The organism is Ureibacillus sp. FSL E2-3493, assembly GCF_038077515.1.
GTDB lineage: Bacteria > Bacillota > Bacilli > Bacillales_A > Planococcaceae > Ureibacillus > Ureibacillus halotolerans.
Genome location: NZ_JBBOPK010000001.1, coordinates 3,697,501 through 3,753,907, shown reverse-complemented (window position 1 = coordinate 3,753,907; position 56,407 = coordinate 3,697,501). Strand labels below are relative to the sequence as shown.

The following is a 56,407-nucleotide window of genomic DNA, read 5'->3' as shown; positions in this document are numbered from 1 at the left end:
TGTCCAAAATTTTGTTTCAACTGTTAAGTTGAAACTGTATTTCATTAACGTTTTGTTGTTCAGTTTTCAAGGTTCACGTTTCGTCGCCGTTTCAATGACAACTTTTATATTATATCAACCAACATTATATTAGTCAACATATTTTTAAAAAAGTTTTTTGCCGATACGAAATAGCAACTTTTAAATACTATCACTTTCAACTCTAGTTGTCAATAACAAATTAGAAAGCATTATCATTTTGTTCACCGCTTTTAGCGACGTATAGTAATTTAACATCATTTCTTTTTGAATGCAAGTGTTTTTTTAAAATATTAATAGAAAAACGAAAAAAGTTGAATATAACTTATTATATCCGCTTTTTACTCTCTTAAACCATACGATTGAATTATATCGTCATAATAAAAAGCGAGGGATAATCACTCCCTCGCTCCTTTGCTAAAACGAATTATTAATCACGGTGACGCATAGTTGGGAATAATAATACATCACGAATCGATTGTGCATTTGTTAATAGCATAATTAAACGGTCAATACCGATACCTAACCCACCTGTTGGCGGCATACCGTATTCTAATGCTTCAATGAAATCATTATCCATTTCATGAGCTTCATCGTTACCAGCTGCTTTTTCAGCAAGCTGTGCTTCAAAACGCTCACGTTGGTCAATCGGATCATTTAATTCTGTAAATGCATTTGCATGCTCACGACGTACAATGAATAATTCGAAACGATCTGTAAAACGTGGGTCTTCCGGATTTTTCTTTGCAAGTGGTGAGATTTCAACCGGGTGACCAAATACAAATGTTGGCTGTACTAAAGTTTCTTCTACTTTTTGTTCAAAGAATTCATTAATAATATGACCCACTTCATGAGCTTCTTTAATTTCAACGCCATGCTCTTTCGCTAAGCTTTGTGCTTCCTCTTTCGTCATTGGCTGCCAGAAGTCTACACCTGTTGCCTCTTTTACTGCATCAACCATGTGTACTCGTTTCCAACCTGGCGCAAGATTAATTTGATCTTCGCCATATTGAACAGTTGTTGTACCGAGAACTTCTTGTGCAACATGTGAAATTAAGTTTTCAGTTAATGCCATAATGTCTCGATAATCCGCATACGCTTCGTACAACTCAATCATCGTAAACTCTGGATTGTGTCGAGTTGAAATACCTTCATTACGGAATACACGTCCAATTTCATAAACTTTTTCAAGACCACCAACAATTAAACGTTTTAAGTGAAGTTCAATTGCGATACGCATATAAAGTTCCATATCTAATGCGTTATGGTGCGTAATAAATGGACGAGCTGCTGCCCCACCTGCAATAGAATGTAACATCGGTGTTTCAACTTCTAAATAACCATGGTTATCTAAGTAATTACGAATAGCACGAATGATTTTTGAACGAGTAATAAATGTTTGTTTACTATCTGCATTCGTCATTAAGTCTAAATAACGTTGACGATAACGTTGTTCAACGTCTTGTAGACCATGGAATTTTTCTGGCATTGGACGAAGAGATTTAGTTAGGAACGTAAATTCTTCTGCCTTAACAGAAAGTTCTCCAACATTCGTTACGAATAAATTACCACGAACACCGACAATATCTCCTAAATCGGCAGTATTAAATAATTCATACGCTTCATCACCGACACGATCTTTACGTACATAGATTTGAATTTGACCACCTAAATCTTGAATATGAGCAAAACCAGCTTTTCCTTTTCCGCGTTTTGTCATAATACGACCAGCAATTGTCACTTCTTGTGGCGACTCTTCTAATTGCTCTTTCGTAAGTTCTCCAAATTGTTCACGAATCTCTGAAGATAAATGCGTACGTTCAAATCGACTACCGAATGGATCCATTCCATTTTCACGAATATTCGTCATCTTTTGGCGTCTCACCAAAAGTTGGTCGTTTAAATCTTCAATGTTTGACACGTTTATCACTCCTTATTTTCCTTTATTCAGTATAACACCAGCTATTACGGCATGGTAACTTGGACATTTCCTTGCTCAGTTCATTTTAATAAAACTGAAGATAAAGCTTCGACGGATATCATTCTGTAACAAAACAAAATTAGTTTATATGTTTTGCTTTCACAATGACAACAGACAACCGAATATAGCGGTATTACTTCAATTAAAAACAATTATATCCATGTATAATTCATTTTCCGCCGTTAGCGATCATTTAATCCATAATGTACCTATTGTACACAATTTCTTCGTTCTATTCACCTCTTTCGATTGAAAATGTTACGAGTTTTGTTTTTTCAAGATTGATTATTACATATTTCATCCTTAGACATGCTAAAATTTCTGATAAAAGGAGGGATTTAGTATGTATCGTAATATAAACGATTTTATTCAAGAATGGGAGCGCAATAGCTCAGGTACATTAGCTATTTTTGAATCTATTACAGAAGAAAAAAAGCATTTCTCAATTGTAGAAGGTCATAGTTCTCTCGAATGGTTAAGCTGGCACTTAACTACTGCACCAGCATATTTTATGGGGCAAATCGGTATAGCACTTAATGTGGAATTAAATCCAAAGAATACTCCAGATAAATTGAGCGAAATCATGAATACGTATCGTTCAGTAAGTGAAAACATCATTCAAATTGCAAAAGAACAATTATCTGACGAAGCACTTCTTAATGAAGTAAATAGCCACGGCCAACTAACGCCAATCGGAGCAATTCTTCGTATGATGGTCGATCATCAAACCCATCACCGTGCACAAATGCAAGTACTCCTTCGACAAGCGGGACTACCTGTTCCTGGCGTCATGGGTCCAACAAAAGAACAATTAGCAAAATAAACAAAAAGAGGCTGGGACATAACTAGCTTCAAATAGTGAGAAAGGTGAATTTGAGGAAACTCAAATTCACCTTTCGCTATTTTTGTGTGTAAATTCTTTTTTTTCTTTAGTTAATGGCCGTGAATTTTCTTAAATTCACAGCCATTAATGCGAGGCCCATTTCGTTTTCTACCTTCGATTTTCCTCGTACAGAAAATCGAGTGAAACGCAAATTAGCCTTCAAGAATCCAAAAACTGGTTCCACATCGATTTTGCGTCTTCGATAAATGGCACTTGTTTTCTCTTCTGAAAGCTTTGCTCTTACATATTCTTTTTGCTGTTCCCATTTTTCATTTACCATTAATTTTCGATTGTTGCCTTCTTTAGCTTTGGTACACGATGAACGGAATGGGCATCCCGAACAGTCTTCACACTCGTAAATTTTGAGCTTCCGTTGGAAGCCTGTGTGGTCATTACGGACAGAATAATATTGAAATTCAAGACGTTTTTGATTAGGACATGTATATGTATCGGTTTCTTCATCATACGTCCAGTTATCGGGATTAAATATGTTTTGTTTATACTTTTTCTTTTGTTCTTTCAAATACATACTATACGTAATAAGTGCTTCTCGTTTTCTATTCGAAAGGATATCATGAAAGTTTTGTTCACTACCGTAACCTGCATCTGCAACAATGTGTTTTGGTAACTCAAAATAATGCTGCTCAATCTCATCTAGAAATGGAATTAACGTACGTGTATCTGTTGGATTTGTATATATACTATAGGCAAGCGTATATTGACCTTCCGTTGCGATTTGTACATTATATCCAGCTTTTAATTGTCCGTTTTGCATATAATCATCTTTCATTCGCATAAACGTCGCATCTGAATCTGTCTTAGAATAGCTATTGCGTGTACCAAAGATTTCAAAGTCTCTTTCGTATTTTTGTTTACGTAGGACAAAATCAATCAACTGCTTGCGTAATTGTTTCGGGTATTTACGTTTATTTCTTAAGGCTTTTCGTTCTAGAACATCTGATGATGTTTCAATTTGTTTATCATATTCAGTTACGACATCGTCCACTTTTTGAACTAATTGAGCGAGTTCTTCCAATGATAACTGTTTATCGCTTTCACGTTGAATTTCAGGTATGATTTCACTCTCTAGTAGCTCATTGTATAGCTGGTTTGACTTTTCAATTAAATTTTGGTGATATTTTTCAATGGTTTTCTTCCAAACAAACGTAAATTTATTCGCATTTGCTTCAATTTTTGTACCATCGATAAAAATCGCTTCTTGATCAATAAGCTTTTCTTCAATCAATTGGCAACGGAATTGAACGAAACATTGACGAATTAAATCTTTCACTTCTGGTTGAATACGGAATCGGTTGATTGTACGGTAGCTTGGTTCATATCCTTGGGCTAGCCACATCATTCGGATACTGTCTTTTAATAGGGCTTCAATTTTCCGTCCTGAGAAGATAGATTGTGTATAGGCACATAAGATAATTTTAAGCATCATACGTGGATGATAGGCAGGACACCCCTCATTTCGTAGAAATGGTTCGAACGCTTCATGAGGGATACTTTCAACTAGATGATGGATATGGAAAGCAATATCATTATTTTGTAATTTTACTTCTAAATCTAAAGGCAAAACGAGTTGATTCATGTTATAATCTTTAAACATAAGGATCCTTCTTTCTGTATAATTTTGTTGTGGTGACTTAATTTTATCAGAAGTGGTCCTTATTTTTTATTTAAAATAATCAAAGCCGGTGAAATTTTACTTATCGTAAAATTTCACCGGCTTTTCATTTCAGAGGTGGGTTTTGTCCCAGCCTCTTTTCCTTTTAAATAGCTTCCGCCTGTTGTCGCTCTTCTAATTCATCGACTACACCATTAAGTAACGCCCGAAGTTCCTGAGCTGTTTCTACTTGATTAATAGCATTTCGAACTTTTCCGTTTCCACGAATACCTTTTAAGTACCAGGATGCATGTTTACGCATTTCACGTACTGCCACACCTTCACCCTTTAGTTGCATTAAACGTTCAAAATGAAGTAAGCAAACATCCATTTTTTCACGTACAGATGGTTCGGGTTTTAATTCCCCTGTTTCAAGGTATTGTACAGTTCGGTAAATCATCCACGGATTACCTAAAGCAGCACGGCCAATCATGACTGCATCAACACCCGTTTCATCTAACATACGTTTTGCATCTTGAGGTGTTTCCACATCCCCGTTACCAATGAATGGAATATGAATGTTTTTCTTTACCTCTTTAATAATATCCCAATTAGCACGACCCTCGTACATTTGTACACGTGTACGGCCATGCATCGCAATGGCAGATGCACCGGCACGTTCAGCTGCTTGAGCGTTTTCCACAGCAAAAATATGCTCATCATCCCAACCAATACGCATTTTTACACTTACAGGTTTATCTACTGCATCAACTACCGCTGAAACCATTTCATAAATTTTTTTAGGATCTAATAGCCATTTCGCCCCTGCTTCACATTTAATAATTTTGTTTACAGGGCACCCCATGTTGATATCAATTATATCTGCATTCGTATTTTTATCTACATATTTTGCTGCTTCTACTAACGTTTCTTTATCTCCACCGAAAATTTGTAATGAAAGTGGGTTTTCACGTTCATCAATATAAAGCATATCTAATGTTTTTTTATTGCGTTGTACAAGACCTTTATCGCTAATCATCTCTGCATATACTAAGCCGGCACCGAATTCTTTTACTGTTAAACGAAAAGCAGAGTTACAAACGCCTGCCATCGGTGCTAAAACAACACGGTTATCCATAACTATATTACCGATTTGAAACGGCTTATTTTGTGTAGTCAATGGGGACTCCTCCTCTTATATTAAAAACCCTTTATATTGAACGATTTAAATCTTCATCGTTTCATTTTAAATTGAGTAGGATTTAATACTCCTACCTAGAATCTTCCGCTATCAAAAATTCTTCCACATTGTTAATATGCTTCCACTTAAGAATGCCTTCCTTTTGCAAATCCATACTTTCAACACTCGCTTCTACTAATTGAAGCTTGTCAGTCAAAGGATATTGAAGGATTTCACGGAGAGGAACTAAAACGAAAGCTCGTTCATACATTCTAGGGTGAGGAACAATTAAATTCTCAACTTCAATATTCTCGTTATTAAACAGCAAAATGTCAAGGTCAATGATTCGTGGACCCCATCGAATTTCTCGTACTCTTCCTAATTCATTTTCAATCGATTGGCATACTTCTAGCGTTTCATAAGCAGAAAGGGATGTTTGAATCAATACCGCAATATTTAAAAATGATGGCTGATCAATATAACCTATGGGAGCCGTTTCGTAAATGGAAGAAATCGCTTTTACCGCGATATTCTTTTTGCCTTGTAGCATTTTTATAGCTTGCTTTAAATTTTGTTCCCGATCTCCGATATTCGTTCCAATAGATAAATAAACGTTATTCATAAAAACGCCCTCTTACAATTTCAACTGCTACTTCCTTATAGTGACCTGGGATAGGCGGATCTGGTTTTATAACTTCCACCTTGCAGCCGAATACTTGTCCTTCATATATTGATAAAATCGTCGTTGCAATTTTTTCCGCAACGGCTTCAATTAGCTTATATGGCGTGCCTTCAATAATTTCTTTACATATATCATAAACACCCACGTAACTTACGGTATCATTCAATTCATCGGTTAGACCTGCTTGTTGAATATCTACTGCCAACGAAACAGATGCACGAAAACGTTGACCTAACTTCGTTTCTTCTGGTAATACACCGTGGTATCCAAAAAACTGCATTTCTCTTAAATGTATATAATCCATCTTCATTCTCCTTAAAGCGGTTAGTGTCTTTTAGGTAGTTCTTCACTTATCGTAAATTTCCCCATTAAGGCATCTATCATTTTTACAGTCCGGGCCACTTCTTTAACATCATGAACACGCACTATATGACAACCTTTCATCACTCCATAAGCACATGTTGCTGCGGTTCCTTCTACCCGTTCCTCTAATGGTAAATTCAATATTGTACCAATCATTCGTTTTCGAGAAGTTGCAAGTAATACAGGGTAGCCCAACTCAACTAGCTCGTCTAAACGTTGCATCGTTTCAATACTTTGCTGCAAGTTTTTCACGAATCCTATACCTGGATCTAATATAATATGTTCATCAGGAACACCTGCATTTTTTGTAATGGCTATACTTTCTTTTAAGTCGTTTAAATAGTCTTCAAAATAATCGTTATACTGTTCCTCTTTACGGTTATGCATTAAAATAATCGGAACATGCAGCTCCGCAGCAACTTTTGCCATTTCCGGATCTGCCTTCGCACCCCAAATGTCATTAATTATGTGGGCTCCTGCCTCAATTGCTGCACGGGCAACAGCTGATTTATATGTATCAATCGAAATAATAGCAGGTACTTCTTTCAATAACGCTTTTATAATAGGTACAACCCGCTCAATTTCCTCTTCATCGGATATTCGAGTATAACCAGGACGAGTCGATTCCCCACCTACATCAATAATCTTCGCGCCATTTGTGACCATTTCTTTTGCATGTTGAACGGCAGCTTCAATCGAGTTATACTTTCCTCCATCTGAAAAAGAGTCGGGGGTCACATTTAAAATCCCCATTACAACGGTTTCTTTTGTATAGTCAAGCTCTATATTATTAAATACTAATGGTTTTGGATATTTAGAAAGCATCTAAACCCCTCTTTCACTTCAATCTATGTAAATCACTTTATTTACTCGTTCAAAATAGCTAAGTTTGTTTCTCTTTTTATCATATCATTTTACTTTATATTTCTTCATTCGTCTAAATATTAAAGAAATATAAAAAGGCATCACCCTTTAGAGGTAATGCCAAAATTAATTATTAATATTAGTCTTCAAAATTGTAAAGAGCTGTAGATAGGTAACGTTCACCGTTGGATGGGACGATCGCTAAAACGTTAGAACCTTTACCAAGGCGTTTCGCTGTTTCAATTGCAGCATAAATTGCAGCACCTGAGGAAATACCTACTAGAATACCTTCTTCACGACCTGTTTTACGAGCTACTTCAAAAGCAGTTTCGTTATCTACAGGGAAGATAGAAGTGTAAACTTCTGTATTTAATACTTCTGGTACAAAGCCGGCACCGATACCTTGAATTTTGTGGGAACCAGGGTTACCGCCAGATAATACTGGAGAATCCTTTGGTTCAACTGCGATAATTTCGATATCAGGATACTTCTCTTTTAATACTTCACCAGCACCAGTAATTGTACCTCCAGTACCAACACCAGCTACAAACGCATCTAATTTTAACCCGTCAAATGCTTCTACAATTTCTGGGCCTGTAGTTAAACGGTGTACTTCAGCATTAGCAGGATTGTTAAATTGTTGTGGTAAGAAGTAACCATTTTCTTTTGCTAAACTTTCTGCTTTTGCAATAGCACCTTTCATACCTTCTGGTCCAGGTGTTAATACTAATTCAGCTCCATATGCACGAAGTAATTTACGACGTTCAATACTCATTGTCTCTGGCATTACTAAAATTGCACGGTAACCTTTTGCAGCTGCGACCATAGCTAAACCAATACCTGTATTACCAGAAGTCGGTTCAATAATTGTACCACCTGGTTTTAAAGTGCCGTCTTTTTCAGCAGCTTCGATCATTGCTAGGGCGATACGATCTTTTACTGAACTTCCCGGATTAAAAAATTCTAATTTAACGTATACATTACCTTCATTTTCATTTGTTGCATGGTTTAATTTAACGATTGGTGTGCGGCCGACTAATTCAGCAACTGAATTTGCCAATTTACTCATAATTGTCATCCCTCTCCTTAATACCTACTATTTTTATAGGTTTTACCTATTTAGTATATTACCAACTTCCTATCCTTTATGTCAATAGATTGGAACTAAATATTGAGAATATTTTACACTTTTAAGATGACGCTTCTCCATAAAACCAAGTTGCATCAAATTCTTTCCAAAAGGCCTCTGGTGTAATAGTTGACGGTAATTGTTCTAAGGCTAACACCCGTTCAATTTGACCTTTCACTTCTTCATAAGCAAAGGATTTTCCATCATTTACTTCCTTCACATGCACAATACCATAGCGGCCATCATTCATGACAAAAGGTTCACTTGTTTCGTCTGAGTCTAATTTTTCCACCGCTTCTTGGATACTTTTATCTATATTCGTTTGTGTTGTCGTAATGAATCCGATATCGCCACCTAAACTAGCTGAAGTTGTATCAAGGGAACGTTCTCGAGCAAGAACGGAGAAATCTGACCCCTCTTCCAATTCCTTTTGAACACTTTTAGCATCTTCTTCGGATTCTACAACGATAATGCTCGTCCTGTATGTAGTAGGGATGTTATATAATGATTGATTCTCTTTATAATATTCTTCTATTTGTTGCTCATCGATTACAACATCCTTTGTCAGTACTTTCTCAAGTATTAATTGAGCACGGACCTCTTGTCGTAACTCTTTGTCCGTTAATTCTTGTATCGCTGTATCCGTCTTATCCTGAGCAGAGCGCATCAACGCAATTTCTAAATCTATTTCTTCATCGGTAACTTTAATATCATATTCCTTCGCAGCTTTCTCCATGACAGCCCCATTAACGAGTGTTTGTAATGTTTCTTTTCCGTATCGACTCTCCATAGCTGCCATCCACTGTTGACGGGTTATTTTTTCCCCATCAATGGTAGCGACTACTTCGTCGCCACCATTTTCATTATTTCCATCTGGCCATAGCCAAAGAATAAACCAAAAAATATTACCAATAAATAGTATAGCTAATAAAGTTAATACCGGTTTTGTTTTTAAACGTCTTTGAGAAAGAGGTATTTGGTTCGTTGGCTTATTTACATTATTATTGTTTGATTTCATTGATAAAACCTTCAAGCTCTTGTTGATTGTAGTGGTATTTTTCTAAGCAGAAATGACATTGCGCTTCTGCACCACCGTCTTCATCTATCATTTCTTGAATTTCTTGCACACCTAAACTAATAATAGCCGCACCAAATCGCTCTTTCGAACATTGACATTTAAATTGAACAGGAGTTTTATCTAATATTTGCACATTGTTTTCCCCAAGTACTACCTCTAGTATTTTTTCAGGAGTTAATCCTTTTTCGATCATCTTAGAAACCGGTTCAATATTATTTAAATGCTGTTCGATTTGTGAAATTGTTTCTTCATCACAGCCAGGCATTAATTGAATAATAAAACCACCAGATGCTAGTACCGTATTATCAGGGTTCACTAAAACCCCTAATCCTACTGAAGAGGGTACTTGCTCAGAAACAGCAAAATAATAAGTGAAATCTTCGGCAATTTCCCCGGAAACAATTGGTGTTTGACCGGAGAACATGTCCCGTAACCCTAAATCTTTTACAACGGTAAGCGATCCTTCTGTTCCTACACCACGACGAACGTCTAGTTTACCAACGTCATTTAATTCGAAATGAACATGAGGGTTCGTGACAAAACCACGTACTTCTCCCTTCGCATTAGAATCAATTATCATTGGACCGATTGGACCATTTCCTTCTATTTTTACTGTTAGCTTATCTTCACCCTTTAACATAGCCCCCATCATCACTGCTGCTGTCATGGATCGACCAAGTGCTGCCGTCGTCGTTGGCCATGTATTATGTCGGCGTTGAGCTTCCCCTACTGTTTCTGTAGTTCTAGCTGCAAAGGCTCGTACCTTCCCATTAAAACCTAATGCCCTTACTAAGTAATCACTCATGTTGTCATTCCTCATTTCTTATTGATTTCTTTTATAAATAACATGCAACCCTTTTAACGTTAAAAATGGGTCTACGACATCGATTATCTTTGTTTCGTTTGAGATTAATTTCGCCAAACTTCCCGTTGCAATAACAAGGGGTTCCTCTTTACACTGTTCTTTCATACGACCGACAATTCCTTCTACTTGTCCAACAAACCCATAAAGAACACCTGATTGCATTGCGGAAATGGTATTCTTTCCAATAATATTTGAAGGACGCGATATTTCAATACGCGGTAGCTTCGAAGCCTTTGTAAAAAGGGATTCAGTAGAAATGGCAATACCAGGAGCAATTGCCCCTCCCATATAGTCACCTTTTTCATTAATGTAACAATACGTAATGGCAGTACCGAAATCTATAACAATTAACGGCTGACCTCCATATTCATTTAAAGCTGCTACCGCATTGACAATACGGTCCGCTCCTACTTCTTTAGGATTGTCATACTTAATATTTAACCCTGTCTTCACGCCAGGACCAACGACATAAGGTTTAATGTGGAAATACTTTCGGCACATTTCCTCCAATACATACATGATTGGAGGAACTACAGAAGAAATAATAACTCCTTCAATTTGTTCAAATTCAATCCCGACATGCGCGAAAAAGGACTTTATTTGCATTGCATACTCATCTTCGGTTTTATGGCGATCCGTCTCCATTCTCCAATGATAAGTTAGTTTATCCTTTACATATATCCCTAATGCAATATTAGAGTTTCCTACATTTAGCACTAGAATCATTTCTTCACACCCAATTCAAGTCCATTTGAAAAAATCATATCACATTACTGGCTAAATTAAACAGTGATAGCAATTAAATCTATTCGATAAATATTCACGAGCATAGGAATATTGTTATAACAATTCTATAGTCATTTCGATACATAAAATTAACAATTCAACTCAATATTTTGTGATACTATGTAGGAAAATACTATATTAAAGGAGTTTCTATGGGTAAGGTAAAATTACATAGCTTAAAAAGTAAATTAATCGTCGTTTTCTTAACACTTTCGGTGATCCCTTTAATTATCGCAACAACTACAATCTTCGCTTCAACGAATAATGGATTTAGCAAAGTGACAGAAAACCAGCAAGACAAAATGATACATATTGTACAAACAGAATTAAAAAACATATCCGAAAACTTATTAAAAATTACGGAGATGTATTCTCAAAATGATGAGATTATAACAACCTTCGAAAATGGTGATCGGGAACAATTATTAAGTTCTGTGAAAGATGTCTACTCCCGTCTATCAGCAGAACATCAATTATCTGTTTTTGAATTTGGAGATCCTACTGGAACTGTCATGTTACGTGCCCATAACCCAGAGAAGTATGGTGATGATAAAAGTGATTTAGCAGCGATTCAACAAGCTTTAAAGGGCGAATCCGTAGCAGGATTTGAATTTGGTAATAGCGGATTATCCGTTCGCGCCTTTACTCCTATTATTTCAAATAACGAAGTCATTGGCACTTTACAAACAGGTGTGGACGGTCAATTTATTAAGGATTTAAGCGAAATGTTACAGGGGGTTACAATTAGTTTATACGATATGGAAGGACTTATCGTTCAATCTTCCGATGAGTCAAAACTTAACACTAAAATGAAAAGTAATCTCCTAACATCGGTGAAAGAAGGTGAACTATCTTCCTACCAAAATGAAGAAATAATAGAATCCATTTTGCCAATTTATGATCCTACAGGAAATGAAATCATTGCAGCGATCGGTATTGAGCAAGATATATCTATTCTTCAAGAATCAAAACAAAATATCTTTTTATTCGCAGTCGTTTTAATCGCCATTACCATCATTATTGTTTTCGTTATCTCATTCTTTATGAGTAAAAGAATTTCACAGCCTGTTGTAGAAGTTGCCAATGTCATGAATGAGCTTTCTCAAGGTAACTTACAATTGAATATAAAAGAAAGCTCACAAAAAGGGGAAATAGGTCTACTTACTAATGCAACGAAAACGATGCAAGAAAACCTGCACGAAGCAATTGGAAAAGTTGCAAAGGCAGCAACAAGCGTCAATCAAAAAAGCGATGTTTTAAAACAATTATCGACTACAATACAAGTTGGTTCGGAACAAATCTCTTCCACTATGCAGGAATTGGCATCTGGAACTGAAGGTGAAGCCCAAAACATTGCAGATCTAGCGTCGAATATTAGTAACTTCACAGAAAGTATTGAAAAGACAAATGAAAAGGGCGAGCAAGTTCATAAAGATTCTTTAAAGGTACTTGAATTAACAAACGAAGGTACTAAATTAATGCAATTATCGAACGCGCAGATGAATAATATTAATCAAATTATGCAAGATGCCGTTGGAAAAATGGGGCATTTAGAAAGTCAAACAAAAGAAATCGAAAAGTTAGTTTTAATCATTGAACAAATCGCAAACCAAACGAATCTTCTAGCGTTAAATGCAGCGATTGAAGCCGCAAGAGCCGGTGAACATGGGAAAGGATTTGCCGTTGTCGCTGATGAAGTAAAGAAATTAGCAGAACAAGTATCCTTATCCGTAACAGACATTACGCAAATCGTTTCAAATATTCATAATGAAACAGAAATGGTTGAAACATCATTAAAAGACGGATATTCAGAAGTACGTCTTGGCACAACACAAATCCATGCAACGAGTGAAACGTTTACGCAAATTAGCCATTCAGTTTCCAATATGGTAAATAACGTAGAAGAAATAATCGTTTATCTTTCAGAAAATGTTTCCCGGGCAAAATCAATGAGTGAAGCAACGGAAGAAATGGCCGCGATGTCAGAAGAATCGGCAGCAGCAATTGAAGAAACAGCTGCTACTTCGAATGAGTTTACTCGTTCCATTGACGAAGTATCGAAAAATACAGCCGAGTTGGATACACTGGCCATCGAGTTAAAACAATTAGTAGATCGATTTAAAATTTAATATTTGCAAAACGAAAAAGTACCATTCAGCTTTCAATCTGAATGGTACTTTTTATGATTTTTTTAGACGAGAAAGCAATGTATAAAAAACTGAATGAGCAGCAACCTAGCTACCCATCCAGTTATACATCATTTTCCTTTCGGAAACGTACATATATTATTTATTACGATCTTCTTGAATACCATCAGCTGGTTTAGAAGAACTATCTTCCTTTGGTAAATCTGAAACTGTCGGATCTGTCGTTTCACCAACAATTTGTTTTTCTAACGAAGTAGAACCTGAAGTTTCAACTGCTGCTTCTGTAGTACCAGCTTCATCAGTAGAAACAACTTGTGTATCTTCATTCGTTGCATTTTCATTATCTACGTTAGAATAACTTTTACGCTCCGGTAAAGTTCCGTGATCTCGTAAGTGCTCGATTTGTTGAGCATCTAAAGTTTCTACTTCGAGTAATGTCTCTGCAATTAAAGTTAATAAATCGCGTTTTTCCGTTAGAATTTGTTTTGTACGTTCATATTGCTCAACAATAATGGATTGCATTTCTTTATCAATTTCGTAAGCAATAGAGTCTGAATAATTTTGTTCAGAATTAAAGTCACGACCTAAGAATACATTTCCACCTTGGCTTGAGCCAAACTGCATCGGTCCTAGTTTATCACTCATACCATATTCTGTAACCATAGAACGAGCAATACCTGTAGCACGTTGGAAGTCATTATGTGCCCCTGTCGATACTTCCCCGAAAGTAATATCTTCTGCAACACGACCACCAAGTAGTCCAGCAATTTTATCTAAAAGCTCCGGTTTTGTCATAAAGTAACGATCTTCTTTTGGAAGCATTACTGCATAACCACCAGCTTGACCACGAGGTACAATTGTTACTTTATGCACTTTTTCTGCTTGATCAAGAGTTAATCCAACAACTACGTGACCAGCTTCATGGAAGGCAACGATTTTGCGTTCTTTTTCAGAAATGACACGGCTTGATTTAGCAGGACCTGCTATAACGCGGTCAGTAGCTTCATCGATATCAGCCATATCAATTTTCCTCTTATTACGACGAGTTGCAACAAGTGCCGCTTCGTTTAATAAGTTTTCTAAATCGGCTCCTGAAAAACCAGGTGTACGTTGAGCAATCGCTTTAAGATCTACATCATCACGTAATGGTTTGTTACGTGCGTGTACTTTTAAAATCGCTTCACGTCCCTTAACATCTGGACGACCAACCGTAATTTGACGGTCAAAACGTCCTGGACGAAGTAACGCTGGGTCTAAAATATCTGGTCGGTTTGTAGCAGCAATAATGATAATCCCTTCATTTACGCCGAAACCGTCCATTTCAACAAGTAATTGGTTTAACGTTTGTTCACGCTCATCATGACCGCCACCAAGACCAGCTCCACGTTGACGACCAACTGCATCAATTTCATCAATAAAGATAATACATGGTGCATTTTTCTTAGCGTTTTCAAATAAGTCACGAACACGGCTCGCACCGACACCAACGAACATTTCTACAAAGTCAGAACCTGAAATTGAGAAGAAAGGAACGCCAGCCTCACCTGCTACAGCACGGGCAAGTAACGTTTTACCTGTTCCCGGAGGACCAACTAATAATATCCCTTTCGGAATACGCGCACCCATTTCAGTAAATTTACGATGATCCTTTAAGAAATCAACTACTTCCACTAGTTCAGCTTTTTCTTCATCTGCACCAGCAACATCATTGAAGCGTACTTTTTTCTTTTCGGAATCATATAATTTCGCTTTACTTTTACCGAAGTTCATCACTTTATTACCGCCACCTTGAGATTGACTCAATAGGAAGAAGAATAAAATGATAATAATTACGAATGGAATAATCCCGGTAAAGAACTGTACCCAACCACTCGTTTCAGGTGCTGGTAAAAATTTGATATCTGGATCATTTTCAACAGCATCTGTTAATTTTGTCATTAAAGCTTGATTATCTTGTGGAAGATTAACAGTAAATGTTTCACCATCTTTTGCTCCTGTTAAAGATCCTTCTACTACAAGCACTCCTGCATCAGGTTGAATAGTTGCAGATTCAATTTTACCTGTATCCAACGCATTTAAAAACTCATGATAAGTTAATTCTTTAGAAGGTGTATTACCTCCATTAAAAGTACCGAAAATACCGATTATTACGAGAAAAATTAATAAATAAAATATGGTGTATCGAAATATTCGATTCATCCCCAGCCTCCTCACAACATAACAGAAAAACTATAAGTAAAATCTTATCATATCATTATTTCATCATACAACGAAAAGCACCGGTAAAATGCGTTATTTACATTTTTTGTCGAAAATTCTACAAATCTCTATTAGAATGAGTAAACTTCTCTTTTTAAGATACCGATGTATGGTAAGTTACGATATTTTTCTGCGTAATCTAAACCGTATCCAACAACAAATCCATCTGGAACTTCAAAACCAACTATATCCGCTTTCAAGTCCACTTTACGTCCAGATGGTTTATCTAAAAGCGTAACGATTTTTATCGACTTTGCTTTACGATATTTGAATAAATCTACTAAATAGCTTAAAGTTAAGCCGCTATCGATAATATCTTCAATAATAATGACATCACGACCTTCAACACTTGTATTTAAGTCCTTTAAGATTTTTACTTCCCCAGAAGATACCGTCGCATTTCCGTAGCTAGATACATCCATAAAATCCATCTCTACATATGATTCAAAACGCTTCATTAAATCTGTCATAAAAGGCATTGCACCTTTTAAAACACCGATTGCTAACGGGAACTGTTCCTTATACTCTTCTGTTAACTGAGCTCCTAGTTCAGCAATTCTTTCTTGAATTTGTTCTTCTGAAATTATAATTTTTTCAATATCATTTTGAATCATGGGTGGTTCCTCCTTGAATTGTTCAAACACCTAAAGCAATAAAATGATTTATTGCACATTCCTTAATAAAATCTGTTCATCTGTTCAAAACTTTAATCGTTTTTGTTTAACTTTATACCCAAAAATTAATGAAAATCGTTCTATTTAATAATACCTTAATTAAGTAAAAAATCGTTACTATTTTCTTTCAACAATAAGGATAAAATCATCCACGATTTGTTTTCTTGTCGATAGTTTTTTACTAACCCGAACACCAATAACGGCAAGTACCTCATCGTTCGCATCGACAAGTACTGGCCATTGTTCTCGATCTTCCAAAGGTATTTTCTCATCAATAAAGAGTCGAGATAATCTTTTTTGTTGTTCCATACCTTTTAACAAAATACGATCTCCGCTTTTTCTAGTTCTTATATAAAGCGGTGTACTAATCAATTCCGAACTGAAGTAATACGTAGTGGAGTTATTCTCCGGAGTGTGTACTACTTTTGAGGCTTCTCCTATGTATAATCGAATGCCGTTTTGCAGTTGGATCCATTGATTCATGACAACTTGTTGAATGTTGTCATTTACATTTATTTTTTCACTTAATTTTTCAAATACAACTTCATCGTATTTACGATTTGCGATAATTTGCTCCGGTAAGTCAACCTTTGCACTACCATCTGTTGATTTGCATAAATTTAAAATAGAGGACGTCATTGTAAGCCCTTGGGTAAAATTAGAATTATTATAAATATAGTTTAATAGTATTAAAATGATTCTTCTTTGTAAAGCAACTGGTTCTTTCTGTAGCAAGGGAACAGATAATGTGTATATCTGATTGTCTTTTTGATTTACAATATGGGGGAAACGCTCTAACGCTAAACGGTTTAATAATTCATCATCTTGCTGTAAAGTTTCAGCAAAGTGGACTGCGTGGGAAGAAACATGCACATTTTCCTTTTTCAATAACGGTACAATATGGTGGCGGAAGCGATTACGAGTATAATCGTCCTTCTCATTGCTTGCATCTTCTCTGTAAGACCCTCCATTCCCTTCTAAATATTCCCTTATTTCTTCTTTTGTAACCGCTAAAAAAGGGCGAATAATTGTTCCAAAGGAAAAATCCCTTTTAGAATAAATTCCCTTCATACTACTTATGTTACCGGATTTAGTTAAAGCCATTAAAATTGATTCCAATTGATCGTCTGCATGGTGTGCGGTTACTAGTTTATTGATTTGATGGGTTTTCATCATCTCTTCAAAAAACGCATAACGCTCTCTACGGCAAATGGCCTGGGAGTTGCCCCCCTCTTCCTGTAGTAATTGTGGAATCGGAATTGCGGTACTAAAAATAGGAATATTATGTTGATGGCAAAACTGTTCTACAAATAATCGATCTTCTGCAGATGTCTCTCCTCTAAGCATATGGTCTACATGGGCAACAAATAATTCAATTTCTAAATTATGTTGAAACTTCTTAAAAAAATGTACTAACCCCATTGAGTCAATGCCACCAGAGCAAGCAATGAGAAGACGGTCTCCTTTTTTTACTAATTGTTGTTCATTTATATATTTTTGTACTTTTAATTCGAACGACACATCTTCTCACCTCTCTATAATCTTACTTAACTGTTTCATGATATTCCTTTACTTAAAGGGCTAAATACAGCCCACTTCGGAACTACATGGGAAACTGAGAACATAATCACCGTACAATCATCATCTACTGGATATAAATTCCCAAACTCCTCCATTACATCATACAAAATAGCTTCAATCGGTATTTCATTTTGAATACGAGATTTTAATAAGTTAACTAAATATTTTTCTTGTTCCTCCCAATCAAACTCACTAGAAAAGACACCGTCCGATACCATCACAACAAAATCATCGGCTAATAAATTGACTTTCTCAGTTTCAATTGAAAACACAGGCATAAATCCAACGGGTGCTGCTGCCCCATCTACCTTTAATAACCTCTCTCCACGTAAAATGTAGGTAGACATACTGCCCGCTTTCCATGACCATAATGCACCCTTTTGTAAGTCCACAAGGGCAAAGTCAATCGTTGCATACATATCGACTTCTCTATTCAAAGACATGACATAATGCAACGTATGCATGGCCGTCTCTGGATTCATATTATAGCTTAAACATTCTCTCATTAAACGGACTAATCGTCTGCTTTCACGCTGCGCCTCCCTACTTTGCCCCATACCATCAGATAACATAACAGCTACAAGTCCAGGGTGAATATGGAAAATGGCATGGGTGTCGCCGGATACCCAAGCAGAATTTTTAGCTCTACTATATATATCATACTCTATTTCATAGCGAACCGCTGAACGAAAACGTATTTGTACGTGGGCAAATGGTACTTTTTGATCTGATATTTTTTCAACTTGAAACGGCTCTGAAAATACATCATATAAAATAGGCAAAATAATTCTCTCACATAGTAAATATTGATCCTCGTGGGTTTTATTTTTATTGGCAAAGGAACAAATAACAACTCGCTCACCAACTGTATTATTTAACACATCAATTTGGAAGCAATGAACTTGTGCTCTTTTTAGTTGGTATTCTAATTCCTCTTCAATTGTTTTGAAAGATAATGTTTCGTCCTTCATATCTTCCATTAATTTATTTAAATGATTGCTTAAATCCCTTAATTGAAGGGCAATCATTTTCTTCCCATGATAAAATTGACCATTCATTTTATCGTTATATAATTGATGATCTAACTCTTCCAACAATTTTGTAGACTTTATACATTTAAGCTTAATTCGCTCTTCTGCCATCATTTGTTCTGATTCTTTTATTCCAGACTTTGCAACGAACCAATCTTCAATCAACGGTTCCATTGAATTGCTCTCTCCCCAGCAGCGATCGTAACGAAAACAGCTCATACAAGTCGCACACGGTTCAATTTTTCGTGCTTCACTTATTGTTTCAGTGGAAGTAAATCGGTCAAATACTAACTCCTTCATAAATAAAACAAAGTTTTGAAAGGACTCTAATTTTTCACTCGTATGTTCAGTGAGCCATTGTTGTCGCTGGAGTAATACTTCATCTCGTTTAGGATGAATCATATCATGTAAAAATGTAAACATACTTTGAGGGAGTGCGAAAAACACAATCCCGACAACCGCAATGGAAACAAAGTAGACCGTATCAAGTGGTAAGGTGGCATCGTAAAAGAAAAAGAATATACTTGGTATTAAACTTCCTATTACAACGCCTATTCGTCCAAGACCACTAAACAAACCTGCTACAACACCGGTCATTGCATAAACTGATATCATTCCAGTAAAGGAGAGCTTCGCTATTCCTACTAGGGCTCCGACGATAGTTGCCACCATGGCCGCAATAGGAACCCCCCCTGCGAAAGCAGCAATACAAATAGCTAAATGTAGTAAAAACGGATACAATCCAAAATAAGAAACGACAACCGATTGAACACCGGTTAAAACCATCGCCAAGATTACAAGGCCAGCTCCTACTCGCTCATAGCTCCAACCAATCGTCCAAAAGCGGTGAGGTTGGACAAAAAAGAGCTTTACAAAAATAGTCATTAAAAAAGCTAAAATAACTTCATAATAAATATAAAGTTGAACAATTAAGGGTGGTATAGCAAGGTGGACAACGCCTTGCCAAATAAATTGTCCAAAAAAGATTGCTAACCCAACAGATACACCCGTCGGAAATTTCCAAAATTTAAATCGAGTAATGAGTTCATACAAAACGAGCTGCAATCCTAAAATTAGCGCTTGTCCTAAACTTAACGTGAATGCACCGAGTAAGCCTCCGATTAACACAGTCCATTTTTCATTTTCGTATCGTTGTTTCACAATTGCCCAAAGAGGTAATAAAAACGGAACGGCCGCTTCAAACATTACCGCTCTTGATAGAAACAACGCTAACAAAAAAAAGAAAATATGAATAAAGAAATTTACTTTTTTAATAGAGAAACGCTCCGTTAAATTTTGCCATGAAGATTTTTCATTGATCATTTCAATATTAGCCATTTTTACATCTCCCTTAATTTATAGTGTTAGCGCCTATTATATAAAAGAGATTGTGTAAAATTTGTCTAGTAGTGAAATAATAGAATTAAAATTGTTCGACGTAATCTTTGGTAAGACAACAACTCCAAAATAACTGTCGGAATATTGAACGATCGTTAGAGAAACTCTTTCTTTCAAGCGATTACAAGAGTACACTAACATAGGGAAAAGATTGATTGATTTTTTGGAGGCCATTTTTATGTTAAAAAAATTATGGGTGCTTGCTCTTTTATGTTCAACCGGCTCGATTTTAGTCGTTTTAGGTACCATTCTAAAAGTACACGTTATCCTTCAGCTCGCTATGTTATTATGCGGATTAATCCTTTGTGTTGTAGGGATTTTTGCATTAATAAAATCTTTATTAGACGAAAAAAGTAAATAAATGAAGAGCACCTTTGCTCGTAGCGTAAAATTTACATAACAAAAGTTAAAAATAAAAAAGACTATTAGTGACGTTGTTATCACTAATAGTCTTTAATCTATATTACACTTTTTCTACGATTAAAACAGACAGCAAACTACCCTCTTCTAGCTCCACGGCCACCGCGTTTTGATTCAGTTGCACGTTTTAATGTTGCAAGACGCTCGTCACTATCTTTTAAAAATCGTGCCATTTTTTGCTCGAAGCTTTCTTTTGATGGACCTTGACGATCGTTTGAGCGATTATCACGTCGTGGACGACTTGGACGTTCAGGTTTTTCAGCTTGAGGCTTCGCTTTTCGGATTGATAAACCAATTTTACCATCCGCTTCAACATTCATCACTTTTACTTCAACAACATCCCCAACTTTAAGATGCTCGTTGATATCTTTCACATAGTTATCAGCAACTTCACTAATGTGAACTAGGCCTGTTTTGCCATCTGGCAGCTCAACGAATGCTCCAAAATTTGTGATTCCTGTTACTTTACCTTGTACTTTGCTGCCTACTTCAATTGACATAAAAAAAATGCTCCTCCTTAAAATTTAAGCGGCTATTTAGCCCGAAATCAAATTTAGTGTTACGTGCAATAAATCAATTCACGTTTCTCTTTTATTATAGCCAACAAAAAAAGAGTGTCAACAAGACAACTCTTTTTCTATCGACCCAAAAACACTTTTATTTTTAACTTAAAACGAAAGAACTATACATCCATAACCATTATTTGTTATTTCCGTCAGCCTTTTCACCATCATCTTTGTCTTCATTCGGGATAGTAAAAATAATTTCACCATCATCAGATAAAAAATATTCTTTACGTGCTAATTTCGCAATATATTCATCATCTTCTAGTTTGGCAATTTGTAATTTAAGCATATCCTGCTGTTCTTTAACCGTATCAAGCTTAGCAACAATTTCTTCTTTTTGCTGTTGTTTCTCTTCTAAACGGTGATGTTGTGTTATATAAGAACTAACTAAAAACACTAACGTCACTGTGGCAAGTAAACCAAATACAACCATCCTTCTACGGAAAAGAACTTTTTGTCTTTTTTTATATTGGGCTTTGCTATCTGATGATCGGACATAGTCATTTTCAAGCGTTCGAACATTATTTTGTTGTCGTTGTCGATTATAACGCTTCACCATATCCGTCACCTCCTCAAATTTCTGTACTCTATATTATACTTTTAATTCAACTCTTTTTAAAGATAGTCCTTCTAATTTTTGTATAAAATTTTCGTAAATGTTTTTCTAGGAATTTATTATATAGTTTGTAAAACGGTTTTAAGATAAATAAAATAATACGAACAATTAGTTTAAGAATACCAGTAATAATCGAATAAATGAATCGAATAATAGCAACAATTGGTTTAATTATAAGAATAATAAATACTCGTCCAATAAAACGAATTGGTCTCTGAAAAATAGATTCGTAAAGAAAAATACCTAGCAATTGTGATAATGGGTCGACTAAACGCCATTCTCCACCCTTTATAATAAATAAAATATAAAATGTCAGGGCACCTAATAGTGCCCATACAATTAGCTCTACTCCATACCCCATTTTTCTTATAATAGACTTCGGGCTTAAGGCGCTCAGTAGATAGCGTGTAAAATCCACTATTGCGCCTACAAATAAGCCACTAATTACCATTATTAATATACTAACAACTTGTTCATTAATGGTCATCCAAATAATTTATGGAGGAAGCCTTTTGATAAACCATTTTCTTCATCATCATATTGTAGTAGTTTTACATTTCCTTCCAAAGTCAGTAAACCTTTATCGACGTCTAAATGGACAATTCGTAATTCCTCGCCACGGATTAATAAGTGGCCTTGTGCTGTTCTAATATAAAATTCCTCTTGGTCAAAACGCTCAATTTCCTTAACTGAAGTCATGTCCATTCTTTTTCGATTTCGCACTGTCACAAGATGGTCCCCAGATGTCATTGTGTAACGATTACTTTCTTGATGTAGTGTCATATCGTTCCTCCTTTTAGTGTTATTGTGATTGTTCTGTTCACTTTATGCTAAAAAGAAAAGAAGCATGACAATAAATTTTGTCATGCTCTAGAAATTTACTATTTTTTCCCTTACAGGAAATGTCAGCAAATAAGAAAATTATCTATTCTTCATCATCAATAAATTGAGGTTCAATCTTATCAAGTTTTTCTTCTTTAAGAATTGTGAACATGTTTTGGGCATCTTCTTTACGCACATTTTCCCTCAAATCTTCAACACGGGCAGTCACAACTTTTTGACCAAATCGAATAGTTAATTCGTCTCCAACTTTTACCGTGCTACCTGCCTTTGCAACTTTTCCATTGATTGTAATTCTTCCTTGATCTGCTACTTCTTTTGCTAAAGTACGTCTTTTAATTAATCGAGAAACTTTTAAAAATTTATCTATTCGCATCGACTAGTTCTCCTTTTTTTCTAACGTTTTTGCTTCATTCCAAAATTCATCTAATTGTTGTAACGTAAAATCAGCAAAGGTTTTACCGCTCTCTAATACCTTTTGTTCCACATATTGAAATCTACGAAGAAATTTCTCATTCGCATGAATCATAGCTTCTTCTGGTGAAATTTTGTAAAAACGGGCAATGTTAACAAGGGTAAATAACACATCCCCAAATTCGTCTAAACGGGATTGAGGAGCACCCTTTTCAACTTCATCCTTGAACTCTTTCCATTCCTCTAAAAACTTTTCCCATGCTCCTTCTGCATTTGGCCAATCAAAACCTACAGAGGCCGCTTTCTTTTGATAGTTATAAGATGTTTGTAAGGCAGAGGTTGGACGATACTCACCTTTTAATAGTGACTCCTTTTGCTCGCCCTTTTCTTTCTTTTTAATAGCGTCCCAATTTGCAACTACTTCATCCGCATCTTCAACGTTGACGTCACCGAACACGTGAGGATGTCTACGAATCATTTTCTCACTAATTGATTCCAATACTTCCTCTAAATTAAAATAACCATTATCTTCCCCGATTTGGGCATGTAAAAAGACTTGTAACAATACGTCACCAAGTTCCTCTACCATTCCAAAATCGTCCTCTTCATCTATGGCAGCTAAAAACTCATGGGCTTCTTCTAATAAATATTTTTTTAAGCTTTCATGGGTTTGTTTTTGATCCCAAGGACAACCGTTCGGACCACGTAACGTAGCGATAATACGTCTAAATGTCGTCCAATCGCGTAGCGCGTCTAAATCATTTTCAACCGGTGGTACATAAATCGTCGTTAAATTATTTATTTCGACCTCTTGATCCAATTCATATAACGGAACCGTTGTTAAACTTTCTAAAGAAGAGCCTGCAGCGGTTACGACTGTAACAGGATAATCATCACGATATTTTTCCATAAGGGTTAACTTCACTTCTGAAGCACTAAAGGAATCGTAAACTTGGGCAATTAACACATGTCCGCGCATGTTGACATCGTGAATCGAAAAATTCGTCCCATCTAATAATTGAAACCCTTCAATTGGATCAATTTTTAATGCACCAAAAATTGGATCTAAGAAGCTTTGGCCACCTTCTATGTTCAATTGAACTTTTCCTTGTCTCTCCGCTTCAATTAATAATTGCACTGTTTGTTCTGCCACTAACGGATGTCCAGGGACAGCATACATAATAGGTTCTTTACTAACAGCACTAATTAATTGTTCCGCAATCTCTTCATAAACCGGTTGAAATGTATCATATTTTTCATAAACAGCATCAAAACTAATGAACGCCATTCCCTCTTTCTGTAAATCTTGTATAACTGGGTGATCTATCGTTCGAACATAAATTTTTTCAACTGTTTTTAATTTTTTATAAACACCCATTTGTAGCTGATCAAGTTCAGCTGCTCCTAGGCCGATAATGGTTAATTGATGCATCTTTTCACCTACTTCTTTTTATTTAACAATAACTGATAACGAGCCATTTTTCTTCCAAAGGGCAATAAAAACCATTCCTTTACCGCTAGCATTTTCGTCTTTGCCACAATCGTTAAATAAACAAATGCTCCAATGCAAATTAAGCATCCCCCAATAATGACTGATTCCATTCTACCTGTGACAATAGGAATAACTGCCTGGATCACTTGATCCACCAAAGCAACAACGAATATCATACTACCGCTTGCTATACATAATTTTATGTAGAATGCTTTAGTTGCTAGTTTACTATGGACTAATTGTTTTAAATAAATCATAAGTAATCCGGCGCTTAAAAATAATGCAATATTGCTTGCTATCGCCGCCCCTAACACATCCCAATTCGGTATAAAATAACAATTCCCTATATACTTAAGAAGTATTGCACCAATTAATATTAGAGCTGGAATTTTCAGCTTATTCATTCCTTGTAAAATCGCGGTTAACGGTAATATGACCGATAATGGGACGATTTGTAAAACATATACCATTAATACATTGGATAATGCATTTGTTTCAAACAACATTTGATTTACATAAGGCATAACAATTACTAATCCAATAGACGCGGCAACTCCAAGTAAAATAGAGGCGCGATAGGTTAACTGGATAAACGGATTAGGTCCTCTACCGCCCTTTTTCTTTGACTGGAGTGCCACTAAAGGGACAATGGCAAGGGAAAGGGAAGAAGCGATAATAATCCCAAGTTGAACAAGTGGCTGTCCTCGGTCGTATATTCCCTTCATCTCCATTGCCTTAATAGATTCCATTCCATTATGGAGCAAAGTAGAAAAAACGGTAAAGGAATCGATTAATTGAAAACAAAGTAGAAGTAAACTGCTCATGCTAACACTTAAGCTTAATATCGTTACTTCTTTCAGTATTGGCCAAGTTCGCTCTGTTTTTTTTAATTTTTTCGGAACAATTTGGACTTTTTTACTGTAATAAAGCAATAAAATAACCGCTGCTATTTCACCTATCACTGTTCCAAAAACTGCCGCGTTTCCAGCCGCATATAATGATTTATTTGTATGCATAATAATGATTGCCCCGACTAGTATAAATGCGACTCGAATAAATTGTTCAAATACTTGTGCATACGCAACCGGCTCCATTTTACCTTGTGACTGAAAACGCCCTTTCATTAAAGCTAACATCGGCATAAAGAGTGTCACAAAAGAACCCGTTTTAAGAAGTGGAGCCAACTGTAGATCACCCATTAATTCCGATAAAATATTAGCTCCGAAAAATAATAAACAAAAGAAAATGATAGACAACAGTGTTAAGTAATAAAAGATTGTTCGAGAGATAAACCCTTTTCTTTCAACTGGATGAATACTTGATTCAGCGTCTGCTAACATTTTAGAAATGGCAACGGCAAAACCACCAGATGCCCAAACAACAAAGAAAGAAATAAATGGATAGACTTGTTGGTATATATAAAACCCTTGATCTCCAACTAAGTTTTGAAAAGGTACCCGATAAACTGCACTTAATGCTTTAACAATTAAGGCAGCAATCGTTAATAGCAACGCTCCCTTCATATATCCTTTCATGCCAAAATTATCTGCCATATTCACCCTATCCTCCATAACAATGCCAATAGTATAACATGAAATGTGAAACAAACTCGATTTACAAGAGATACGACTATTTCGTAAATATTTCATGTTTTTTAAAACATAAAAAAACGCCTCTATCATTAGAGACGTTTTTTTCTTTATTAGTTTTCCATTTGTTTTGCAAGGAAGTTTGCTGCTGTTTCAGCAGCCTTTTGTTCCACTTCACTTATAAAATGGACTTTTGATAATAAATAAACCGCGCCAATAGCATCCCCATTAGAAATAATAGGTGCTACACAATAGGATTTCACTTGTTCATATTGTCCTGGCACAAGTTCAATTGTCGCTTCTGTCTTTTCTAAAACTACAGAACGTTGCTTCATAAAGTCTTCCGCGAATACGGATAATCGACGGTTCGTATATTCCTTTTTCGATAATCCAGCTACTGCTATCATTTCATCTCTGTCACTAATTAAGGCAGGTGTACCTACCGTTTCATATAATGACTCAACATATTCTTTTGCAAATTCACTTAAATCATTTATTGGTGAATATTTTTTTAAGATAACTTCTCCTTCACGGTCTGTGTAAATTTCTAAAGGATCTCCTTCGCGAATACGCATTGTTCTACGAATTTCCTTTGGAATAACTACGCGACCTAAATCATCAATACGACGGACAATTCCCGTTGCTTTCATACTTTATTGCCTCTCTTTCAGAATCAAATTTCCTTTACATTGATAGTATGGTTATTAATTGGTCAATGTATGCAAAAAGTGAATGAAGAGGATAAAATTCTAATGTCGGGCAATAAAATGGAAAACATGGACAAGTTTTTGCTATATCGATATAGATAAATAAGCTTTTCTATTTTTGGACAATTTCTTTTTTAGATTTTGCAGCGATTTCAATCATTTGTTCTAAAACATCAAAAGGTTGGTAGCTTCCACATTTTTTCTCATCAATCGTCAAAGTTAATTTGGCACCGTCCATGATAAAACCAACTGCTCGATCAAATTTCATTGACTCAGAGACGATGTAACTACCATCCACATTTTTTGTTCCTTCTTCAGAAAAATAAATCGAAATCATTTTTTGTTTTTCCTTAATAGCTGTTATTCCAGCTTCTATTGCCCACACTTTCATACGGGCAATACGTAATAACTTTTCTGTTTCTACTGGTAAATCACCAAATCGATCTAACATCTCATCCATTATTTCCGTATAGTCTTCTATTTGTTCCATCGATTTTATACGTTTGTACATTTGAATTTTTTGATAGCCATCTGGTATATATTGATCCGGAATATATGCATCCACATGTAAAATAATTTCTACATCTGGTCTTTCTTCTTTCACTACTCCAGTTTGACGCTCTGCTATTGCTTCTTCTAACATTTGAGAATATAAATCAAATCCGACCGAATCAATGAACCCATGTTGTTGTGATCCTAATAGATTTCCCGCGCCACGAATCGATAAATCACGCATCGCAATTTTAAAGCCAGAACCAAGCTCTGTAAATTCTTTTATAGCTTGCAATCTTTGCTCCGCTACATCTGTTAGCACTTTATCTCTTTGATACATGAAATAAGCGTAAGCGATGCGATTTGAACGACCAACTCGACCACGTAATTGATACAACTGGGATAGACCCATACGATCTGCATCATGGACAATCAGTGTATTGACGTTAGGCATATCTACACCCGTTTCAATAATCGTTGTCGTTACAAGTACGTCATATTCGCCTTCAAGGAAGTTTAAAATGATGGACTCCAATTGGGATTCCGTCATCTTACCGTGGGCATATCCAACCCTTGCATCTGGCACAAGCATTTGGATTTCCTCCACTTTTCGAGTCATATCCTCTACCCGATTATAAAGGTAAAACGTTTGTCCTCCGCGCGCCATTTCCCTTTCAATCGCTTCTCGCACAAGGGCACCGCTATATTCCATTACATATGTTTGAACTGGGAAACGATTTTGTGGTGGCGTTTCGATAACCGATAAATCCCTTACCCCGACCATCGACATATGTAATGTACGTGGAATTGGTGTAGCAGTTAATGTTAAAACATCAACATTTGTTTTCAACTGTTTAATTTTTTCTTTATGGGTTACCCCAAATCGTTGTTCTTCATCCACAATTAATAAACCTAAATCACGGAACACAACGTCTTTCGATAATACCCGATGCGTACCGATTACAATATCAACGGTTCCGTCTTTTAAACCTTTTAACGTTTCCGTTTGTTGTTTTTTCGTACGGAAACGGCTTAATAGACCAATATGAATCCCATAGTCCTCAAAGCGTTCCTGCATTGTCTCAAAATGCTGTTGGGCTAAAATTGTTGTCGGTACAAGAAAGGCCACTTGTTTCCCATCCATTACTGCTTTAAACGCTGCACGAATAGCTACTTCTGTTTTACCATAACCAACATCACCACACACAAGGCGATCCATTGGACGTTCCCGTTCCATATCCCGCTTTACTTCGAGAATTGAACGTAATTGATCTTCTGTTTCTTCATATGGGAAAGCGTCTTCAAAAGCACGCTGCTCATCTGTATCAGGAGAAAAGGCATATCCCTTCTCTGCTTCCCGTTTTGCATAAAGTTTAATTAAATCATCCGCAATATCTTTAACAGCAGAGGATACTTTTGCCTTCGCTTTTTTCCACTCGGCACCACCAAGTTTATGAAGCTTCGGTTCTTTCCCTTCAGAAGCAACGTATTTTTGAATTAAATCAATCTGTTCAACAGGCACATATAACTTATCATCTGCTCGATAGCGAATATTTAAATAATCTTTATGAGTACCATTTACTTCAAGGGTTTCAATACCAATATATTTCCCTATACCGTGATGAACATGTACGACATAATCACCAGGTTTAATTTCGGTATAGCTTTTAATCCGTTCTGCATTGGACATTTTTTGCGGTCTACGGGGCTTTCTTTTTGCCTGTTGTTTAAACAGCTCATCATCGGTTACTACCGCAATTCGTTGTAATGGCAATTCAAAACCAGAAGTTAACACCCCATCAACTAAATAAATGCCTGGTTCTGTAGGCGCCCCTAGCAAACTATGAATGTTGTATTCTTCCAACATGCTTTGCAGTTTTTTAATTCGTTCTTTCCCATCTGCTACAAACAATACTGTAAATTTCTCTTGTGTCCATCGCTCTATTTCATTTTGTAAAAGGCTTATTTGCCCGTGGAATTGTTGCATTGGTTTACAAGAAAAGTTTGTTGTTTTTTTAAAGGTAATACCCGAAAACGTTCGAGCGAATAAAGCAAAGTATATTTTTTGCTGGTCTAACATCGAATGAACTTCTTTAAAAGAAAAGGAAGATTTAACGTCATGAACAATTTTCCCTTCTTCTATTAGGGAAATAAACCATTCTTCTTCCTCCCGTTCCCATGCATCCATTACTTCTTGAATTCGTCCAAGCTCATCGAATAAAACAATGCCATCCTTCGCAAAATAATCCCCTAGGAAAGTTTGTTCATCATAAAGAAGGGATCCATATTTCGTAATATGATCAGGAATATTTCCTTGTCGTAGCATTTCAATATCATATTGGATATTTTGATATAACAGTTCTTGCGTTTCTTGTTTTTTTATTTTCTTCAAACTTTTACTTAAGGAGTTCTCTAGTCTTTCTGCTAATTCAGCCCGTTGACTTGTTGTTAACAATAGTTCTGAAGCCGGTAAAATACGAACGGAGTCCAACTTTTCTATGGATCGTTGATCGTCTGCAGAAAAAGTACGGATTGAATCGACTTCTGTATCAAATAATTCAATACGAATAGGCGACTCTGCATATGGCGGATAAATATCTAAAATCCCTCCACGTAATGCAAACTCACCAGGTGTTGTAACCATTTGGCTTCTTGTATATCCCATCGTCACCAAATGTAATAGCCATTCTTCAATTTCGATATCTTTCCCTATTACAGCTTCTAAATAATAATTTTTCCACTGTTGTACCGGTGTCATCATTTTTCGCATTCCAGCAATCGGAATGACATATATTGCTTTCTCCTGCTTCACTAATAGATCAAGGGTTGCGATACGTTGCGCCTTCAATTCCGGCGATGCAATTGTCATATCCGCTGCGATAAATTCATCTGCAGGATAATAATGAACAAACTCTTCCCCAACTAAGGAGGATAAATCATCAACTAATTTTTGAGCTTGTAAAAGATTGGCCGACAATATATAAAGAGGCTTATTCGTTTCCTTGAATATTGATTGAAAAAAAACTGGCCTTGCACTTCCTGTTAAGCCCGTAATAAGTTGAGAATCATAATTTTTTTCTCCAATTTGATTAATTAAACTATTTATATGTTTATCTTGAGAGAATAGTTGATGAAATACGTTCATTCATAAACCTCCTTCCATCATTCATACTTAATTTATGTAATCATTAATCAATTACATGTAAAATAACCGCTTTATTTTTATTTTCATAAATAAAGCGGAAAAAGTGGGTGACTTTAATAAAATAAGTCGCCCACATATTTGCAGTAATACAAAAAATGGTTTTTCTATGTTTTAAACGCTACTTTTATTGCAACCATTTTTTCAGTGCGTAATAATCGGGAAATTGTCTCAATGAATCTTCACAATGTTCACAAATACAATGCACTGTTGTATCACCGTGCTCATTTTTTTCAATATAATCGTCTACTTCTCCCACTTCGAATAAATGCAACTTACGTATAGTTTCATCCGCATCAAAGGGTAATGTCCCAATTTCCGTTTCACAATGACGACAACGATAACGAACAGGCATTAGTATCGTCCTCCTTTAAGTATGTAAAAGCATACGCTTTCTAATACTCAAAGTATTGACCTAATTTTGCCTATTTATGCACCGTTAAATTCAGTCATCACATCTAGAAATTTTTTGGATAGTGATGATTCTACTGCAGCGACGGTTTTATTAACGGCTTCATCAATAATTGGATCCTCTTCTTTTGAAAATTTTGCTAATACATAATCCGTTACTTTCATACCAGCAGGTGGTCGGTTAATCCCTACTCGAATTCGATTAAACTCTTGTGATCCTAAATGTTGTATTAACGATTTAATTCCGTTATGGCCTCCAGCACTACCTTTTTGTCTTAACCGGAGTTTTCCTGTTTCTAAATCTAAATCATCATATATTACAATGATGTCTTCTATATCAATATCAAAATAATCCATTAACGGGCGAACACATTCACCTGATAAGTTCATATATGTTAAAGGTTTTAACAAAATGACTTTCCCTTCAGGCCGATGAACAATGGCATACATTCCATTAAATTTTAATTGATTTAACGGAGAATCCCATTTTTCAGCTAATGCATCAATGCATTCAAAGCCAATATTATGTCGTGTATGTTCATATTGTTTCCCAGGATTCCCTAATCCAATAATTAATTTCATAATTGACTCATCCTTTTTTCACTAATCGTAGCTTATTTTATCATACGCTGTGTTGAAAAAGAAAAAACAAGTTTTGTTTATGTAATTTTCCTTTTGTTTTCAAAATAAAAATGTATGAGCATCAACTCATACATTTTTTGATTAACTTTCTGATTCGGGTGCTTCTGTTGCTTTAATATCTTGATTTTCATCGTCACCTTGTCCAGCTGTATCATCATTTACCACTACTGGAGGTGTAACGGTCACTACCGCCTCTTCATCTTGATTTAATATTTCGTATTGGACACTACTACGAATATCTCCTACAGAGATGGAATCATTCATCGTCAAATGGGAAATATCCACGTCAATTGACTCTGGAATGTCGGACGGTTTCACTTTAATTTTTAATACTCGTAATGGTTGAGTTAAAACGCCGCCTTCTTTTACACCGATTGCTTCGCCAATAGGAGTAATCGGCACTTCCACTTCTAATTCTTCTGACATATTAATGGATAAAAAATCTACATGTTTTACTGTCCCTTTTAGTGCACATCTTTGTACTTCATTTAAAATAGCGTTTAATTGTTTTCCTTCAACATCAATTTTAAATACTGCTGTACGTCCATATTGTTGGACAGCTTTTGCAGTATCCTTGTAATCAATTGATACAGGAATCGTATCGACATTATATCCGTAGATTACTGCCGGTAATTTCCCTTCATTTCGTAATTTCGTTAAAGAAGAACGAGCTCCTTTATCACGGCGAGTCGCTTGTAATACTATATCCAAAAAAATCGCTCCTTTCAGAAAATCATGACTTATACTATTATGTCTATTTTTCTGAATACTAAACTCTTTTATTGGACAAATTTGTATATTAGATTCACGTTAAATTCCAATTTATTTATATCTCAATTATACTAGAACATAAAAAAGACAAGGCTACTAATATAGCCTTGTCTATCTATATGGGATTAATCGAATAATGTACTTACAGATTTGTTTTCATATACACGAGAAATAGCTTCTGCCATTAAATTCGCTACTGAAAGTTGTTTAATTTTTGGAGACACTTTATCTTCAGTCAGTTGAATTGTATTTGTTACTACTAATTCTTTAATTGCTGAGTTTTCAATGCGCTCAATAGCTGGACCTGATAATACAGGGTGAGAACAACATGCATAAACTTCTTTCGCACCTGCCTCAATTAATGCATTTGCACCAATTGTAATTGTACCTGCAGTATCAATAATATCATCAATTAAGATACAAACTTTTCCTTCAATGTTCCCGACAATGTTCATAACTTCCGCCACGTTTGGTTTTGGACGACGTTTATCGATAATAGCAATTGGAGCTTTTAAACGCTCTGCCATTTTACGTGCACGAGTAACTCCACCGTGATCCGGAGATACAACGACAAGATCTTCTGGATTTAAGTTTTTGGATTTGAAGTAAGTAGATAAGATCGGTACTGCTTGTAAATGGTCAATTAAAATATCAAAGAAACCTTGAATTTGTGGTGCGTGTAAATCTAATACGATTACACGGTCAGCACCTGCAGTTTCTAATAAATTCGCTACTAATTTCGCTGTAATTGGTTCACGAGCCTTCGCTTTACGGTCTTGGCGTGCATAGCCATAATAAGGGATGACTACATTAATTGTACGAGCAGAAGCACGTTTAACAGCATCAATCATAATTAAAAGTTCCATTAAATGTTCATTTACAGGGGCAGAAGTCGATTGAACGATGAAAACGTCACAACCGCGGATACTTTCCTCAATACTAATTTGAACTTCTCCATCACTGAAATGTTTAACAGATGATTTCCCAAGTTCAACACCCATCAATTCCGCAATTTCTTGTGCTAAAGGGTAGTTAGAATTTAAAGAGAAGATTTTAAGTTTTGTGTCAGCATATTGATACGGCATGATGGCCTCCTAATAGTTTTACAAATTTATTTTGAATTTAATTTCTTTGCATAATCAAGTTTATTTTCTTGTCTAGAACGCGCGATTGCCAACGCGTCTTCTGGTACTTCTTTCGTAATCGTTGAACCAGCTGCTATAAACGAACCAGCACCTAATTTAACGGGTGCCACTAAATTTGAATTACATCCTACAAAAACATTATCTTCAATTACTGTTTTAAATTTATTTTTACCATCATAGTTAACTGTGATTGAACCACAACCGATGTTTACATTGTTCCCTACTTCCGCATCACCAATATAGCTTAAGTGGGAAACTTTTGTATCATTACCTAGCGTGCTTTTCTTCACTTCAACAAAGTTACCAATTTTCACGTGGTTTCCTAATTGAGAATCAGGACGTAAATGGGCAAATGGACCAACCGCAGTATCTTCTCCTACTACACTATCTGTTGCAACAGAATTTTGTACGATAGAGCGATCACCAATTTGACTATTAACAATTGTAGTATTCGGACCGATAATACAATCACTACCAATAATCGTCTTTCCTTCAATCATTACACCAGGTTTGATGACAGTATCACTACCAATTACTGCATCTGCACTAATAGAAGTAGTAGATGGATTAATAATCGTTACACCATTTCGCATATGCTTCTCATTAATACGAGCACGCATAATTTCTTCCGCTTGTGCTAATGCTACACGATCATTAACACCTAACGTTTCATCAAAATTGGAACAAGTATATGCTGATACAATTTCACCTTGTTGTTGTAATATTTCAATGACATCTGGTAAATAATATTCACCTTGTGCATTTTCATTTTTAACAAGCTTTAATGCTTCAAATAATGCTTTGTTATCAAAGCAATAAGTTCCAGTGTTAATTTCATTAACTAACTGTTGTTCAGGTGAAGCATCTTTTTGCTCTACAATTTGTTCTACTTGGCCATTAGCACCACGAATTACACGACCATAACCTGTTGGATTGTCAGCAACTGCCGTTAAAATCGTCGCTTTTGCCTTTTGATTTTGGTGATGTTCATATAGCGCTTTCATCGTTTCAGGACGAATTAAAGGAGTATCTCCACAAACAACTAACGTTGTCCCTTCCAATGAACCTAAAATCGCCTCAGCTTGAATAACGGCATGAGCCGTACCAAGTTGTTCTTCCTGAAGTACATATTCACTTTTATCGCCCAATTGATCTTTTACTTTATCCGCTCCGTGACCAACAACAGTAACAATACGGTTCACATTCAAAGTTTGAATGTTTTCTACAACATGTTCTACCATTGGTTTTCCACATACAGGATGGAGCACCTTATATAATTTGGACTTCATGCGAGTTCCTTGACCAGCAGCCAAAATGACTGCAAAAATGTTCGTCATTCTAAGTCCTCCAATTTTCCTCATATTCTCTTATGACTATATAGTAAATTCACCCGATTTTCAAGGCTTCCAGACTTGACAAATCCATGACATCCTCATTTGGTATTTCCTTCATTTTTTCTATTACTTTTATACATGAAAAAAGAGACTACTCTAGGTAAGTAGTCTCTTCATCTTTACATTATGCATTTGCCTCTTCAAGTTGAAGTGCTTCTTCTTCACTAGAAGCATGATAAGCAGCTAATACTACATCTTGAAGTTTATTTCTTGTTTCAGAGTTAATAGGATGTGCAATGTCACGGAATTCTCCGTCGGGTGTACGCTTGCTTGGCATAGCAACAAATAACCCATTATTTCCATCAATCACTCGAATATCATGAACCACGAATTCATCGTCTAGTGTGATGGAAGCAATTGCTCGCATGCGCCCATCAGTTTGAACACGTCTTAATCTTACGTCAGTAACTTCCATTCTCTCACTCCTCTCATCTAGGATGCCTTTTAAAGATATGATTCTACAAAAATTTCTTTTTTCCTTCTTCTTTTATAAAATTTTCGAAAAAATGAGAAATATTTTTTATATAAAAAAAATGACGAACTACTACTAAAGTAATTCACCACTTTTTCTTGTAAACTAGTTTATTCCACTACTGCAATTACTTCAATTTCTACCTTTACATCCTTTGGTAATCTAGCTACTTCTATTGCTGATCGTGCAGGTTTGTGATCTCCAAAATGATTAGCATACACTTCATTCATTGCTGCAAAGTCATTCATATCTGCTAAAAAGACAGTTGTTTTTACAACATGATTTAAAGAACTACCTGCTTCTTTTAAGACAGCTTTCAAATTTTCAAATACTTGATTTGTTTGAGCTACAATGTCGCCTTCTACTAATTCACCTGCTGCAGTTAACGGAATTTGACCAGAGCTATAGAACATTCCATTTACAATAATTCCTTGAGCGTATGGACCGATTGCTGCCGGTGCATTGTTCGTTGATACAGTTTTCATTTTATATGCCCTCCTTTAAAAAGTAATTCCCTTCACTTAAAGCAATGGTACGATCTTTTTCATTTACGGCATGGAGTTTTACTAATGAATAATAATCATCAACAAGCGTTTCATCTGCATGTTCTGCTTCTACAAGAACAGCAATCCCTGCAAGTTCACAATCAAACTCTTCCAATAAATTTTTCATTCCATTCATCGTACCCCCAACTTTCATAAAATCGTCGGTTATTAGCACACGTTGCCCACTCTTCATGCTACGTTTAGAAAGCACCATCGTTTGAATGCGACGGGAAGAACCTGAAACATAATTAATACTTACTGTTGAACCTTCTGTTACTTTACTATCTCGACGGACTACGACAACTGGAACATTCAAATGTCTAGCAATTGAATGAGCGATAGATATTCCTTTTGTCGCTACTGTCATAATGACATCAATATGTTGATCAGCAAAGATGCTAGCGAATACTTTCCCTACTCGATTCATAAGCTCCGGATTACCGAGTAAATCCGTCATAAACAAATATCCACCTGGCAATAAGCGGTCTGATTGGCTTAGTTCTGAAATTAATAATTGAATAATATCCCGAACTTCTTCCTTTGACATTTTAGGAATATATTTTACCCCACCTGCCGCACCAGGTACTGTCACCAACAACCCGATTCCTTTTTCTTCAAACGTTTCTTTTACAATCGTTAAATCTTCGCTAATTGAGGATTTAGCCGATTGATAAGTTTCAGAAAAATAAGTTAGCGGGATCAGCTGATGTGGATGCTCAAGTAAATAATAAGTCATATCAACTAGCCGTTCACTTCGCTTCCATTTCATGCGATCCTCTCCTAAACATTAAATTTGTACTTCAAGCTTTTTTGATTTTTTATACCCATACTTTTATTAATCAAGCAACTTTCAATAGACGAATAATTTATAGAAAAAGTATCATAAATGTACGCATTTAAGCAAGTGAATTTCTTTCCCCTAATAAACGAACTGCAAAAACTTCATCACAAAAACCTCGTAAACCATTATAAATACGAGGAAGTCTTGATTCGTTATCAACTAATCCAAATACAGTTGGACCACTTCCACTCATTAAAACTGCATCCGCGCCAAAACGTTTCATCTGTTCTTTAATCATGACAACTTCTGGATGAAGTTCAAAGGTAACGGATTCAAGAACATTCCCTACCGATTCACACATCATGAAATAATCATTTTTTTCTATCGCTTCAATCATTTGCTTTGTATTAGGGTGCTCAATCTCATCAACATTCAGTCCACCATAAACTTGTGCTGTTGATACGCCAATTTTCGGTTTAGCTAAAACGATCCAGCATGTTGGTGGTGCGGGAAGGTGATGAATTTTTTCTCCCCGTCCAGTTGCTAATGCCGTCCCCCCATAAACACAAAAGGATACATCCGAACCAATTTTAGCGCCTAATTCAGCTAACGTATCAATAGATAAATTTAAACCCCAAAGCTCGTTCAATCCTTTTAACGTTGCAGCTGCATCACTACTGCCACCAGCAAGACCAGCTGCAACCGGAATTTCTTTATCAATTACAATTGTAACGCCTTCTTTTATCCCATATGTATCTTTAATTAATTGGGCAGCTTGATAAGCTAAATTTCGATTATCATCTGGAATAAATCCATTAGTAGAATTGATTTTAATTTGCCCATCCTTACGGGACTCTAGTCCAATACGGTCTGATAAGTCAACCGTAGTCATAATCATCTCTACTTCATGGTAATTATCAGGACGTTTATATAAAACATCTAAAGTTAAATTTATTTTCGCTGGCGCTTTCACATAAAGCATACCGTGTCCTCCTCAATTGGCAACCAAATCTATAGTGAAACCCTTTTTGTTTTCATTTTAAAAATTAGTATAAGTTAACCATAAAAAGGTCCCTTATGTAGACAGTCTCATTACTTCCATATATTTTACCATAACGGAATCAAAAGTGTCTCAAACCCGTGTTACGAAATAGTTTAAACGTTTTTTTCAATAGTTATCAATGAAAAAGCCAATAAATCCATTTCAGGATTTATTGGCAAAATGTTAACTACTACTTACTTTTGATTGTTTTGGTTTTGCTGTGCTAGACCTTGTTCGGCCATTTCAATTGCTCGCTTTACCATATTACCTGCATCACGTGATTTTATTCCGCCCCAGCCTTCACGTTCGACTACATCATAAAATCCGAGTTCCTTGGCAATCTCTTCTTTTAGACGACTCGACATGATTCCTTTTCTTCTGGCCATGCAGTTATTCCTCCTTCAAAATAAGTAGGTTAACAACTGTAGTATGTGCGAAAGAAAACAAAAAACACTCAAAAATGAGTGTTTTAAAAATACAAATAAAACTATTTGGCAATGGCAACTTGCACATCGTCTAAAAATGTTATTTCTACTGCTTCAGTTAGAATATCTGTGTAGCTATAAGAAACGCGTTTACAAGCGTTATCTTCTTGATCGAGCTCAACTACAAATACTGCGTGATAAGTTTCACTAAGTACTCCATCACACTCAACCGTTTTCTTGCGACCTCCGTTTGCTTTTAATCGCAAACGTTTACCCAAATGACAATCTAGAGACTTTTTAATGTCAGCTAACGTTTTTGGCATTTTCGCATACACCTCACTATACCTAGTATAGCCCATTATTGGTTACTTGTCAACAAATTATAATATTTTATCAGCAGATAAAATTGTTGTCAACTTTTTTTGCATAAAAAAGTATTGGAATTTAATAAAAAAATGACACGTTTCATATTATTGTGTATTGCAAAAATGAGAATAAAGTGCATCTGCTAATTTTGCAAACTCTTGGATAGATAAAGTTTCCCCTCTTCTTGCCGGTTCAATACCACATTGTTCAAGGGCATCTAATATTTGTTGCTTCTTTTCCTTTCCTGAAGGAAGACCCGATTGCAAATTGTTCAAAATCGTTTTTCTACGTTGTGCAAAGGATGTACGGGTAACCTCAAATAAGAAATCTTCATCGATTACTTTAACTGGAGGTTCATCATGCTTAATTAATCGAATGACAGCAGAGTCTACATTTGGTTGAGGCATAAATACCGTTTTTGGTACAACCATTGCCACTTCTGCTTTTACATAATATTGAATAGCGATTGATAAGGAGCCATATTCCTTCGTACCAGGTTTTGCTGTTATACGATCAGCTACTTCCTTTTGCATCATGACAACAAAGCCGCGAATTGGTAAACGATCGTTTAATAATTTCATTAAAATAGGTGTTGTCACATAATAAGGTAAGTTTGCCACAACCATAATATCTTCAATACCTGGCATCTCTTTCTTTATTACTTTTTCTACATCTGCTTTTAATATATCGGAATGAATAATTTTAATGTTATCGTACGGACTTAATGTATCCTCTAATACCGGTAGTAAACGTTGATCGATTTCGAAAGATACAACTTTTTTGGCAGCCCGCGCAAGATGTTCAGTCAATGCCCCGATACCAGGTCCAATCTCAATCGCACCACTATCTTTCGTTAAATTAGCATGACTTACAATATTACGTAATATATTTGGATCAATTAAAAAATTTTGTCCTAAACTTTTTTTAAATGAAAATCCATATTTATTTAAAATTTCCTTTGTACGAATAGGTGTTGCGATATCTTTATACATTTTGCTCCTCCTGATCTAGTTGGGCTACTGCTTGACCAAATTGTTCAACAGTAATTTGAAACATGGTAAGTCGTTTATGCAATTGTTTGCCATTTGTCATTCCTATATTCAAAATTTCACCTAATCTTAAGCGACGATTTTTAGATTGGGGGTGTCCTATTAATCGAGCAACTAATAAATCTTCCATCGTAATTTCGGCTTCTATATGACCTTGAGCATTCGGTGTATAAACATTACTTAATGCTTCTCGAATATCTTCATCCCGGGCATGTTCAATTCCAAGTCCTTTGCCGTTTTTTGCAATGGTTTTTTCTTTAGCTAAAAATGCATGCTTTACTCCTGGTACTCTCTCCTCAATGATGGCACGAATACGCCGCCCTGGATAATCTGGATCTGTAAAAACGATAACGCCCCGTTTTTGTTGAGCATGCTCAATACGTCGAAGGATTTCCTCCGAAATAGCCGAACCGTTTGTCTCTATTGTATCAGCATTAACAGCACGTTTAATGGCCGTTGTATCATCTTTTCCTTCTACAACGATGATTTCTTGTATATTCAAAAATATACCCCTCTTTTCAAACAATCTGTGACTATAATAACATACAATAGTGTAAACGTCGTTTTAGTAATTTATAATTCATAACCAACGTATATAATGCATCCAAAAAATAAATATCCGCCTGTAAAACAGGCGGTTTTAGTAACGCCCTATAAGGGCTCCTTACTAACTGCCCCTAAAGGGGCTTTTTTAATTGACCGTCAACCGTATTTGTTCTTTAATCTCGTTTAAATGGGTCTATATATTCTCTACTCGTCATTTGATCACGTAATCGATCTTCAGCTTCTTGTTCCCTAATGTATTTTGCTACCGCTTTTTCGTTAAGACCTACTGTAGTGACATAATATCCTTTTGCCCAAAACGTTCGATTTCCGTGTTTATATTTTAAATTTGCATGTCTATCGTGAATCATTAAAGAACTCTTTCCTTTTAAATAGCCTACGAATTGTGATACGGATAATTTTGGAGGAATTTTAACCAGCATATGTATATGATCTGGCATTGCATGTCCTTCTATGAGTTCTACGTCTTTCATTTCACATAGACGTCTTAAAATCGCTCCGATGTCTTTTCTTAATTCACCGTAGATTACTTTCCTTCTGTATTTTGGTATAAAAACTATGTGATACTTACAATTCCATCTTGTGTGTGATAAACTATTGTCGCTCGACATTGAGCAAAACTCCTCTCGATTTGAATTTGGTTTGACGGCCATTTTCATTATATCGAGAGGAGTTTTTAATTCCATCTCCATTACCACCCTAAAAGTATATTTTCACACGTGCAGAGCACGTGGTTTTAAAAGAATTAATAAAAGAGTCTTCCCATTTACAGACAGGAAGACTCTTTTAAACATTTTGGTTGATCAACTAATCTTTTGAAAGCTTAATAGACTTAATTTAAAATTTTAATGCGGACTTTTTTCCGTCCCCAATTATTGGCTTCTTGTTTCGAGCTTACAAAGACATCAATTTTATTTCCTTGGATGGATCCACCCGTATCTGCAGCGATCGCATTACCATACCCTTCAACCCAAACTTTCGATCCTAATGGAATTACATTTGGGTCAACCGCAATAACTTTCATACCAGAATTGGCTTTTAAGTTAAGACCTGTGGCAGAAACGCCTGAACATCCTTTACAGTCTGCAGTGTAAGCAGTAGCCGTTACATAAAATTCTTTGCTATTTTTTGAAGAAGAACTATTACCACGAGAAACTGTAGCTGTTACTACTTTTGTACCAACTGCGACAACTTCTGTTTTTGGTTCTTTCAAAACTTCTTCTGTTTTTAGCTTTTTATCTACTACTTTACCATTTTCTTTCGTAACTTCATAAGTGCGAGCTATTTTTCCTTCCTCGCCCTCTGTGACTACCTTTTCTTTTCCTTTTAGTAACGAAGAGTCTGATTTCGTCTCTACTGCAAAATCAACCGATTCTTCCACTACATCGGTAACCTTTTCTACACGAACAACTGTGATTTTATCCTCTGGAGTGATAACAGCCTCCAAATCATTTTCAACACGATCAAACTCATTAAGCTGAATTCCCTGTTGTTTCAAAAAGTTAGCGACCGTAGTCGAAGTGGACCAAACTTGTCTTTCCTCTAAACCATCGACAAGCGTTAACTGAAACGCCTTTTGAATATCGATTTTGTTATCTGCTCCTACTTCTGCGTCCAAAGCAACTGATAATTTATCATGCTCTGTTACTTCGATATTTGCTTCTTCCAAAATGTTCTTCACTTTACTTTCAGTTGTCCAAACCTTTGACTCTTTTCCGTCAACTGAAATAGTTACTTCTTTAGCTTGTTCCCAATCAATCGTCATTCCACTGACGATCTTGGTGTTCAGTGAGGGTGATACTTTATCATATTCAGAAACGGCAATACCTTCTTGTTGTAAAAGTTCGCCTACTGTATTTGCGTGTGTTAATAATTCTTGTTCTTTACCGTTTGCATTTACAACAACCGACTCTTTTGTTCCTTGATAAGCAACAAAAGAAACTACTGAAACAAACAGGATAAGAGATATAATTCCTACCACTGTTCGCTTACTCCTCAATGATCCTGAGAACAAGTTTTTCATGGAAATTTTTGACATGAAAAACGCCTCCTTGACACTCGTTGGATTATACGGGCTACTTTTTTAGCTGTCAACCAATTAAATTTTTATAAAAAATAGTCCATTTATTTTAATCCGTCTTAAACGCAGTATTGGAGACGTTTCGGATTCTTATTCATCGAGTTTAAAAAATTTAATAGCATTTGAAGTTGTCACTCTTGCAACTTCGTCAACTGTTAACTCTTTTTGACGAGCAATTTCTTCAGCAACTAACGGTACATAGGACGGTTCATTCCGCTTACCTCGATAAGGATGGGGTGCCAAATATGGAGCATCTGTTTCAATCATTAAATGCTCTAATGGAATTTCTTTTGCAACTTCTTTTGGCTGGCGTGCATTTTTAAATGTGACAGGACCACCTAGACTAATCATGAAATTCATTGCAATGCACTCATGAGCTGTTTCAACACTACCGCTAAAACAGTGCATAACGCCCCCAACCGACGCAGCATTTTCTTCCCGTAATATTTTTACAACATCCCCAGTTGCTTCGCGATTATGAATAACGATTGGCAGTTTTAACTTTTGTGCTAGATGAATCTGTTTACGAAATAGTTCTTGTTGCACATCTTTAGGTGATTTATCCCAGTAGTAATCTAAACCCGTTTCTCCAATACCGACTACTTTAGGATGAGCGGCAAGTTGTTCAATCCACTCCAAATCTTCTGGTGTGCAATCAATTGCATCAACAGGATGCCATCCAATTACTGCATAAATAAATTCGTACTCATCTGCTAGTTTCATGGCTTTTTCGATTGTTTTTCGATCAAAGCCGACTACTACCATTTTTTCAACTTTCGCTTCAATTGCTCTCTCGATTACTTGTTGCAAATCTTCTTCATACTGATCTGCATTTAAATGGACATGTGTATCTATAAACATCTTCAATCTCCTCACTCATTTTATTGGAATAAAATATTTCTTAGTTGACATTCAAATTACAGATTTGTTACACGGATATCTTTTTATGTCATAAAACAATTTTTACATTACATTTTTTTGATAGAATTTACCTATTTCGACAGATTATGTTTTCTCCTTTATTATGACAATATAGTTTTAAAGTCACAATTTTTCTAGTGAAAAGCCTGTTGAACTTATCTTGTTCAACAGGCTTGAAAAGTTAAAATCCTTATTTAACTTTCGCTCCATTTTGCAACTTCGGATCAACGGTAGCAAGGGTTAATACACCATCATGGGAACCTGCTAAAATCATACCTTGTGAAAGCTCACCACGTAGCTTAACTGGTTTTAAGTTTGCTACAACTATGACTTTTTGCCCAACTAACTCTTCAGGTTTGTAATATTGAGCTATACCCGATACAACTTGACGTTGTTCATATCCAAGATCCACTTGCAGCTTTAATAATTTATCTGCTTTAGGAATTGGTTCACAAGCTGTTACCGTTGCAACCCTTAAGTCGATTTTCATAAAATCATCAATTGAAATTTCAGGAACATCTGAAACTTCAACTTCTGTCTTTTTCTCCTCTTCTTGAGGTGTTTTCACCGAAGCTCTCATTTGTTCTCTAATATAAGCAACTTCAACTTCAACATCTAAACGAGGGAAAATTGGTATTCCTTTTTCTACCACTTTTATATTTTCCGGAATAACATTCCCAAATGTTTCAATTGTTTCCCAATTTAAATAAGATTCGTCTAAACCTAATTGTTCGACAATTTGTTTAGGTGTTGACGTCATAAATGGTTGTAACATTACGGCAATATGACGTAAACTTTCAGCCAAATTATACATGACTGACGCTAATTTACCTTTATTTTCTTCATCTTTTGCCAATACCCAAGGTTGTGTTTCGTCAATATATTTATTCGTACGAGAAACAAGGGACCAAACATCGGATAATACAACGCTAAATTGCATTTTCTCCATATTTTGCTCGTAAATTAAACGAGTTTCTTTTGCGTGTACTTTAAGGGCAGCATCGAACTCAGTTTCTACTAGTTTTTTCGTTGGAATAATACCATCAAAATATTTGTTCATCATTGAAACGGTACGATTCAATAAGTTTCCTAAGTCGTTTGCTAAATCAAAATTCGTTCTTTCAACAAATGATTCTGGAGAAAATACGCCATCAGCACCAAAAGGTAGCTCGCGAAGTAAGAAGTATCTCGTTGCGTCTAATCCATAGCGTTCAATTAACATTTCTGGATAAACGACATTCCCTTTCGATTTCGACATTTTTCCATCTTTCATCATGATAAAACCATGGGCAAATACTTTTTTAGGTAATGGTAAATCTAAAGCCATTAAGAAAATTGGCCAATAAATTGTATGGAAACGAACAATATCTTTCCCTACAACTTGTACATCAGCTGGCCAGTATTTATTGAATAATTCTTCATTATCTGATCCGTATCCTAAAGCTGTTATATAGTTTGATAAAGCGTCCACCCAAACATAAATAACATGCTTTGGATCTCCAGGTACTTTAATACCCCAATCAAATGAAGTTCTTGAAACAGATAAATCCTCTAAACCAGGTTTAATAAAGTTATTTATCATTTCATTTTTACGAGATTCTGGCTCAATGAATTCAACATTTTTTTCGTAATATTGTAATAATCGATCCGCATATTTCTTCATGTTGAAGAAATATGATTCCTCTTTTACTTTATGAACCGGACGTCCACAATCAGGACAGTTTCCATCTACTAACTGGGTTTCAGTGTAAAAAGATTCACAAGGTGTACAATACCAGCCTTCATATTCCCCTTTATAAATGTCTCCATTATCAAGGAATTTTTGGAAGATTTTTTCTACACTTTTTGTATGGCGCTCTTGTGTAGTTTGAATAAAATCATCGTAAGAAATATCCATTAAAGACCAAAGTTTTTTTGCTGCATCTGCAATTTCATTAACGTACTCCTGCGGATGTTTCCCTGCTTCAGATGCCTTTTCTTGAATTTTTTGACCATGCTCGTCCATACCCGTTAAAAAACGAACATCATATCCTCTTAATCGTTTATATCGTGCCATCGTATCTGATGCCACAGTTGTATATGCTGTACCGATATGAAACTTACCACTGGGATAATAAATTGGGGTTGTTATATAAAATGTATTCTTTTCACTCACTTAAAATGGCCTCCATTGTCAAACTGTATAGTGTTTATTTTATCGAAGTAAGAAAATTGTTTCAATGAAAGAATATTATTACAGAATGTTGTCGAAAAATACTATTAGTAAAAGGTGTAAATTTGGTGGAACTTTCCAACTAAATTGAACGTTTTATATTAATAATCTATATTTTTAAATCAGAAATCCCGTTTATGTATCAAATGTTCACAACTATTTCACATCAATATTAAACCATTAATGCTAAATAATTGACGTTTATGGCATTACTTGGTATGATTCTAATCAGACAGAGAATAATGTCGAATTTTGGCGAAACAAAAGAAAATAATATAATAAACAATCCATAGGAGGAAATATTGTCATGAAATCAACAGGTATCGTTCGTAAAGTCGATGAATTAGGACGTGTAGTTATTCCGATCGAGCTTCGTCGTACATTAGGCATTGCAGAAAAAGATGCGTTAGAAATTTACGTTGATGACGATAAAATCATTCTTAAAAAATATATGCCTAACATGACTTGTGCTGTAACTGGTGAAGTTTCCGATGAAAACTTCCGTCTTGCTGGAGGCAAATTAATTTTAAGTCCAGAAGGTGCAGAAATTTTAATGAAAGAAATCCAACAACATATTTCTAAGTAAGAACTATAAAAAAGCGTTGCTAACTTTTAAATCATTAAAAATAGCATACGCTTTTTTTATTTTTATCATACTGTTTTATACATGATATTCCTGGTAAACATCTCTTTTTGCTAGCCCTCGAAGTTTAGCAACTTCTTTAATGGCTTCTTTTGAATTCATTTGTTTTTCTTCTATTAGATAGTCCACATGTTCTACTAGAGATAAACTTGTCCAATAAGATTCTTGCTCCTCTTCGATTTCACCAATTATATTCCCTTCAATAATGACACAAAATTCTCCACGTATTTCATTTTCACTTACCCATTGGACTGCTTCTGAAATTGTACCGCGCAAAAACTCTTCAAATTTTTTCGTGAGCTCTCGGGCTAACACAATCTTTCGATTTCCTAGAATAAGTTCCAAATCCTTTAAAGTTTCCTTTAAACGGTGTGGAGCCTCATAGAAAATGATTGTTTCTTCCCGCTTCGCCAATTTTTCTAACTGTTGTCGACGTTCCTTTTTATGACGATTTAAAAATCCAAAGAAATAAAATGGCTGCGGTGTAATACCTGATGCAATTAATGCTGTTAAAGCTGCATTGGCACCAGGTATAGGAACAACGGCAAAATCCTCTTCTATAGCTTTCATAACAATATCTGCTCCCGGATCCGAAATACATGGAAGACCTGCATCACTTACTAAAGCAACCGATTTCCCTTCCCGTAAATACCCTAAAAGTTTCTCCCCACCTTTCTCTAAATTATGTTCATGGTAACTTACTAATGGGGTTTGAATGTCAAAGTAATGACATAATTTTTTTGTATTACGGGTATCCTCAGCTGCAATGACATCTACTTCTTTTAAAATACGCAACGCTCGTACTGTCATATCTTCTAAGTTCCCTATAGGGGTTGCAACTAAATAAAGACAGCTTCCCTGTTCATGTTGACTGCTCTTTTGTGATTTCATCAAACGTCTCTCCCAATATATTTCAATTTTTCGCTTCGTTTTAACTGTTTAAAGGCATACTCGGCTCGCATTGCTTCTTGCTTTGTAGCATAAGTTTCAAAATAGATACACTTAACAGGGCGATGGGCCTTCGTATATTTCGCACCCTTTCCTGCATTATGGGTTGCTAATCGTTTCTCCAAATTGTTTGTATAGCCAGCATAAAGAGATTGATTTGCACATTCTAAAACATAAAAAATATGACTATTTTTTGTCTCCATAAAGAATTTCACTCACTTCATCCGTATATTGATTATTCTCATCATATACATACAATGGTGGTAATACTTTCAAATCAGGTTTCCCGTCCTTTATGCCTTCTATTAATAAAGTATTTGCTTCTTTCTCGAATTTAGGATACACAAAGCGGATTCGTTTTGGTTCGAGACGGTGAGCTCTCATTGAAGTAACAATATCTAAAAGTCTTCCCGGACGATGAACAAATGCAGCTTTTCCGCCTTGCTTTAACAACCGACTGGCAGATTCGATTGCCTCATCTAAAGTTAAATGAATTTCATGTCTAGCAATGGCATAATGTTCACTAACATTTTTATCGCTTAATTCATGGGCTAAAAAATACGGTGGATTACATGTAACCACATCATATTTTTCAATACCTAACTGGGGTGGAATTTCTTTCACATCACCTTGAATCATTTTAATTTGATCTTCTAACCCATTGTACTTTATACTCCGCTCAGCCATATCATATAGTCGATACTGCAATTCTACTCCTATAATGTCTGCCTTTGTACGCGCACTTAAAAATAGAGGTATTACACCATTTCCCGAACATAAGTCCACTACTTTACCCTTATTTACTGGAACACTAACAAATCTTGATAATAACACTGCATCTAATGAAAAAGAAAAGACGGACGGACTTTGGATAATTCTTAAATCTTCAGCCAATAAATAATCCAGCCGCTCATCATCCTTTAACCATTGCTCCACAAAATATCCTCCATTCAAAAATACTCTTATCAAAAGAAAAGACTGAAAACCACATTTGTGGTATCAGCCTTTTGAACAAAATCTTTGGTGTATCGGCACCGCTTTGATGCATTTATGTATGCCTCTAGATAGTTATCTATGACATCACCAAACTAACCATTATCCACACTACTAACTTTTTTAGGTTTTGTAATGGATAAAGTTTAAGCATTTTGTTTATTTAAAAACGATAGACAAAACAAGCAATCTTCACCTTTTCGAGAACTACCAAAATGAACGTGACAAACGTGGAACCCTTCTTGGTAAAGACGCGCTAAATTATCATATCCTTCTCCAATATCTAACAAGCTCATTTTTTCATTTTCGCTACGTTCATCAGAAGTATCGTTGGATAATAGCTCTTCTAGACGTCTACGAAGGTGAAGATTTTCCGTTTGAATTGCCTGATGATCTTCCACCATATGTGCAACATATTTTTTTAAGTCATTATATTGTTGCTGTAGCGATTCGAGCTGTCGTTCGAATTCCATAACCGAATCTAAGAAATTGCGGTCCTTCACTCAAAACCACCCCACTTGTTCATCTATATCAAATTTTTCTCGCATTCAATAATTTCGTCTAATGTATATTCAACAGTTCGTTCCTGCTCTTCTAAAAACACTTGAATTAATCGTTCTAAAACATTTATCCCTACTACTTTACCTGGGCCATCAGGCGTCATCGTAGAGTCTCCGATATCTGGCATACCTTCTTTAGCCACTTCATAATCGTCATTTTCATATTTTAAACAACACATTAAGCGTCCACAAAGACCAGAAATTTTTGTTGGATTAAGCGATAAGTTTTGGTCTTTCGCCATTTTAATCGAAACGGGATCAAAGTCTCCTAAAAATGTTGAACAGCATAACATTCTTCCACAAGGACCTATCCCGCCAAGTAATTTTGCTTCATCACGTACACCGATTTGACGTAATTCAATACGTGTGCGGAAAATAGAAGCTAAATCCTTTACTAACTCACGGAAATCAACTCTTCCTTCAGCAGTAAAGTAAAAAATAATTTTATTACGATCAAATGTATATTCAACATCAACAAGTTTCATTTCAAGGTTATGTTCGCTAATTTTTGTACTAGCAAGTTCAAAAGCTCGTTGTGATTCTTGTGTATTTTCCTCAACTTGAATGCGATCTCGTTCATCAGCAGGGCGTAGTACTTGTTTTAAAGGTAAAACAACATCATTTTCTCCCACTTGCTTCATTGGCACGACGATCTTTCCATATTCAACCCCTCTTGCAGTTTCTACAATGACATATTGCCCTTTTTCCAGTAGAAATACGCCGGGGTCGAAATAATATATTTTACCCGCTTTTTTAAAGCGGACTCCAACTACATTATACAAATGTATACCCCTCCTGCAGGTTAAGCATTAACTGCTCCATCATAAGCGTTCGATTCATGTTGCGCCCTAAATTTTGCCTTGCTTGCAATATTGCTTGCATTTGGTTAGATAAGCGATTATACGTTGTATGTAACGCTTGCTCCTTCCAGCTTTGTAACATATCTGGATATGTACAAGAACTTTCAGGATTCGCCTTTATTGCTACAATATCACGATATGCAAAAAGTAGTAAATCTAACGCTTGCTCCATCTCTTCTTTTTCTTTAAAAGAAGGTATCCAATCTTCGTACACAACGAGTAAAGCTTCGTGTACATTTTTTCTTACTGTCTCTACTAATTTTAACACTGTTTTTCTTGTATGTGCAAACTGCTCATCATTAGCTAATGAAATGGCAGTTTCTAAACTGTTGGTAACCATACTAACTGTTGAAGCCATTGAGAAAGTGATACCTTGTTCCTGTAGTTGCTTTAATAAAATATTTCGCGGAATGGAAGCAAATTTTATATGCTGGCAACGTGATTGAATGGTTGGAAGAATAGACTGATAACTTTCCGTTAGCAATAAAGCCGTTACTTCACCCTCAGGCTCTTCTAAAAATTTCAGTAATGTATTAGCAGAAGCTATATTTAGACGGTCTGCATGGTGAAGAACATAAATCTTACGTCCTTCTTCAATACTTGTTTTCGTCATACCGGAAATCAGGTCTCGAATTTGGTCGATTTTGATAAATTGTCCGTCTGGTTCTAACTGTTTTACATTTGGATGATTGCCAGTATCAATGCGTTTACAGTTTCGACATGTTTCACATGGAACATTTTTCGACGAGTTCAGACACAATAATAGTTTTATGAAGAATATTGCGAACTCCCTTTTTCCTGTTCCTTTTTCCCCATCAAAAATATACGCATGGCCTGTTCTATTTTTTTCAAAAATCGTTTGTAATTGCTTCATCACTACTGGTTGTAACACCTTCAGTTCTTCCACATTTCCTGCCATTTCTTTCACCTTTTTTCTTAAACGACTATTTCTACTTTTTTATTTCTTTTAGAAAAAACCCCGTGTCCCATACAGGAAAGAAGACACGGGTTCTACATATATAAATTAACTAACAATCCTTTAATTTCTCCAATTTTATCAAGCAAATCGATTGTATCCTTCTCTTCACTTAAAATATCTTGTGCAAGTTCAACTAGACGTTCATCTATTGTTTCCACAATTTTTAGACGGCGCCCTTCTCCAAAACGATTCCAAGTATGAGACTGTTTCATATCTAATCCATATTCAACTGCCTCTTGTAAAAAACGTTTGATGAGCATTTTAAAACGAGTAAGTTCCCGTAAGTTACGAGATCTAGCAACACGATCACCAGCAGCAGAAATATCGCCCATTAATCTTGTTAACTGTTCCGTTTGTAATTTCGAACCTTGTTTAACAAGAATCTCACCAAAACGATTCCCTGATTGGTGCATATGTTTTAACTCATTAGGATTCGCTTTTAAACCTACACGTAAATTTTGATCTATCTTCAATACCTTTCGCCTCCACCCAATCTCATAAAAGGCTAGTATATAAAGCAGAGATATCGATTTAAAAAATCATGAATCTCAGTCTAGCCAATCCTATTCATTCCTTCAATCTTTATAACTGAATAGGATTAAAAATGGTGGAACTGTTCAATAGGTAATACAAAAACTGTAGCTCCCCCAACTTCAACTTCAATGGGATACGGGATATAAGAGTCTGCGTTACCACCTAACGGAGATACAGGTGACACCATTTGTTCACGGGAACGGCAATTATCTCGAATAATATCAAGTAATTGAGGAATCGATGAATCCTCTGTTCCAACAATAAAGGTTGTATTTCCTGATCGTAAAAAACCACCAGTACTTGCTAATTTTGTCGCACGAAAATTATGCTTTGTTAATGCACTAGACAAACGGTTACTATCTTGGTCCTGAACGACTGCAACAACTAACTTCATCCGTACTCACTCCCCATATATTGAATTGGTGTTCTTATTATAGCATACATAGTATGCCTACTTCATTTACTTTCCTCTAAAGTCTCACTTAAAAGATGCCAAACATCTTCTACTACTTTATCTATAGGCTGGTCAGCATTAACTACTTTAATTCTATTAGGATAACGCTTTACTAATAGTTGATAACCTTCTCTTACCTTTTCATGAAAAGATAAGCTCTCTACATCAAGTCTATTCACTTCCCTGTCATTGTGTGAATGAATTCGGGCTAGTCCTACTTTCGGTTCTAAATCAAACAATATTGTCAAATCCGGCATTCGTTTTCCGATGGCAAATTCATTTATTGCTAAAACTTCATCTATTCCAATTCCCCGGGCATATCCTTGATAGGCTAAGGATGAATCAATAAAACGATCACATAATACAAGCTTTCCCTTTTGGATTGCTGGTTCAACTTTTTCAAAGAAATGTTGACTTCTTGCAGCAGCATATAATAAAGCCTCTGTTCTTTCGTCCATAGCGGTATGCTCCGGATTTAATATAACTTCACGTATTTTTTCCGCAATTTCAATACCCCCTGGCTCCCTTGTTGCCATTATGTCGATCTTTAGTTGTTCGAGACGTTCCACTATTTTAGTTAAAATCGTCGTTTTTCCTGCCCCTTCTGGACCTTCAAACGTTATAAATAAGTTTCTTTTCATTTCTATATTCCTCCGGCTGCTACTTTATGACGTATATGAGCTTTTCATTTAGGCGATGTTGTCCTTGAAAAGCTGCACCTACTGCAAGTAACTCTTCTAATTGGCTTAATTTTGATACAGTAACTTTTTCTCCAGGCAAAAATAATGGCACTCCAGGTGGATACGGAATAAGCATACTTGCTGATACTCTTCCAATGGCACGCATATAAGGCACCCATTCCTTTTCTAACTGTTCTATTTCGTCATAAGAGTATTCTGGAATGGAAACTGTCGTATGATTATGACTAGGTACTACTGATGGAATTAGCGTCTCATTTTCCTTTTTTAATGTTGATAACGCCTCTTTAAAACGTATGCGAGCATCTGCAAAGGAATATGGCTGTTCATGTTTTAATAACGGTAATATGACGAGCACTTGATATAGGTCTGCTAGTTCTACATAAATACCTTGTTGCTCAAGTGCCTCCTTTAATTGGAATCCGCTTTTACCAGGTATACGAATTAAAAGTTTTAATGGATCATCCACTTCAATTACTTGAAGCGGATGTAGTGAGCGTAATGCCTCAATCCATTGATTACGTTTTTCCATTAAATATACGGCATCACTCTCTAAATAACTACTTATATAATCTCTAGCATCATCCAGTGAAGCCAGTAATAAATAGGATGGACTACTAGATTGTAACATTCTTAAATAATGATTCACTTTTTCTACATCAATCAGTTGTGAATTTACATGTAAAAAGGAGGACATTGTCATAGCAGGTAATGTTTTATGGGCTGATTGCACAACAACATCAGCACCTAATTGTAAAGCAGAAGTAGGAAAACTCTTACTCGCTATTAAATGGGCACCATGGGCTTCATCAATTAATACAGGAATGTCCATTTCGTGGCACATATCTATTTGCTGTTTTAATGCTTCTTCTCCCGCTACCCCATAATAAGTTGGATAGGTTAGTAAAACCGCTTTGGCATCAGGATGAAGTTGCAATGCCTCCTGTAAAGTGGCTGTTGGTACTTCTCCTGCTGTTAAAGACACTTCATCCCATCTAGGAGCAACAAATATTGCTTTAGCACCGACTAACTCCAACCCATGGAAAATAGATTTATGCGCGTTTCTCTGTACGATGATTTTGTCATTTCTTTTACACGTTGCATATATCATTGCTAAATTACCAACTGTTGAACCATTTACTAAAAAAAAGCTACGTTGAGCACCATAAGTTTTTGCTAATAAAATCTCTGCTTGTTTTATCGCTTCTTCAGAATGGTGATAATCATCCAAACCAGTTAATTCTGTTAAATCATATGTAAGGGCAGTTTTTATTTCATTTGGTAATGACGATAACAAACCGCTTTTATGTCCTGGAACATGCCAACTTAACGGCTTTTGTTCTACGAAATGTTGTAAAGCCGTAACGATCGGTCTTTCCCTTTTCATTGTCTCACTCCGTTCATTTCTCTTTCTATATTATAGTGCTTCTATAGAATTCACGCACGATTTTGAATGTATTTTAGAAGAATCCTTTATCTTTAATTTTCTCTATTTTGTAATCATCGGCGTACTGAAACTTCTAATTATTGGGGCTTTTTGGGTATAAAAAAGACCACTGAATCTCAGTGGTCTCTATTTGCCTAGCAACGTCCTACTCTCACAGGGGGCACCCCTCAACTACCATCGACGCTTTCTGCGAAGCGCGATGACACGTCGGAAAACTGCGTCATCTGCGTCAGTCCGATGCTCATGTACCAAGTACACTCCGCTTCGGGCCTCCTTGATTCCTTGTTTTCCTCGGTCCTCCCACTTCTCGAGGTTTTCCTTCTGTATTTTTGATTGTTCTTGAACGCGCCGATTAAAGCCTTCGGCTTTTGTTTATTGGGGGCTTTTTGGATATAAAAAAGACCACTGAATTTCAGTGGTCTTTAATTGCCTAGCAACGTCCTACTCTCACAGGGGCACCCCTCAACTACCATCGACGCTTTCTGCGAAGCGCGATGACACGTCGGAAAACTGCGTCATCTGCGTCAGTCCGATGCTCATGTACCAAGTACACTCCGCTTCGGGCCTCCTTGATTCCTTGTTTTCCTCGGTCCTCCCACTTCTCGAGATTTTCCTTCTGTATTTTTGATTGTTCTTAAACGCGCCGATTAAAGCCTTCGGCTTTTTGTACGTTGGGGGCTTTTTAGGTATAAAAAAGACCACTGAATTTTCAGTGGTCTCTGTTGCCTAGCAACGTCCTACTCTCACAGGGGGTACCCCTCAACTACCATCGACGCTTTCTGCGAAGCGCGATGACACGTCGGAAAACTGCGTCATCTGCGTCAGTCCGATGCTCATGTACCAAGTACACTGCGCTTCGGTCCTCCTTGATTCCTTGTTTTCCTCGGTCCTCCCACTTCTCGAGGTTTTCCTTCTGTATTTTTGATTGTCCTTAAACGCGCCGATTAAAGCCTTCGGCTTTTTGTACGTTGGGGGCTTTTTAGGTATAAAAAAGACCACTGAATTTTCAGTGGTCTCTGTTGCCTAGCAACGTCCTACTCTCACAGGGGGAAGCCCCCAACTACCATCGGCGCTAAAGAGCTTAACTTCCGTGTTCGGTATGGGAACGGGTGTGACCTCTTTGCCATCATCACTAGACTATTTAGTTGAGAGCTTGTTCTCTCAAAACTGGATAAAGACATTGAATGCATTCAAGATTTGGTTAAGTCCTCGATCGATTAGTATTCGTCAGCTCCATGTGTCACCACACTTCCACCTCGAACCTATCTACCTCATCGTCTTTGAGGGATCTTACTTACTTGCGTAATGGGAAATCTCATCTTGAGGGGGGCTTCATGCTTAGATGCTTTCAGCACTTATCCCGTCCACACATAGCTACCCAGCGATGCCTTTGGCAAGACAACTGGTACACCAGCGGTGTGTCCATCCCGGTCCTCTCGTACTAAGGACAGCTCCTCTCAAATTTCCTACGCCCACGACGGATAGGGACCGAACTGTCTCACGACGTTCTGAACCCAGCTCGCGTACCGCTTTAATGGGCGAACAGCCCAACCCTTGGGACCGACTACAGCCCCAGGATGCGATGAGCCGACATCGAGGTGCCAAACCTCCCCGTCGATGTGGACTCTTGGGGGAGATAAGCCTGTTATCCCCGGGGTAGCTTTTATCCGTTGAGCGATGGCCCTTCCATGCGGAACCACCGGATCACTAAGCCCGTCTTTCGACCCTGCTCGACTTGTAGGTCTCGCAGTCAAGCTCCCTTGTGCCTTTACACTCTACGAATGATTTCCAACCATTCTGAGGGAACCTTTGGGCGCCTCCGTTACCTTTTAGGAGGCGACCGCCCCAGTCAAACTGTCCACCTGACACTGTCTCCTACCCCGCTAAGGGGTATGGGTTAGAATTTCAACACAACCAGGGTAGTATCCCACCGACGCCTCCCTCGAAGCTGGCGCTCCGAGTTCTCTGGCTCCTACCTATCCTGTACAAGTTGTGCCAAAATTCAATATCAGGCTACAGTAAAGCTCCACGGGGTCTTTCCGTCCTGTCGCGGGTAACCTGCATCTTCACAGGTACTATAATTTCACCGAGTCTCTCGTTGAGACAGTGCCCAGATCGTTACGCCTTTCGTGCGGGTCGGAACTTACCCGACAAGGAATTTCGCTACCTTAGGACCGTTATAGTTACGGCCGCCGTTTACTGGGGCTTCAATTCAGAGCTTCGCTAATGCTAACCCCTCCTCTTAACCTTCCAGCACCGGGCAGGCGTCAGCCCCTATACGTCACCTTACGGTTTTGCAGAGACCTGTGTTTTTGCTAAACAGTCGCCTGGGCCTATTCACTGCGGCTCTCTCACGAGAGCACCCCTTCTCCCGAAGTTACGGGGTCATTTTGCCGAGTTCCTTAACGAGAGTTCTCTCGCACACCTTAGGATTCTCTCCTCGACTACCTGTGTCGGTTTGCGGTACGGGCACCTCCCGCCTCGCTAGAGGCTTTTCTTGGCAGCGTGAAATCAGGTACTTCGCTCAATAGAGCTCCCCATCACAGCTTGGCGTATTAGGAAGCGGATTTGCCTACTTCCACGCCTTATTGCTTGGGCGCGC

At 36.5% G+C, this 56,407-nt stretch carries 54 protein-coding genes and 2 rRNA genes (1 of these 56 cut by a window edge); 4 read left to right on the top strand and 52 right to left on the bottom strand.

Features of this window, described 5'->3' with window-relative positions:
* Nucleotides 1–448 precede the first annotated feature (448 nt).
* The gene (gene lysS, locus MHH69_RS19205) at nucleotides 449–1,948 is read right to left on the bottom strand and encodes a lysine--tRNA ligase (protein ID WP_174232682.1); all 1,500 of its coding nucleotides are present in this window, start codon (nucleotides 1,946–1,948) and stop codon (nucleotides 449–451) included.
* A gap of 394 nt (nucleotides 1,949–2,342) precedes the next feature.
* Between lysS and MHH69_RS19200 the strand changes: the two genes are divergently transcribed.
* Entirely contained in the window at nucleotides 2,343–2,822 is a 480-nt protein-coding gene (locus tag MHH69_RS19200; protein WP_122972257.1) for a DinB family protein, read from the top strand.
* 106 nt (nucleotides 2,823–2,928) lie between these two features.
* Here the strand turns inward: MHH69_RS19200 and MHH69_RS19195 are convergent, their stop codons facing one another.
* The 9 genes from MHH69_RS19195 to MHH69_RS19155 all read right to left on the bottom strand — a co-directional run bounded on the left by MHH69_RS19195 (nucleotide 2,929) and on the right by MHH69_RS19155 (nucleotide 11,381).
* A complete protein-coding gene (locus MHH69_RS19195) occupies nucleotides 2,929–4,497 on the bottom strand; it encodes an IS1182 family transposase (protein WP_169187918.1) in 1,569 nt (522 codons plus the stop codon).
* 163 nt (nucleotides 4,498–4,660) lie between these two features.
* Entirely contained in the window at nucleotides 4,661–5,674 is a 1,014-nt protein-coding gene (dusB, locus tag MHH69_RS19190; RefSeq protein WP_341362936.1) for a tRNA dihydrouridine synthase DusB, read from the bottom strand.
* A 91-nt stretch (nucleotides 5,675–5,765) separates the two neighbouring features.
* Nucleotides 5,766–6,296 carry a 2-amino-4-hydroxy-6-hydroxymethyldihydropteridine diphosphokinase gene (folK, locus tag MHH69_RS19185; RefSeq protein ID WP_341362935.1) on the bottom strand — a complete coding sequence of 177 codons (531 nt, stop codon included), beginning with the start codon at nucleotides 6,294–6,296 and terminating at the stop codon, nucleotides 5,766–5,768.
* On the bottom strand, nucleotides 6,289–6,660 hold the full coding sequence (gene folB / locus MHH69_RS19180; protein ID WP_122972259.1) for a dihydroneopterin aldolase: 372 nt from the start codon (nucleotides 6,658–6,660) through the stop codon (nucleotides 6,289–6,291). Before folB ends, folK begins: the two co-directional genes overlap by 8 nt.
* 20 nt (nucleotides 6,661–6,680) lie before the next feature.
* Nucleotides 6,681–7,544, bottom strand: a complete 864-nt coding sequence (gene folP, locus MHH69_RS19175; RefSeq protein ID WP_122972260.1) for a dihydropteroate synthase — start codon at nucleotides 7,542–7,544, stop codon at nucleotides 6,681–6,683.
* Between the two features lie 178 nt (nucleotides 7,545–7,722).
* Nucleotides 7,723–8,652 (bottom strand): cysteine synthase A, encoded by a 930-nt coding sequence (cysK, locus tag MHH69_RS19170; protein ID WP_122972261.1) that lies wholly within the window; start codon nucleotides 8,650–8,652, stop codon nucleotides 7,723–7,725.
* A 121-nt stretch (nucleotides 8,653–8,773) separates the two neighbouring features.
* Complete coding sequence (locus MHH69_RS19165) at nucleotides 8,774–9,730, bottom strand: peptidyl-prolyl cis-trans isomerase (RefSeq protein WP_122972262.1); 957 nt, start codon at nucleotides 9,728–9,730, stop codon at nucleotides 8,774–8,776.
* On the bottom strand, nucleotides 9,714–10,595 hold the full coding sequence (gene hslO, locus MHH69_RS19160; protein WP_341362934.1) for an Hsp33 family molecular chaperone HslO: 882 nt from the start codon (nucleotides 10,593–10,595) through the stop codon (nucleotides 9,714–9,716). The genes MHH69_RS19165 and hslO overlap by 17 nt, the downstream gene beginning before the upstream one ends.
* Nucleotides 10,596–10,613: 18 nt before the next feature.
* On the bottom strand, nucleotides 10,614–11,381 hold the full coding sequence (locus MHH69_RS19155) for a type III pantothenate kinase (protein WP_341362933.1): 768 nt from the start codon (nucleotides 11,379–11,381) through the stop codon (nucleotides 10,614–10,616).
* A gap of 212 nt (nucleotides 11,382–11,593) precedes the next feature.
* On the opposite strand from MHH69_RS19155, the gene MHH69_RS19150 reads away from it, so the two are divergent.
* Nucleotides 11,594–13,570, top strand: a complete 1,977-nt coding sequence (locus MHH69_RS19150) for a methyl-accepting chemotaxis protein (protein ID WP_341362932.1) — start codon at nucleotides 11,594–11,596, stop codon at nucleotides 13,568–13,570.
* A 156-nt stretch (nucleotides 13,571–13,726) separates the two neighbouring features.
* Here MHH69_RS19150 and ftsH read toward each other — a convergent pair whose 3' ends face one another.
* The 4 genes from ftsH to MHH69_RS19130 all read right to left on the bottom strand — a co-directional run bounded on the left by ftsH (nucleotide 13,727) and on the right by MHH69_RS19130 (nucleotide 20,471).
* Complete coding sequence (gene ftsH, locus MHH69_RS19145; RefSeq protein ID WP_122972266.1) at nucleotides 13,727–15,787, bottom strand: ATP-dependent zinc metalloprotease FtsH; 2,061 nt, start codon at nucleotides 15,785–15,787, stop codon at nucleotides 13,727–13,729.
* 131 nt (nucleotides 15,788–15,918) lie between these two features.
* A complete protein-coding gene (gene hpt / locus MHH69_RS19140; RefSeq protein ID WP_122972267.1) occupies nucleotides 15,919–16,461 on the bottom strand; it encodes a hypoxanthine phosphoribosyltransferase in 543 nt (180 codons plus the stop codon).
* Between the two features lie 177 nt (nucleotides 16,462–16,638).
* Nucleotides 16,639–18,042 carry a tRNA lysidine(34) synthetase TilS gene (gene tilS, locus MHH69_RS19135; protein ID WP_341362931.1) on the bottom strand — a complete coding sequence of 468 codons (1,404 nt, stop codon included), beginning with the start codon at nucleotides 18,040–18,042 and terminating at the stop codon, nucleotides 16,639–16,641.
* 35 nt (nucleotides 18,043–18,077) lie between these two features.
* Nucleotides 18,078–20,471, bottom strand: coding sequence for a SpoIIE family protein phosphatase (locus MHH69_RS19130; protein ID WP_341362930.1), 2,394 nt, complete (start codon nucleotides 20,469–20,471; stop codon nucleotides 18,078–18,080).
* 238 nt (nucleotides 20,472–20,709) lie between these two features.
* On the opposite strand from MHH69_RS19130, the gene MHH69_RS19125 reads away from it, so the two are divergent.
* Nucleotides 20,710–20,892, top strand: coding sequence for a hypothetical protein (locus tag MHH69_RS19125; RefSeq protein WP_341362929.1), 183 nt, complete (start codon nucleotides 20,710–20,712; stop codon nucleotides 20,890–20,892).
* Nucleotides 20,893–21,028: 136 nt separating this feature from the next.
* Here MHH69_RS19125 and MHH69_RS19120 read toward each other — a convergent pair whose 3' ends face one another.
* From MHH69_RS19120 to metG, 26 genes are all read right to left on the bottom strand, one after another.
* The gene (locus tag MHH69_RS19120) at nucleotides 21,029–21,451 is read right to left on the bottom strand and encodes a S1 domain-containing RNA-binding protein (protein ID WP_122972271.1); all 423 of its coding nucleotides are present in this window, start codon (nucleotides 21,449–21,451) and stop codon (nucleotides 21,029–21,031) included.
* Nucleotides 21,452–21,650: 199 nt separating this feature from the next.
* Nucleotides 21,651–22,076, bottom strand: a complete 426-nt coding sequence (locus tag MHH69_RS19115; RefSeq protein ID WP_341362928.1) for an FtsB family cell division protein — start codon at nucleotides 22,074–22,076, stop codon at nucleotides 21,651–21,653.
* Between the two features lie 46 nt (nucleotides 22,077–22,122).
* Entirely contained in the window at nucleotides 22,123–22,620 is a 498-nt protein-coding gene (gene yabQ / locus MHH69_RS19110) for a spore cortex biosynthesis protein YabQ (protein ID WP_122972273.1), read from the bottom strand.
* Nucleotides 22,617–22,916, bottom strand: coding sequence for a sporulation protein YabP (yabP, locus tag MHH69_RS19105; RefSeq protein ID WP_122972274.1), 300 nt, complete (start codon nucleotides 22,914–22,916; stop codon nucleotides 22,617–22,619). The genes yabQ and yabP overlap by 4 nt, the downstream gene beginning before the upstream one ends.
* Before the next feature lie 142 nt (nucleotides 22,917–23,058).
* On the bottom strand, nucleotides 23,059–23,349 hold the full coding sequence (locus MHH69_RS19100) for an RNA-binding S4 domain-containing protein (RefSeq protein ID WP_122972275.1): 291 nt from the start codon (nucleotides 23,347–23,349) through the stop codon (nucleotides 23,059–23,061).
* 3 nt (nucleotides 23,350–23,352) lie between these two features.
* The gene (mazG, locus tag MHH69_RS19095; protein ID WP_341362927.1) at nucleotides 23,353–24,819 is read right to left on the bottom strand and encodes a nucleoside triphosphate pyrophosphohydrolase; all 1,467 of its coding nucleotides are present in this window, start codon (nucleotides 24,817–24,819) and stop codon (nucleotides 23,353–23,355) included.
* Nucleotides 24,820–24,827: 8 nt separating this feature from the next.
* A complete protein-coding gene (locus tag MHH69_RS19090; protein ID WP_122972277.1) occupies nucleotides 24,828–26,432 on the bottom strand; it encodes a putative polysaccharide biosynthesis protein in 1,605 nt (534 codons plus the stop codon).
* Between the two features lie 149 nt (nucleotides 26,433–26,581).
* Complete coding sequence (gene spoVT / locus MHH69_RS19085; RefSeq protein WP_122972278.1) at nucleotides 26,582–27,118, bottom strand: stage V sporulation protein T; 537 nt, start codon at nucleotides 27,116–27,118, stop codon at nucleotides 26,582–26,584.
* 169 nt (nucleotides 27,119–27,287) lie between these two features.
* On the bottom strand, nucleotides 27,288–30,812 hold the full coding sequence (mfd, locus tag MHH69_RS19080; RefSeq protein WP_341362926.1) for a transcription-repair coupling factor: 3,525 nt from the start codon (nucleotides 30,810–30,812) through the stop codon (nucleotides 27,288–27,290).
* A 184-nt stretch (nucleotides 30,813–30,996) separates the two neighbouring features.
* Nucleotides 30,997–31,224, bottom strand: a complete 228-nt coding sequence (locus MHH69_RS19075; protein ID WP_122972280.1) for an anti-sigma-F factor Fin — start codon at nucleotides 31,222–31,224, stop codon at nucleotides 30,997–30,999.
* A gap of 74 nt (nucleotides 31,225–31,298) precedes the next feature.
* The gene (gene pth, locus MHH69_RS19070) at nucleotides 31,299–31,862 is read right to left on the bottom strand and encodes an aminoacyl-tRNA hydrolase (protein ID WP_122972281.1); all 564 of its coding nucleotides are present in this window, start codon (nucleotides 31,860–31,862) and stop codon (nucleotides 31,299–31,301) included.
* A gap of 141 nt (nucleotides 31,863–32,003) precedes the next feature.
* Nucleotides 32,004–32,633 (bottom strand): 50S ribosomal protein L25/general stress protein Ctc, encoded by a 630-nt coding sequence (locus MHH69_RS19065; RefSeq protein ID WP_341362925.1) that lies wholly within the window; start codon nucleotides 32,631–32,633, stop codon nucleotides 32,004–32,006.
* A gap of 185 nt (nucleotides 32,634–32,818) precedes the next feature.
* Nucleotides 32,819–33,778: a ribose-phosphate diphosphokinase gene (locus MHH69_RS19060; RefSeq protein ID WP_122972283.1), complete on the bottom strand. Its 960-nt coding sequence runs from the start codon at nucleotides 33,776–33,778 to the stop codon at nucleotides 32,819–32,821.
* Nucleotides 33,779–33,804: 26 nt separating this feature from the next.
* A complete protein-coding gene (glmU, locus tag MHH69_RS19055) occupies nucleotides 33,805–35,175 on the bottom strand; it encodes a bifunctional UDP-N-acetylglucosamine diphosphorylase/glucosamine-1-phosphate N-acetyltransferase GlmU (protein ID WP_122972284.1) in 1,371 nt (456 codons plus the stop codon).
* A gap of 181 nt (nucleotides 35,176–35,356) precedes the next feature.
* Entirely contained in the window at nucleotides 35,357–35,647 is a 291-nt protein-coding gene (gene spoVG / locus MHH69_RS19050) for a septation regulator SpoVG (RefSeq protein WP_122972285.1), read from the bottom strand.
* A gap of 167 nt (nucleotides 35,648–35,814) precedes the next feature.
* Entirely contained in the window at nucleotides 35,815–36,189 is a 375-nt protein-coding gene (locus MHH69_RS19045; protein ID WP_122972286.1) for a RidA family protein, read from the bottom strand.
* A gap of 1 nt (nucleotide 36,190) precedes the next feature.
* Nucleotides 36,191–37,018, bottom strand: a complete 828-nt coding sequence (gene purR / locus MHH69_RS19040; RefSeq protein WP_122972287.1) for a pur operon repressor — start codon at nucleotides 37,016–37,018, stop codon at nucleotides 36,191–36,193.
* Between the two features lie 127 nt (nucleotides 37,019–37,145).
* A complete protein-coding gene (gene ispE, locus MHH69_RS19035) occupies nucleotides 37,146–38,012 on the bottom strand; it encodes a 4-(cytidine 5'-diphospho)-2-C-methyl-D-erythritol kinase (RefSeq protein ID WP_122972288.1) in 867 nt (288 codons plus the stop codon).
* Between the two features lie 254 nt (nucleotides 38,013–38,266).
* Nucleotides 38,267–38,458, bottom strand: a complete 192-nt coding sequence (locus tag MHH69_RS19030; protein WP_122972289.1) for a small, acid-soluble spore protein, alpha/beta type — start codon at nucleotides 38,456–38,458, stop codon at nucleotides 38,267–38,269.
* A gap of 101 nt (nucleotides 38,459–38,559) precedes the next feature.
* Nucleotides 38,560–38,820, bottom strand: a complete 261-nt coding sequence (gene veg, locus MHH69_RS19025) for a biofilm formation stimulator Veg (protein WP_122972290.1) — start codon at nucleotides 38,818–38,820, stop codon at nucleotides 38,560–38,562.
* Nucleotides 38,821–38,967: 147 nt separating this feature from the next.
* Nucleotides 38,968–39,855: a 16S rRNA (adenine(1518)-N(6)/adenine(1519)-N(6))-dimethyltransferase RsmA gene (rsmA, locus tag MHH69_RS19020; RefSeq protein WP_122972291.1), complete on the bottom strand. Its 888-nt coding sequence runs from the start codon at nucleotides 39,853–39,855 to the stop codon at nucleotides 38,968–38,970.
* Nucleotides 39,848–40,414: a ribonuclease M5 gene (rnmV, locus tag MHH69_RS19015; RefSeq protein ID WP_122972292.1), complete on the bottom strand. Its 567-nt coding sequence runs from the start codon at nucleotides 40,412–40,414 to the stop codon at nucleotides 39,848–39,850. The genes rsmA and rnmV overlap by 8 nt, the downstream gene beginning before the upstream one ends.
* Nucleotides 40,415–40,631: 217 nt before the next feature.
* Nucleotides 40,632–41,087, bottom strand: a complete 456-nt coding sequence (gene tnpA, locus MHH69_RS19010) for an IS200/IS605 family transposase (RefSeq protein WP_341362949.1) — start codon at nucleotides 41,085–41,087, stop codon at nucleotides 40,632–40,634.
* A gap of 221 nt (nucleotides 41,088–41,308) precedes the next feature.
* On the bottom strand, nucleotides 41,309–42,514 hold the full coding sequence (locus tag MHH69_RS19005; protein ID WP_122972293.1) for a G5 and 3D domain-containing protein: 1,206 nt from the start codon (nucleotides 42,512–42,514) through the stop codon (nucleotides 41,309–41,311).
* Nucleotides 42,515–42,646: 132 nt separating this feature from the next.
* Nucleotides 42,647–43,417 carry a TatD family hydrolase gene (locus MHH69_RS19000; protein WP_122972294.1) on the bottom strand — a complete coding sequence of 257 codons (771 nt, stop codon included), beginning with the start codon at nucleotides 43,415–43,417 and terminating at the stop codon, nucleotides 42,647–42,649.
* Nucleotides 43,418–43,667: 250 nt separating this feature from the next.
* The gene (metG, locus tag MHH69_RS18995; protein WP_122972295.1) at nucleotides 43,668–45,632 is read right to left on the bottom strand and encodes a methionine--tRNA ligase; all 1,965 of its coding nucleotides are present in this window, start codon (nucleotides 45,630–45,632) and stop codon (nucleotides 43,668–43,670) included.
* 364 nt (nucleotides 45,633–45,996) lie between these two features.
* Here metG and MHH69_RS18990 point away from each other — a divergent pair, with 364 nt between their 5' ends.
* Complete coding sequence (locus MHH69_RS18990) at nucleotides 45,997–46,275, top strand: AbrB/MazE/SpoVT family DNA-binding domain-containing protein (RefSeq protein ID WP_122972296.1); 279 nt, start codon at nucleotides 45,997–45,999, stop codon at nucleotides 46,273–46,275.
* A gap of 75 nt (nucleotides 46,276–46,350) precedes the next feature.
* Here MHH69_RS18990 and rsmI read toward each other — a convergent pair whose 3' ends face one another.
* The 12 genes from rsmI to MHH69_RS18930 all read right to left on the bottom strand — a co-directional run.
* Entirely contained in the window at nucleotides 46,351–47,223 is an 873-nt protein-coding gene (gene rsmI, locus MHH69_RS18985) for a 16S rRNA (cytidine(1402)-2'-O)-methyltransferase (protein WP_122972297.1), read from the bottom strand.
* The gene (locus tag MHH69_RS18980) at nucleotides 47,223–47,483 is read right to left on the bottom strand and encodes a GIY-YIG nuclease family protein (RefSeq protein WP_122972298.1); all 261 of its coding nucleotides are present in this window, start codon (nucleotides 47,481–47,483) and stop codon (nucleotides 47,223–47,225) included. Before MHH69_RS18980 ends, rsmI begins: the two co-directional genes overlap by 1 nt.
* Nucleotides 47,467–48,216, bottom strand: coding sequence for a tRNA1(Val) (adenine(37)-N6)-methyltransferase (locus MHH69_RS18975; RefSeq protein ID WP_122972299.1), 750 nt, complete (start codon nucleotides 48,214–48,216; stop codon nucleotides 47,467–47,469). The genes MHH69_RS18980 and MHH69_RS18975 overlap by 17 nt, the downstream gene beginning before the upstream one ends.
* A gap of 203 nt (nucleotides 48,217–48,419) precedes the next feature.
* The gene (gene yabA / locus MHH69_RS18970) at nucleotides 48,420–48,776 is read right to left on the bottom strand and encodes a DNA replication initiation control protein YabA (protein WP_122972300.1); all 357 of its coding nucleotides are present in this window, start codon (nucleotides 48,774–48,776) and stop codon (nucleotides 48,420–48,422) included.
* A 23-nt stretch (nucleotides 48,777–48,799) separates the two neighbouring features.
* Nucleotides 48,800–49,615 carry a PSP1 domain-containing protein gene (locus MHH69_RS18965; protein WP_122972301.1) on the bottom strand — a complete coding sequence of 272 codons (816 nt, stop codon included), beginning with the start codon at nucleotides 49,613–49,615 and terminating at the stop codon, nucleotides 48,800–48,802.
* On the bottom strand, nucleotides 49,608–50,612 hold the full coding sequence (gene holB, locus MHH69_RS18960; RefSeq protein ID WP_341362924.1) for a DNA polymerase III subunit delta': 1,005 nt from the start codon (nucleotides 50,610–50,612) through the stop codon (nucleotides 49,608–49,610). Before holB ends, MHH69_RS18965 begins: the two co-directional genes overlap by 8 nt.
* A 92-nt stretch (nucleotides 50,613–50,704) precedes the next feature.
* Nucleotides 50,705–51,145: a YaaR family protein gene (locus MHH69_RS18955; protein ID WP_122972303.1), complete on the bottom strand. Its 441-nt coding sequence runs from the start codon at nucleotides 51,143–51,145 to the stop codon at nucleotides 50,705–50,707.
* A gap of 125 nt (nucleotides 51,146–51,270) precedes the next feature.
* On the bottom strand, nucleotides 51,271–51,600 hold the full coding sequence (locus tag MHH69_RS18950; protein ID WP_341362923.1) for a cyclic-di-AMP receptor: 330 nt from the start codon (nucleotides 51,598–51,600) through the stop codon (nucleotides 51,271–51,273).
* A gap of 62 nt (nucleotides 51,601–51,662) precedes the next feature.
* A complete protein-coding gene (gene tmk, locus MHH69_RS18945; RefSeq protein ID WP_122972305.1) occupies nucleotides 51,663–52,301 on the bottom strand; it encodes a dTMP kinase in 639 nt (212 codons plus the stop codon).
* 19 nt (nucleotides 52,302–52,320) lie between these two features.
* Complete coding sequence (locus MHH69_RS18940) at nucleotides 52,321–53,745, bottom strand: aminotransferase class I/II-fold pyridoxal phosphate-dependent enzyme (RefSeq protein ID WP_341362922.1); 1,425 nt, start codon at nucleotides 53,743–53,745, stop codon at nucleotides 52,321–52,323.
* A 1,081-nt stretch (nucleotides 53,746–54,826) separates the two neighbouring features.
* Nucleotides 54,827–54,942 (bottom strand): 5S ribosomal RNA (gene rrf, locus MHH69_RS18935).
* 60 nt (nucleotides 54,943–55,002) lie between these two features.
* A 23S ribosomal RNA gene (locus tag MHH69_RS18930) occupies nucleotides 55,003–56,407 on the bottom strand (it continues 1,515 nt past the right edge of the window).

What these genes read in the sequence shown, in the direction of transcription:
- MHH69_RS19200 (WP_122972257.1), top strand. Translation starts at nt 2,343, where the DNA reads ATGTATCGTAATATAAACGATTTTATTCAAGAATGGGAGCGCAATAGC.
- MHH69_RS19195 (WP_169187918.1), bottom strand. Translation starts at nt 4,497, where the DNA reads ATGTTTAAAGATTATAACATGAATCAACTCGTTTTGCCTTTAGATTTA.
- folK (WP_341362935.1), bottom strand. Translation starts at nt 6,296, where the DNA reads ATGAATAACGTTTATTTATCTATTGGAACGAATATCGGAGATCGGGAA.
- folB (WP_122972259.1), bottom strand. Translation starts at nt 6,660, where the DNA reads ATGGATTATATACATTTAAGAGAAATGCAGTTTTTTGGATACCACGGT.
- folP (WP_122972260.1), bottom strand. Translation starts at nt 7,544, where the DNA reads ATGCTTTCTAAATATCCAAAACCATTAGTATTTAATAATATAGAGCTT.
- cysK (WP_122972261.1), bottom strand. Translation starts at nt 8,652, where the DNA reads ATGAGTAAATTGGCAAATTCAGTTGCTGAATTAGTCGGCCGCACACCA.
- MHH69_RS19165 (WP_122972262.1), bottom strand. Translation starts at nt 9,730, where the DNA reads ATGAAATCAAACAATAATAATGTAAATAAGCCAACGAACCAAATACCT.
- hslO (WP_341362934.1), bottom strand. Translation starts at nt 10,595, where the DNA reads ATGAGTGATTACTTAGTAAGGGCATTAGGTTTTAATGGGAAGGTACGA.
- MHH69_RS19155 (WP_341362933.1), bottom strand. Translation starts at nt 11,381, where the DNA reads ATGATTCTAGTGCTAAATGTAGGAAACTCTAATATTGCATTAGGGATA.
- MHH69_RS19150 (WP_341362932.1), top strand. Translation starts at nt 11,594, where the DNA reads ATGGGTAAGGTAAAATTACATAGCTTAAAAAGTAAATTAATCGTCGTT.
- ftsH (WP_122972266.1), bottom strand. Translation starts at nt 15,787, where the DNA reads ATGAATCGAATATTTCGATACACCATATTTTATTTATTAATTTTTCTC.
- hpt (WP_122972267.1), bottom strand. Translation starts at nt 16,461, where the DNA reads ATGATTCAAAATGATATTGAAAAAATTATAATTTCAGAAGAACAAATT.
- MHH69_RS19130 (WP_341362930.1), bottom strand. Translation starts at nt 20,471, where the DNA reads ATGGCTAATATTGAAATGATCAATGAAAAATCTTCATGGCAAAATTTA.
- MHH69_RS19125 (WP_341362929.1), top strand. Translation starts at nt 20,710, where the DNA reads ATGTTAAAAAAATTATGGGTGCTTGCTCTTTTATGTTCAACCGGCTCG.
- MHH69_RS19120 (WP_122972271.1), bottom strand. Translation starts at nt 21,451, where the DNA reads ATGTCAATTGAAGTAGGCAGCAAAGTACAAGGTAAAGTAACAGGAATC.
- MHH69_RS19115 (WP_341362928.1), bottom strand. Translation starts at nt 22,076, where the DNA reads ATGGTGAAGCGTTATAATCGACAACGACAACAAAATAATGTTCGAACG.
- yabQ (WP_122972273.1), bottom strand. Translation starts at nt 22,620, where the DNA reads ATGACCATTAATGAACAAGTTGTTAGTATATTAATAATGGTAATTAGT.
- yabP (WP_122972274.1), bottom strand. Translation starts at nt 22,916, where the DNA reads ATGACACTACATCAAGAAAGTAATCGTTACACAATGACATCTGGGGAC.
- MHH69_RS19100 (WP_122972275.1), bottom strand. Translation starts at nt 23,349, where the DNA reads ATGCGAATAGATAAATTTTTAAAAGTTTCTCGATTAATTAAAAGACGT.
- mazG (WP_341362927.1), bottom strand. Translation starts at nt 24,819, where the DNA reads ATGCATCAATTAACCATTATCGGCCTAGGAGCAGCTGAACTTGATCAG.
- MHH69_RS19090 (WP_122972277.1), bottom strand. Translation starts at nt 26,432, where the DNA reads ATGGCAGATAATTTTGGCATGAAAGGATATATGAAGGGAGCGTTGCTA.
- spoVT (WP_122972278.1), bottom strand. Translation starts at nt 27,118, where the DNA reads ATGAAAGCAACGGGAATTGTCCGTCGTATTGATGATTTAGGTCGCGTA.
- mfd (WP_341362926.1), bottom strand. Translation starts at nt 30,812, where the DNA reads ATGAACGTATTTCATCAACTATTCTCTCAAGATAAACATATAAATAGT.
- MHH69_RS19075 (WP_122972280.1), bottom strand. Translation starts at nt 31,224, where the DNA reads ATGCCTGTTCGTTATCGTTGTCGTCATTGTGAAACGGAAATTGGGACA.
- pth (WP_122972281.1), bottom strand. Translation starts at nt 31,862, where the DNA reads ATGAAATTAATTATTGGATTAGGGAATCCTGGGAAACAATATGAACAT.
- MHH69_RS19060 (WP_122972283.1), bottom strand. Translation starts at nt 33,778, where the DNA reads ATGCCGTATCAATATGCTGACACAAAACTTAAAATCTTCTCTTTAAAT.
- glmU (WP_122972284.1), bottom strand. Translation starts at nt 35,175, where the DNA reads ATGACGAACATTTTTGCAGTCATTTTGGCTGCTGGTCAAGGAACTCGC.
- spoVG (WP_122972285.1), bottom strand. Translation starts at nt 35,647, where the DNA reads ATGGAAGTTACTGACGTAAGATTAAGACGTGTTCAAACTGATGGGCGC.
- MHH69_RS19045 (WP_122972286.1), bottom strand. Translation starts at nt 36,189, where the DNA reads ATGAAAACTGTATCAACGAACAATGCACCGGCAGCAATCGGTCCATAC.
- purR (WP_122972287.1), bottom strand. Translation starts at nt 37,018, where the DNA reads ATGAAATGGAAGCGAAGTGAACGGCTAGTTGATATGACTTATTATTTA.
- ispE (WP_122972288.1), bottom strand. Translation starts at nt 38,012, where the DNA reads ATGCTTTATGTGAAAGCGCCAGCGAAAATAAATTTAACTTTAGATGTT.
- MHH69_RS19030 (WP_122972289.1), bottom strand. Translation starts at nt 38,458, where the DNA reads ATGGCCAGAAGAAAAGGAATCATGTCGAGTCGTCTAAAAGAAGAGATT.
- veg (WP_122972290.1), bottom strand. Translation starts at nt 38,820, where the DNA reads ATGCCAAAAACGTTAGCTGACATTAAAAAGTCTCTAGATTGTCATTTG.
- rsmA (WP_122972291.1), bottom strand. Translation starts at nt 39,855, where the DNA reads ATGTATAAAGATATCGCAACACCTATTCGTACAAAGGAAATTTTAAAT.
- tnpA (WP_341362949.1), bottom strand. Translation starts at nt 41,087, where the DNA reads ATGTCGAGCGACAATAGTTTATCACACACAAGATGGAATTGTAAGTAT.
- MHH69_RS19005 (WP_122972293.1), bottom strand. Translation starts at nt 42,514, where the DNA reads ATGTCAAAAATTTCCATGAAAAACTTGTTCTCAGGATCATTGAGGAGT.
- MHH69_RS19000 (WP_122972294.1), bottom strand. Translation starts at nt 43,417, where the DNA reads ATGTTTATAGATACACATGTCCATTTAAATGCAGATCAGTATGAAGAA.
- MHH69_RS18990 (WP_122972296.1), top strand. Translation starts at nt 45,997, where the DNA reads ATGAAATCAACAGGTATCGTTCGTAAAGTCGATGAATTAGGACGTGTA.
- rsmI (WP_122972297.1), bottom strand. Translation starts at nt 47,223, where the DNA reads ATGAAATCACAAAAGAGCAGTCAACATGAACAGGGAAGCTGTCTTTAT.
- MHH69_RS18980 (WP_122972298.1), bottom strand. Translation starts at nt 47,483, where the DNA reads ATGGAGACAAAAAATAGTCATATTTTTTATGTTTTAGAATGTGCAAAT.
- holB (WP_341362924.1), bottom strand. Translation starts at nt 50,612, where the DNA reads ATGGCAGGAAATGTGGAAGAACTGAAGGTGTTACAACCAGTAGTGATG.
- MHH69_RS18950 (WP_341362923.1), bottom strand. Translation starts at nt 51,600, where the DNA reads ATGAAGTTAGTTGTTGCAGTCGTTCAGGACCAAGATAGTAACCGTTTG.
- tmk (WP_122972305.1), bottom strand. Translation starts at nt 52,301, where the DNA reads ATGAAAAGAAACTTATTTATAACGTTTGAAGGTCCAGAAGGGGCAGGA.
- MHH69_RS18940 (WP_341362922.1), bottom strand. Translation starts at nt 53,745, where the DNA reads ATGAAAAGGGAAAGACCGATCGTTACGGCTTTACAACATTTCGTAGAA.